Origin of the sequence: Marinobacter sp. LV10R520-4 (assembly GCF_002563815.1) — a bacterium.
Classification (GTDB): domain Bacteria; phylum Pseudomonadota; class Gammaproteobacteria; order Pseudomonadales; family Oleiphilaceae; genus Marinobacter.
On record NZ_PDJM01000001.1, the window covers coordinates 3,088,953 to 3,146,623 of the forward strand.

Below are 57,671 nucleotides of genomic sequence, written 5' to 3' on the forward strand. Positions count from 1 at the left end.
ACATTGAAGCAGCTGAGCGGAAAGATTGATCACTTTTTTCACCTGGCGGCCATTTACGATATGTCGGCCAGTGAAGAATCACAGCAAGCCGCCAACATTGATGGCACTCACGCTGCCGTGGCCGCAGCCGAGGCACTTGGCGCCGGAATTTTTCATCACGTGTCGTCCATCGCGGTAGCCGGTCTGTTTAAAGGCACTTTCCGTGAAGACATGTTTGCCGAAGCCGGTAAGCTGGACCACCCTTACTTCAGCACCAAACACGAGTCTGAGCGGGTGGTACGCGACGAATGCAAGGTGCCGTTCCGCATTTACCGCCCGGGGATGGTGATTGGCGACTCCGCTACCGGTGAAATGGACAAGGTAGACGGGCCTTATTACTTCTTCAAAATGATTCAGAAAATTCGCGGCGCGCTGCCCCAGTGGGTGCCCACCATAGGCCTTGAAGGCGGCCGTCTGAACATTGTGCCGGTGAATTTTGTGGCGGATGCGTTGGACCATATTGCCCACCTGCCAGGCGAAGACGGCAAGTGTTTCCATCTGGTGGATTCTGACCCGTACAAGGTGGGTGAAATACTCAATATGTTTTGTGAGGCGGGCCATGCACCCAAAATGGGCATGCGTATTGATTCGCGCATGTTCGGATTTGTGCCACCGTTTATTCGCCAGAGCCTGAAGAATTTGCCGCCGGTGAAGCGTATGAGTCGCGCTCTGCTGGATGATCTGGGTATTCCTGCATCGGTGCTGTCTTTTATCAATTATCCCACCCGCTTTGATGCCCGCGAAACCGAGCGCGTGTTGCAGGGCACCGGCATAGAAGTGCCCCGCCTGCCAGACTACGCACCGGTGATCTGGGATTACTGGGAGCGCAATCTGGACCCGGACCTGTTCAAAGACCGCACTCTGCGCGGCACGGTGGAAGGTAAAGTGTGCGTGGTAACCGGCGCCACCTCCGGTATTGGTCTGGCGACAGCGGAGAAGCTTGCGGCCGCGGGTGCGATTCTGGTGATTGGAGCGCGCACCCAGGAAACCCTGGACCAAGTGAGCGCGCAATTGAACGCGCGAGGCGCCGATGTACATGCTTATCAGTGTGACTTTGCGAACATGGACGCCTGTGACCGGTTTATTCAAACCGTTAGCGAGAACCACGGTGCGGTGGATGTGCTGATAAACAATGCCGGCCGCTCCATACGCCGCTCACTGGACAAGTCCTTTGATCGTTTTCACGATTTTGAACGCACCATGCAGCTGAACTATTTTGGTTCGTTGCGTTTGATCATGGGCTTTGCGCCGGCCATGTTAGAACGTCGCCGTGGCCACATCATCAATATTTCGTCTATTGGTGTGCTGACAAACGCGCCGCGCTTTTCGGCCTATGTCGCTTCTAAAGCGGCACTGGATTCGTTCAGCCGTTGCGCCGCGGCGGAGTGGTCAGACCGGCACGTTTGTTTTACCACCATCAACATGCCGTTGGTGAAAACGCCGATGATAGCGCCCACTAAAATCTACGATTCTGTGCCCACACTGAGCCCGGAAGAGGCAGCGGACATGGTGGTGAATGCGATTGTTTACCGGCCCAAGCGCATTGCGACGCGGCTTGGCGTGTTTGCTCAGGTACTAAACTCGGTGGCACCCAAGGCGAGTGAAATTCTAATGAATACCGGCTACAAGATGTTCCCGGATTCGATGCCTAAAAAAGGCAAAGAGGTAAGCGCGGAAAAGGGTGCATCCGCCGACCAGGTGGCATTTGCAGCAATTATGCGGGGCATTCACTGGTAGCAGACATTATACGGGTAACAAAAAAGCGGCGGTGCATGAGCATCGCCGCTTTTTTTATACCGCAGCTTTTCATTCTGCAATTTTTTAATTCTGCAACAACACTATTCGAAAGGCGGGGGTGGAAAGCCCCCAAGTTCCTGCCAGCGATTAACGATACTGCAAAAAAGGTCTGCGGTTTTTTCCGCGTCGTAGGCCGCGGAGTGCGCTTCTTTACTGTCAAACGGGATGCGGGCCAGTTTGCAGGCCTGGGCCAACACAGTGTGGCCATAAGCCAGGCCGGCCAGGGTGGCGGTATCAAACGTCGAGAACGGATGAAACGGGTTGCGTTTGATGTCTGCGCGCATGCTGGCGGCGAACACAAAGTTGTGGTCGAACGTGGCGTTGTGCCCCACAAGAACTGCACGTTTGCAGTCAAAGGCCTTCATCGCTTTGCGTATCGGACTGAATATTTCACTCAGGCCTTCGCGTTCCGGCACAGCCTCACGCTCTGGGTCCCACGGATCTATGCCGGTAAAGTCCAGCGATGACTGCTCGAAGTTAGCGCCTTCAAACGGGTCTATCTGCTGCAGGTAAGTTTCGCCACGGTGCAGAAAGCCGTTTTCGTCCATGGTGACCATCACCGCTGCTATTTCCAGCAAGGCGTCTTTGGCGGGGTTGAATCCGGCCGTTTCAACATCTACCACAACAGGAAGAAACCCGCGAAAGCGACGGGACATGGGGTGCGTTTGGCTGTTTTCTTCGGTCACTCAAACTCCAACGATGGCGCTATGTGAAAAGGTAATGTAATAAAGGATTACGCCAGGCGCCAGTAAATGGTTTCACCGGCGTTCAATGGCACGATGCTGCCACCGGCTAGCGGCAGCTCATCCGGCATGGTCCAGGGCTCGCGTACCAGGGTTATGGTGTCTGTGTTACGGGGTAGGCCATAAAAATCGGCACCGTTGAAACTGGCGAAAGCTTCGAATTTTTCCAGTACGCCCAATTCTTCAAATACTTGTGCGTACAGGCTGATAGCACCAAACGCCGAGTAGCAGCCGGCGCAGCCGCACGCCGTTTCTTTGCGGTCTTTGGCGTGGGGCGCGGAATCGGTACCCAGAAAAAACCGTTTGTCGCCGCTGGCCACTGCTTCACGCAGCGCCTGTTGATGGCGATTGCGCTTAAGAATAGGCAGGCAGAACAAGTGAGGCCTTATACCGCCAGCCAGCATGTGGTTACGATTGTACATCAGATGCTGGGGGGTGATGGTGGCCGCCAGATTGTCGCCTTGGTGCTGACGCACGAAGTCGGCGGAATCTGCGGTGGTGATGTGTTCTAAAACCACTTTCAAGGTGGGAAACGCCGCCAGTGTAGGCGCCAGAACCCGCTCCAGAAATACTTTTTCACGATCAAAAATGTCGATGTCGGCATCGGTCACTTCGCCGTGTACCAGCAGCAGCATGCCGCAATTGGCCATGGCCTCCAGTGCTGGAAAGATATTGGCCACATCGGTTACGCCGGAATCCGAGTTGGTGGTCGCTCCGGCCGGGTAAAGCTTGGCAGCCACTACGCCCTGGGCCCTGGCTTGTCGCACGCACTCTGGCGTAGTGGTTTCGGTCAGATACAAGGTCATCAGCGGTTCGAAATGGCTGTTGCCGGCCGCGTTACGAATACGCTTGCGGTAGGCCAATGCCTGGTCGGCAGTGGTCACCGGCGGTACCAGATTGGGCATGATAATGGCGCGGCCGAATACCGCAGCGGTCGCGGGTACCACGTCATTCAATATGGCGCCGTCACGGACGTGCAGATGCCAGTCGTCGGGGCGGGTAATCGTTAGTTGCTGGGTCATGATTGCGAGCCACTCATTAAAAAACCGATGCGTTTTAAAAACGTGAAAGATGCAAAAGGTGAAAGATACGCGGCGGCGCCGAAAAATCTGCAAAAGTATAACAGAAGGTTGTGGGGTTTGTTTTACTCAACGGGCTGCGATGGCAACGGCGGCGCTATAAAAATGGACGGCGACCTAAAGATGCAAAGGGACTGGCCGATACCTTAGGTAACCGAGCGTTGAACGGCCACCCTGTGTGGCCACGAAGACATCTAAAGGTAGTGATCGATGACGTTGCGAATGCAATTGTTAAGCCGTTGTTTGCCGGCAGCCCTGGTGGTTTGCCCGTTACTGAGCGCGCCTGCGCTGGCATCCAGCTTTGGCGCGGGCATCGAAAACAGCCAGTGGTATTTGACGGAGTCGGTCTTTGAGTGTGCCCTGGTACACCAGGTGCCCGGCTACGGTCGCGCAACCTTCCGCCATCGCGCGGGTGAAAACCTGTTTTTTTCGCTGGAACCCGACACGCCGCTGATGCGCCCTGGAAGGGGAATGCTGGTGGTTGAGGCGCCAAGCTGGCGCCCTGGTGTTGCGCCGAGACCGCTGGGCCTGGTGACGGTTCCGGAAGGCCGCAGTGCGGTCGTATTAAGCGCTGTCCAGAGTATGCAGGTTGCCTATGGCTTGCTGGATGGCCTTTCCCCAACGCTTACCCGGCAGTCCTGGTTCAATTCTCAACCGGTGCGGGTGCACGTATCGAATGTCAACTTCGCTTCGCCATTTCAAGGTTATCGCGCCTGTGCAGGTAATCTGTTGTCGGCTAATTTTGATCAGTTGCAGGGTTCCCGTATTCTGTTTTCTTCGGCCAGTGTGGCGTTGAACGATGCCGACAGGCGCAGCCTGGATCAGGTTGTGGCCTATGTACTGGCCGATTCAACGGTGACTAGGGTATTGGTGGACGGTCATACCGACAGAAGGGGGAGCCGGATTGACAACCGGAAGCTGGCGCAAGATCGCGCCGATGCGGTGGCGGGCTACCTGAAAAGCCAGGGTGTTGAGGAAAGCAGAATTATAGTGCGCGCCCACGGTGACCAATTCGCGGCTTCCGGAAACCCGGCGCAAAACCGGCGCGTTGTTATTCGCATGGAGCGTGAGGGCGATAGCACACAATGGCAGCAGGCCACCGCCATATCTGAGCCGGGTGCTGGTTGATGGCCGGTTAATTAAGCAGGCTAATGGCGGCGGTCAACAGCGGCGCGCAAGGCTTGCTCTGATTCATTTTACGGCGTGCAGCACCTCCAGATGGGTGGCTACGCTTTCCGCCAGGGCCTTTAGATGATACCCACCTTCCAGCGACGAGATAATCCGGTCGTTGGCGTGGTCTTTGGCAACGCTGGCCAGCATTTCGGTCAACCAGCGAAAATCCTCGGTTTCCAAATTGAACTCGCCCATCGGGTCCAGCTTGTGGGCATCAAATCCTGCGGAAATCAGTACCAGTTGTGGCTTGAACTTCTGTAGCCGTTTCAGCCAGCCAGCTTCCACGGCCTTGCGATAATCCAGTGCTGAACAATCCGCCGGCAGTGGAATATTAATGATATTTTCAGCCTGGCGGTGCACATGGGTGTGCGGGTAAAACGGATGCTGGAAACTTGAGCACATAAGAATGCGTTCATCACCGCCGACGATGTCTACGGTGCCGTTGCCCTGGTGAACGTCAAAATCAATAATCGCAACCCGTTCCAGGCGATGGAAGCTCAGTGCACGCATGGCCGCCAGGGCCACGTTGTTGTAAAAACAGAAACCCATGGATTTGCTGCGCTCGGCGTGATGGCCAGGTGGGCGGGCGCACACGAACGCATTGGTGACCTGGCTGCTCATCACCATATCAACCGCCTGAATGTTGGCGCCGGCCGCCAGGCGCGCAGCGCGCAGGGTATCGGGCATCATCGCGGTGTCTGGGTCGGTGAACACGCGGCCACGGGTTGGCTGCATCATGTCGAGCTGCTTTAGATAGCTTTCCGGGTGAACAATCAGCAGTTGATCGCGGGTAATTTCATCCGGGCGAACGTAGTCAAGATCCTGGTTGAGCGCGGTGTCTGCCAGGTAACTCTGAATGGCGGCCATGCGCTCAGGGCGTTCTGGGTGCTCTGGACCCATGTTGTGTTTGTTACAGTCGTCGTGGGAAAAAAAGGCCGTGGTCATAATACGTTGGCTGCCCCGCTGGTTTATTGTATTTTTTTTATCATATCAGGAAAAAATCGGTTGCGGTTTTTCTTTGGTCTAACCTTAATCCTGGTCAAAATTGCGCCAATTGACGTTTTACATCAATTAAACAGCGCCTAAGATACACTGATTCTTGTGATCCCGATTACTAAGGAGCCTGCGCTTGAGCACTCGATACCTGGAAAGCCTGTTTAATCCTGAGTCTATAGTGGTGGTGGGTGCTTCTGAACGGGCTGACAACCTGGGCGGTATGGTTTTGCGCAACCTGCTGGGCGGCGATTACCCTGGCAAGCTGCTGGTTCTGAACCCGAGCGATTACGACAACGTGCACGGCGTGGCCTGCGCTAAAAGCGTTGCCGACATGCCGTTCGTACCAGAACTGGCGATTATTTGTACGCCGCCGAAAACCGTACCGAAAATGATTCGGCGCTTGGGCAAGGCCGGTGCGCGTACCGCCATTGTGATGACCGGTGGTATGTCGCGCAGCCACAGCAAAACCGGCCGGCCATTGATGTATTCGGTACGGGACGCCGCTCGTGAAAGCGGAATTCGGGTGCTAGGGCCCAACACCATCGGGCTGATGGTGCCGGCACGTAAGTTGAACGCCACCTACGCCCACATGGGGGCCATTCCGGGCCGGGTGGCGTTTGTTGGGCAGTCGGGCACCATTGCCAGCGCGGTGCTGGATTGGGCCTTTGCCCGTGGTGTCGGCTTTTCGTATTTTTTAACCTTGGGCGATGGTATGGACATCGACCATGACGATCTTATCGATTACCTGGCCCAAGACACCCGCACTCGCGCCATTTTACTGCATCTTGAGAACGTGCCTAACCCGCGCCGTTTTATGTCATCGGTGCGGGTAGCGTCGCGCACAAAACCGGTTATTGCCTTGAAGTCTGGCCGGGTGCCGGAATCGGAATGGTTCGTTCACGAACTGCCGGCCGGCATCAAACACAGCGACCCTATCTACGATGCCATGCTCAAACGCGCCGGTGTGCTGCGGGTAGACGGCCTGGGGCAGATGTTTGATGCTCTGGAAACGCTGACGCGTATGAAGCCCTTGCGCCGCGAATCCCTGGTTATGATGTCCAACGGTGTTGGGCCGGGCGTGCTGGCGGTAGACCGTTTGGCGTATCTCGGGGGGGAACTGGCTACTCTGTCGGAATCGGCCATTGAGGCACTGGCTGAGCTATTGCCACCCTACTGGACGCGCCGCAATCCTATCGACCTTGGCTACAACGCGTCGCCAGAGCTTTACGCCAAAGTACTGAAGATTTTGTCGAAAGAACCGGAGCTTGCGAATGTGTTGGTGATGTACTCGCCAAGCCTGACCGGCGACAGCCGCGAAATTGCCAACTCGGTGATCCAGGCCATTAAGGGCACACGGTTGAACGTGTTTACCTGCTGGCTGGGCCAGAGCACGGTGATGGATTCCCGCGAGGAGTTCTATCGAGCCGGCGTGCCGTCGTTTTTTAACCCGGAAAAAGCGGTGATGGCGTTCATGCAGCACGTACGTCATCAGCGGGTGCAGCGCCTGCTGGCAGAGACCCCGGAGTCGTTTACCGATCATTTGTCAGACCACAGCAAGACCCGCCGGGTGATCGTGAACGCGTTGCGTGCCGGGCGTCATTATTTAACCAATGAAGAAGCGCGTGGCGTGCTGAGTGATTACAACATTCGCGCCATAGACACGATATTTTGTGACGATGTGGATGAGGTACTGGGGGCATTTTCGGTAGAACGCCGGCCCATGGATATTACGCTGGTGCACGAGCAGGCCTGCCATCCGTTTCAGTCCTACAGTCCCAATCAGAAACGCTACAACTGCACCATGCCCAAACTTAACAGCGAGGCAGCCATTATTGAGGGCTGTCAAAGCTTGTTGGAGGAATACGGCAAGCATTTCCCGGAAAGCGGTTTCCTGGGTTTTGCGGTGCAGTTCTCCTATCAGCATGTGGGCGGGATTGAGTTCAGCGTGGGCATCACCCGTGATGCGCTGTTCGGCCCCTTGGTCGTGTGCGGTGCTGCGGGCGCCCAGATTAACGTTATGACCGACAGGCAGATTGCATTTCCGCCGTTGAATATGGTGCTGGCGCGGGAGCTTTTGCGGCGCACCTATATGTATAAGCTTTTGAAAGAGCACAGTCTAAAACCGGAGCACGATATTCGCGCTGTGTCGGAAACTCTGGTGACTCTGTCGCAAATTGTGATCGACATTCCGGAGATTCAGGGGCTGGAAATTTCGCCGCTGTTGTTTAACGACGAAGGCGCGGTGGCCGTTAATGTGGCAATCAACCTGTCTGACAAACCAGGTAAACCGATCATTCAGCCTTATCCGCGGGAGTTTGAGGAGTGGATAGTGCTGCCAAGATCCGGCCGCCGTGTGATTATTCGGCCGGTACTTGCAGAAGACGAGCCTGCCCACCGGGCGTTTCACGAACTTCAGTCACCAGAATCTATTCGCTATCGGTTCTTCCAGTATCGCAAGCATTTTTCCCGCGAAGACGTGGCGCAGATGGTGCAGATCGATTACGACCGCGAGATGGTGTTCATTGCCAACGCGCCCCGCGAAGACGGCGAAGGCGAGGAAACCCTGGGCACCGTGCGCACCTGGACAGACGCCGACAATTTGCGCTGTGAGTTTGCGGTGATGGTGCACGACAAAATGAAGGGCGAAGGTTTGGGCAAGACCCTGATGGGGAAAATGATCGACTACTGCCGGGCCCGTGGCACTGCGGAAATGGTGGGGGATGTACTGCCAGACAACCGGCCCATGCTGAACCTGGCCGAGCATCTGGGCTTCCACATCAAGTTCAATCAGGATGAGGAAGTGATGGACCTGAGCCTGGTATTGAACGAACCTGAAAAAGACTGGCAGAGAGAAAGGTTAAACAAGGGCGGCCACTGATCTTCAAATCACGCCGCCCGCTGTGGGGTTACTCGCTGAACGGGGCAGGGCGGTCTTCGCCATCGATTAAAGCCGAACGGTCTTCGCCGCCCAGGGCTTCGAGCAGCCCTGGAATCAGCTTTTCGAGTTCCAGGGTCATCAAGCTAAAACTGGCGTCGAATTTTGCCAGGGCGTCGTCAGCGTCAACGTTTTCCAGCTGTTCCTGAAGGGTTTCGCCGAACTTCAGGCGGCGAATGCCCAGCTCTTCGTCGAGCACGAACGACACGTTGTCGTCCCAGGTAATGGCAAGTTTGGTGACTTGCATGCCGGCTTGAAGGTGGTTTTGGATTTCATCAGCCTGCAAGTTCATACCTTTGCAACGCACAACGCCACCGTCTTCCGCCGGGTCTTTCAGCTCGCATTCATCGCCCAGCACAATTTGCGCTGGCAAATCAATGGATTCGTCCAGCCAGCCAGTAAAGGTAAAGATGGGCGCCTGTTCCACGGCGGGTGGCCGCACGGGCAAAGAGCCGATGCTTTTGCGCAGCGCCGAGGCGATTTCTTCGGCCTGTTTGGCCGAGCCTGCATCCACCACCATTACGCCATCTTTCGGTGCCAGATAGGCAAAACTGCGACGGTTTTTGGAAAACGCCTGGGGCAGCATTTCCAGCATGACCTGCTCTTTCAGCTCGTCTTTTTCCTTGCGGCGTACTTTTCGGCCCTGATCAATCTCAATGGCTTCGGCGCGCTCTTCCACCAGTTCCTTAATCACCGAGCTGGGCAAAATTTTGTCTTCCCGGCGCAGTGCAATCAGGTGATAGCCATTGGCGCTGTGCACCAGTGTTTCACCGTGTTTGCCCAAGGGCGCTACCCAGCCCTGGCGAGTGGTTTCCTGAGGCCCGCAGGGCTTGAATGTGTCGGCCTGGAGCTTTTCTTCCAGTTCATCTGTGGTGATATCGAAGGGCTTGGTAAAACGAAAAACACGGGCATTGCGAAACCACATACTGGAAGCATCCTTGAGTCAAAATCAGATTGTGCAGGGGTAGAAGATAAAAAGCAGACGTTGAGCTGTAAAAGGTTCAACTGTAAAGGATAGCGCCGCTATATCTGGATGACTTCAACCAGCACGGTTTTGATCACAAAGCCAAGTACGCCCGCACCCATTATCGTAAACATCATGAAGGTGCCGAATCTCCCCGCTTTGGATTTTTTGGCCAGATCCCAGACAATAAAGCCCATCCAGACCACAAGCCCGGTCAACAGAACAGCCATAGAAATTTGTGAGAATACCGCTTCGCTCATGAATAGGCTCCTTAGATGATTTAAAATCAGCAATAGTAAGTTTCGCTCCGGCTTAAAGCGCTCCGGGCAAAGAATATTTGGATTATGGCCGCTAGGCCGCAGAATCAGGCCTTGGTTTGCTCTTCGCGCAGGAATATCCAGTTGTTGGCGTCAGACTGCTCAGGGCTGAAGTAGTAGCCGTCAAGATCGAACTTTTTCAGGTCTTCGGCCTTGGTAATGCTATTTTGTATGGCGTAGCGGCACATCAAACCGCGGGCTTTTTTGGCGTAAAAGCTGATGATTTTATATTGTCCGTTTTTCCGATCTTTAAAATTGGGGGTGATCAGCCGTCCCTCAAGGTCTTTCTTGCGCACTGCTTTGAAATATTCGTTAGACGCCAGATTCACCAGTACGCCGTCGTCGTCACTTAGCAAGCGATTGACCTCTTGAGTGATGGTGTCGCCCCAGAACGCATACAGGTCTTTACCGTGCTGGTTTTCAAATTTCGTACCCATTTCCAGGCGGTAGGGCTGCATCAGATCGAGCGGTTTGAGCACCCCGTAAAGCCCGGAGAGCATGCGCAGGTGCTTTTGCGCGAACTGGAACTCGCTGTTACTGAAGCTTTCGGCATCCAGCCCGGTGTAGACATCACCCTTGAATGCAAGAATGGCCTGGCGGGCATTGCTGGGCGTAAACGGCGTACTCCAGTCGCTGAAGCGTGCAGCATTCAGTTGTCCCAGTTTGTCGCTGATGCTCATTAGATTGCTGACTTGGTGCGGCTCCAGTTCTTTAAGCTGGTCAATCAGCTCCCGTGCTGGCTCTAAAAAGTCGGGCTGGGTATGGTGTTCGGTTGCCAGCGGGCTTTTATAATCCAGAGTTTTCGCAGGGGAAATAACCATCAGCATGTCAGGCAAACCTCATTGTAAAAAGCTAAGGAGCTGGTCTTGGGTAAATGGCCAGTTCAGTTCATTGCCGGTGTCGCTGCGGCGTAAAACCGGTATGCGAGTGCCGTAGCGGGCGACCAGTTGCTCTGATTGGGCAATATCCACCACGTTCACGGGTATTGGCTGTGACGTGGGAGTGTTGACCAATAGCGCCTCTGCAAGTTCACACAGGTGGCACTGAGCGGTGGTGTAGAACGACAGCTCCATTACTTCGGCTGGGCGTCTAGCTGTTGGCCGTTAACCCCTGCGCTGTCGCGGCCCATCAGGTACAGGTAGATGGGCATCAATTCTTCCGGTGCCGGGTTTTGCTGGGGGTTTTCCGCCGGGTATGCGTGGGCTCGCATATTGGTGCGGGTAGCACCCGGATTCAGGGTGTTAACGCGAATGTTATTCCGCTTGTCATCGAGCTCATCCGCCAATAGCTGGCTTAACCCTTCTATCGCAAATTTCGATATTGCATAAGCACCCCAGTAGGCCCGCGCGGAACGTCCTACGCTAGACGAGGTAAAGATCATCGATGCATCTCCGGACTTGCGCAGCAACGGTATCATTGCACGGCTTAGCAGGAACGGAGACATGCTGTTGACTTGCATCACCTTGGCCCATTTTTCCGGGTTGTACAGTTCCACCGGGCTACGATCGCCCAAAATAGCGGCGTTGTGCAGCAGGCCATCGAGTTTGCCGAAATTGTCTTCCAGGGTCATCGCCAGTTCTTCGTAGTCTTTCATGGCAGCGCCATCAAAGTTCATGGGAACTATGGCGGGCTTGGGATAACCGGCGTTTTCAATTTCGTCGTAAACAGATTCCAGCTTCGACACGGTGCGGCCGACCAGTATCACCGTTGCGCCGTGGGCGGCGTAGGTGATAGCCGCTGTGCGGCCAATACCACTGCCAGCGCCGGTGACCATAATAATGCGATCTTTCAGTAAGTCGGCGGGGGCCTGGTAATTCTGCATGACCTATCTCCGTTTAGAGCAAAAGTGCACAGCAAAAGCCGACAGGTTGCTGACCCGCCGGTATGGGTAACTAGTGGGAACTATTGTAACAGCTTTGCGAGTTCGCTGACGCTATCGACGGTATAGTGAGAACCCCATAGATCCACCTCTTCAGGCGCCTCGATATAACCGTAACGCACGGCAATGGTGGTCATTCCAGCGTTAATGCCGGCGTCTATGTCGCGCTGGTGATCGCCCACGTAAATAGCCGTTTTCGGCTCTACGTTTACTTCTTTGCAGGCCAGAAACATGGGTTCCGGGTGAGGCTTGCGCTGGCTGACGTGGTCGGGGCAAATCAAGGTGCTACAGCGTTCCGCCAGCCCTAGGGCGGCCACCACGGGCGCAGCAAAGCGCACCGGTTTGTTGGTCACTATGCCCCAGGGAATAGCACGCTGCTCTAAATTGCGCAGCAAGCTGTCCATACCTTCAAACAGGCAGGTGTCTATGGTCATGCCCTGTTCGTAAAGGTCTAGAAATTCGGTGTGTTTCTGTTGGTAGCCGTCATCGTCCGGCTCCAGCCCAAATCCCACGCGGACCATGCCGCGGGCGCCGTTCGACACCATGCAGCGAATGTGCGGTACTGGCAACTCGTTAAGGCCGTAGGCAATGCGCATCCGGTTCAGAACACGGACAAAATCCGGCGCGGTGTCAATCAAGGTGCCGTCCAGATCAAACAGTACCGCTGAGGGAGTCAGTTCAGGCTTCACGGCTATCCTTTGCATGCATCATATAATTGACATCGACATTGCGGCCAAGTTTGTACACCTTGGTCAGCAGGTTGTAGGTCATTCCGGTCAGTTCACGAATATCCAGGCCGGCACTGCGCAGGTGGTCTGACATTTCCGACGGGCGAATGAACTTTTTCCATTCGTGGGTGCCTTTGGGCAGCAGGCTCAATATGTATTCAGCGCCAACAATGGCAAACAGAAACGATTTCGGGTTGCGGTTGATGGTGGACACAAACAGATGGCCGCCGGGTTTTAGCAGACTGGCGCAAGCGCGAATGACCGAGCCCGGATCTGGCACGTGCTCAAGCATTTCGAGACAGGTAACAACGTCGTATTGGCCTGCGTGCTGTGGGTCGCGGGCCAACTCTTCCACGGTAATTTTCTGATAGTCGACTTGAACGCCACTTTCCAGCCCGTGCAGGCGCGCCACGCTTAGCGGTGCTTCGCCCATATCGATACCGGTCACGTGGGCGCCACGGCGGGCCATGCCTTCTGATAGCAAGCCGCCACCGCAGCCAATGTCGATGACTTTTTTACCAGGCAGGGACACGCGTTCGTCGATGTAGTTCAGGCGCAGCGGGTTAATGTCGTGAAGGGGTTTGAATTCGCTACCGGGATCCCACCAGCGGCTGGCCAGGGCCTCAAATTTGGCGATTTCGTTACGATCCACATTGTGGTTCACGCTGGAATCTGAGGAGTGATTTGAAGGATGATCTGAATTACGGCCTGGGTTAGGAGTCGTCATGTTTGCCTGCCTGGTGATGCGATTTGAATTCGGTTACATACAGTTGGCCGTGCTGGCTTTTTTAGCCGGCCTGATAACGGCCAATGCGTTCGGCCCAGTCTGCCACACGCAGCATAAGGTCGGGCACATCAATACGTGTGAGTTCGCCATTTTGTACCTGAGGCACTCCGTTGATCCAGCTGTGGCTTACAGCGCGACTGTGTAAGCTGTAAACCAGGTGCGAAGCCGGGTTGTACACGGGCTGAAAAAACGGGTCGCTAAGATCAACGGCGATGATATCGGCGCACTTGCCGGCTTCCAGTGAACCAAGATCCTGTCCCCGGCCCAGGGCCTTTGCGCCCTGTAAGGTGGCCATGCGCAGTGCCTGGTGGGCAGAAAGCGCGGCAGGGTCACCGGCCAGATGTTTGGCCATCATTGCTGCAGTACGAAGCTCTCCGAACAGGTCAAGGTCGTTATTGCTGGCGGCGCCGTCGGTGCCTATGGCGACATTAACGCCGGCCTTGCTCAGACGCTGCACGGGGCATTGGCCGCTGGCCAGTTTCATATTGGATTCCGGGCAGTGAACAACGTGGGCGCCGCTGTGCAACAGGTGTTCTAGGTCGCTGTCATCAACTTGGGTCATGTGTACGCATTGGGTGTTTGGCCCCAGCACGCCCAGCTGCGCCATTCTGCTGACAGGGCGCTGGCCTGAGTGCTGCTCGGCGTTTTGCACTTCCAGCGCGGTTTCGTGCAGATGAATCTGTAATTTTACGCCGGTCTTTTTCTGCAGAGCGACGGCGCCGGCCAGGGTGTCATCGTTAGCGGTGTAGGGCGCATGGGGGCCTATGGCGGGCATAATGAATTCATCGCCCTGCCAGGCGTTGATCAACTGTTCGCCCTTGCGCAGGTATTCTTCCGGGCCACTGCCCCAACAGGTGGGAAAGTCCAGCAGTGGAAAGCAGATTTGCGCCCGCATGCCGGCATCCGCGGCGCACTGGGCAGCAATTTCCGGAAAAAAATACATATCCGAAAATGTGGTGGTACCGGTGCGAAGCATTTCCGCCATGGCCAGCTGGGTGCCATCGGCAACAAACTGTTCGCACACAAACTCGCCTTCCAACGGCCAGATGTGGTCGTTCAGCCATGTCATTAGCGGTATATCGTCAGCGACGCCGCGGAAGAGCGACATGGCGGCATGGCCGTGCAAATTGATTAGCCCAGGCATCAGCACATGATGTGGCAAACTCAGGGTTTCACGAGTACGGTAATGAGTGTCGGCCTCGGCCTGAGGCAATACGGCAACAATATGACCGCCTTGCACAATCACCGCGTGGTGATGCCAAACCTGATCCGCAGGTTCGATGGGAATCACCCAGCGGGCGTTGATACGGGTATCCGCCGCGATAATGGTCTCTGCCGTCATGAATCAGCCTTTCGGGCGGGCGACGCTAAGGAAGCGCCGGCAATAAGTGTCAGCGCCGAGGCGACAGCGGCGCTGAATTCCATCGCAGCCGCCACGGCGCATACGTTCGGTTTTAGCCCGGTTAGAGCTCGGTTGACGCCCGTATAGTTTGTGCTTTGGCTGTCAGGGGCGAGCCCATCGCCGGCAACGCGGCGGTACGACGGTCCAGCTCAAGCATATCCGCCATAATTTGCCCGCCTTCGCGGATAACGAAATCCGTTTCTTCATCATTGGAGTTCAGGTCGGCAGCCTGCAGGTCCTGCCAGTCGTCCAGTTCTTCCATGGTGTCGAATGGCGTTTCGCCGCGCAATTCACGGCGCGCGTTGGCAATGGTCAGCCGGGTGCGTTCAATTTCTTTATGTTGTTGCTGGCGCTCGTCCATATTCAGGCTGACTGAGTTCTGCTGGCGTTGCTTCTTCAGAAAGTCGATTTCCTGTTGCAGCAGGCTGAACTCGGGGCTGGCGTCAAAGCGCTTGTCGTGGCGCAGGCGCAGCTCGTCAATCATATTGCTGAAATCAAAATACTGGGTGTGGCTGACAGCATCAATTTGATCCCAGGGCAGGGCGTGGTCCAGCGCATCTTCCCCAATAAGACTGTTATCGATACGTGATGGAATTTCGATATCGGGCATAACGCCCTTGTGCTGGGTTGAGCCGCCAGAAACCCGGTAGAACTTGGACTGCGTGATTTTTAGCTGGCCGTGATTCAGTGGCCGAACGGCCTGCACTGTGCCTTTACCGAAGGTTTGGGAACCCACAACCAGGCCGCGGCCATAGTCCTGGATAGCGCCCGCGAAGATTTCAGACGCGGATGCACTCATTCGATTTACCAGCACCACCATCGGCCCTTTGAAAGCAACATCTGGGTCTTCATCGTTCAGAATTTGCACGTCGTTATTGGCGTTGCGAATTTGCACGGTTGGGCCGCTGTCTATAAACAATCCCACCAGATCGTTGGCTTCGTGCAGGGCACCACCGCCGTTGTTGCGCAAATCAATGACCAACCCTTCAACGCCTTCAGCCTCAAGTTCTTCCAGCAGCCTGCGCACATCGCGGGTGGTGCTTTTGTAGTTGCGATCACCGGCCTGCATGGCCTGGAAGTCGGCGTAGAAGGTGGGGATAGTGATGGCGCCGACCTTATAGGTTTCACCGTTGCGATCTAGCTCTATCACTTTTTTACTGGCGCTCTGTTCTTCCAGCTTGACCTGATCGCGCTTGATAGCGATGGCTTTGGTGATGGTTTCATCGGCCGCACCAGACGGAATGACTTCCAGTGTGACTATGGAATTGCGCGGTCCGCGGATCAGATCGACCACTTCATCCAGGCGCCAGCCGATCACATTGACCGCCGTTTCGCCTTCTTGGGTGACCGACACAATCCGGTCTGCGGGTTGCAGCTGGCCTTGCTGAAATGCCGGTCCGCCAGGGACCAGTCGCACCACCTTGGTGTATTCGTTATCACCTTGCAGCACGGCACCTATGCCTTCGAGCGAAAGACTCATATTAATATTGAAGTTTTCAGAGGTGCGTGGTGAAAAATAGGATGTGTGGGGGTCCCACATGCCGGCAAAGGCGTTCATGTAGGCTTGAAACGCATCTTCGCTGCGGGCTTGGTAAGCGCGTTTGAGCTGGTCTTCGTAACGCTGCCGCAAAGTGTCTGTGATGGCGTCGTCGTCACTACCGTTCAGGCGTTGAGCCAGCACGGCGTTTTTGATGCGTTTGGTCCAGAGTTTGTCTAGCTTCGCGTTATTAGCGACCCAATCGCTGTCAGAGCGGTCGAGCAATATGCTGTCGTTGCTGCTGAAATCTAAGGTGCCAACGCCTTGGTCCAGAAGGTTCAGAGCAAAATGCAGACGCTCGATGATCCGTTTTTGCACCAGATTGTAAATATCAAATCCGGGCTGCAGTTTACCGGTGCGCAGGGCCGAACCCAGGTGATCTCGAATATCAACGAAACCGTCCAGGTCGTCTTGGGTCAGATAGACTTTCTGGCCGTCCAGGTATTTCAGGTAGGTATCGAAGATGTCGCCAGACAAATCATCGCTGACTCGCAAATCGCGAAAATGAGTGAACTGCAGTTGTCTCGCAATCAGTATGTTAGCTCGGGCCTGGTCAATAGTGGGCGCAACCGGCTGATAGCTTTGAAGCGACTCGCTGCTGGCGATGGCCCCGAAAGACACAGAAAGCGAAATCGCGAGCGCCAACGCTTTTACGGGCTTGCCGCGGGCTACGCGCTGTGAGCACAGTCTTTCCACGATTGACATAGAACCTACCTGACCGAGTTAAATGCTGGTGGTCGCGGCTAAGGTGTTCAACCAGCGACCCGTTTTATGATTGTAGGCAAGCGCTACACGCCTGGCTATAGATGTACCCTTGCGCCAGGTGACAATCTATTCATCACTATTACGGCGCAAAGGTGTATGCGGATGATTATGTCTGCTTGCGCAGGAACCTTAAACCAAGCTTTCAAGCGCATTCAGCATGCGTTGTTCGAGCTCTTTGGAGGCCGCGACGGAGGCCGGCGCCAGGCACCATAATGCTACCAGTTTTTCAGCATCGGTGAGTGGGCTGGCCGATTGTTCGGCAGCGCCAATGCTCTGCGCCAGGCGCTGTACCTGAATCTCCATGCGCTTGCGCTGGTCTGCCACGGGTGAAGGTTGGTCGGCGAGTATTTCGGTACGGATAGCCAGTTCCTGGAAATCGATGGGCTGATCGAGTTGATTAAATTTTGTCCATTCCAGGGGTACGTTGGTTCTATCGATAGGGGCCTGGCCGCGGGCCTGAATGCATCCGGTCCATTGTTGCAGGCGAGTGACCAGTTCCTGCCGCTGTTTGGCCGTGTGCAAACGCTGACGCACATCGTTGTAGCGGTCGCGGGTGCTGGCAGATAGCGCCTGGGGGCTGTGCGCGGCCAGCTCGGTCCAGATGGCGCTGAGTTCATCGCTGTTTGTGCTTGCACTCAGGGCCTGGTCAGCGCACTCCAAAATGATGTTCACTTGTTCATCAGCTGCCACAACGGCTTGCTTTTGAAGGCTATTTTCCTGTTCGCGGCGGGCAAAAATGGCGTCGCAAGCCTGGCGGAATGCCTGCCAGAGTTTGCGGTCTTCGCGATGACGGGTAATCCCGATAGCCTGCCAATGGCCTTGTAGCTCTTTGGCCTGCACCATGGCGTTGGCCAGGGGTTCGGCGGTCATTAGCTCTTCGGCGCTGGCAACAATGGCCTGCTTCAGAGCTTCATTGCGCTGGCGCTCATTGTTCAGTTTGGCATCCAGCTGTTTCAGTAACTCGTCGAACTGTTTTTGTAACGGACGATTGTCGCGGAATTCTACCGGCCATGCGGCCTTCCATTCCTGGCGTGCAGTTTGATGAATACGTTCGGCCACTTTCCAGTCAATACTAGGCCAGTCAGCCTGTGCCATAAATTCCTGCAGTTGCTGGCAGATCAATTGACGTGTGGCCAGGTTAGCGTGCTTAAGATCGGATTTTGCGGCGAAATAAGCTTTGCACGGTTCGTAGGCGGCATCGGATGCCTGCTTGAAGCGGGCCCACAGCAACCTGTCAGAGGAGCCGCCCAGGCTTTTCCATTCTTCTTGCAGCTCTTTGATGTGAGCTGCCTTGGCTTCTGGGTCAATAGGTTGCGCTGCCAGATGTTCCATTTGTTCGCACAGTGCGATCTGCTTGGGTGTGGTGGCAAAGCCCTGCCAGTCGCTGAGTTCGTTAAACTGGCCTTGCAGCAATTGCATGCGCGCAGCAAATGGCTTCTGATGGCGGGAATCGAGTTTTTTGGCAATTTGCTGGGCGTTCTTTAGCAGCTGCTTGGCGGGCTTCAGTTGTTTGTTCTCCAAGGCGCTATCGAGCTCCGTGAGGAGCCTGTCCAGATCTGTTGACAGGCTGTTCTGGCGGGCCAGGTCTGGCTGCTCGACCGGTTCTGCTTTCTTGCGCTGTTTGGCCAGTGCCTGTAGCACAATAACGGGCTCAGGCAGTGGAAACACCGTTGGCCATTCCAATATGGCAAGCAGGGTTTTGGCCTGGTCTGCGGTTTCAACACCAAGCTCTGCGTCGTCTTTGATTTCATCGCCTGGAGCTGTGCTGACCGACAGCGTGGCGATTTGTTCTTGCGCCTGCATAAGCCGCTGATGTGCCTCTACGTAGTCCCGCAGACCGGCGCTGGTGGAGTTGTAACGGGTTTGCTCGGGCGCGCTTACGTCGGTACTTTCACTGGCTTCAATCCAGCGGTTGTGCTGGGTTTTCAATAGTGCGTCCAGAGCTGTCAACGTGGGCGGCTCGCTGATGTCGTTGGCTTTTAGTTGCGTCAGCGTTTCGCCCAGTAGCGCCAGGGTTTGCTTACGCTGGTCGAGTTTTTCTTGTTGTTGCTGCCTTTGTAGCTGCTGTTGTTGCACCTCGCGAATTCGCTCACGGCACTGGTGGGTAGCGCTAAGAAATTCGGTGATTTGCTCGTTACTGGCGCCAGTCTCTACGCTTTTCCACTGTTTGAGCAGCGTGTCCAGGCGTGGCTCGTAAAGGATGGTGTCTTCACTGCGGGCCTGGTCCTGCGCCTGCTGAATCAGCTGCTGCCGTTTTTCTTCCAGTTCATTCTGTGCAGCTTGGGCGTCACGCAGCTGTTGAAGTGCTTGGCGGACTATCTGGAAAACCCCTTTGTCCCGGCCTTTGGCCTGGCGGATAACGTCATGCAGTAAGGCTTCGTCCCGCAAACCGCTGGCGGCACGGCTGCGAACTTCAGCGGTTAACCCGCCAATGGCCAGCTCCGCCAGTTTTGTTTGCGCCGGCATACCTTGTACGGCTTCCAGCTGCTTCGCAATCCGGGCGCCGCGATCTTCTTTTGCGGTTTTGGCATCGTCCGTCTGCTGAGGCTGTTTATTGACCGCCGGTGCGGTTTTTTTCAGCTGTGTTGTGCGGGATTTGAACAATCTGCGAAGAAATGCGGCCATGGGTGTTTTCCTTAAAGTATCTTTCTGGTTGATACCAGTCTGCGGTGTCGGGCAAAGTGTGCCGCTACCGTTCTTCAGCACCAGTTGAGGTTGGCGCTGGACGCTTGGATTTCTAGGTACGAAGCTACCGGGCGTATAGAACGCGAGCACTAGTCTAGCGTTTTGTGAAGCGATGCGGAAAGAGATGTCATGGCAAAATCCGAAAATGATCAGGATGACGATTATAAAGCCCGCTCTGTAGCGCTGCGCTTACTGGCTCGGCGTGAACACAGCCGGCTTGAACTTACCCGTAAGTTGTTGCAGCGCCAGCTGCCAAAATCGGTCATCGAAACGGTACTGGATGACTACGAGGAGCAGGATTGGCTGAGCGATGAACGCTTTGCCGAAGCCTACGCGCGGCAGCGTATTGAGGCGGGTTACGGTCCGCTGCGCATAACGGGTGAATTGAACCAGCGTGGCGTGGCTGCAAATGCCGACACTCTGCAGGCAGTGAGCTTGCAGGATTGGTCTGACCAGGCTGTACGACTGCGCCGTAAGCGCTTCGGGTTATCAGATTTGCGCGGGCAGCTGGAAGAACGCTTGCGCCAGATGCGTTTCCTTCAGCGCCGCGGATTTACCCAGGAACAGATTAATGCCGCGATGGATGCAGTCGAGCCGGCATAGGCGCTGCAGGCCTGGACTCCGAAAGATCAGAGCGTAGGTGGCACGTCTGTCAATTGGTCTGGTAAGGCGGCCTGGATTTCTGGCAAGGCTACAAGCGCCTCGCCGGCGCTATCAAGCTGTGTTAACGGGTCATCTGCCAGCAGGGTATCCGGTGTTACGGCGGGTTCGGTCATGCGCACCAGTACATCATAGTAGCGGCGAATATTTTGCACATAAATGACCGGCTCATGGCCGCGGGCGTAGCCATACTTGGTTTGGCTGTACCATTCTTTCTGCGTTAGCAGCGGCAGGAACTCTTTTACATCCAGCCAGCGGTCCGGGTTCCTTCCAGCCTGTTCGGTCAGTATACGTGCGTCTTCTAGGTGGCCAAATCCAACGTTGTAAGAAGCCAGGGCAAACCAGGTGCGGTCGGGCTCTTCAATACGATCGGGAATCTGGTCGTGCACAATTGTTAAATACTTGGCACCGCCGCGAATGCTCTGCTCGGCGCTGAGTCGATTTTTGACACCCACGTATTTTGCCGTGGAGCGAGTAAGCATCATCAGTCCGCGCACGCCGGTGGGCGAGGTTGCCTTGGGGCGCCAGTGGGATTCCTGATAACCAATGGCCGCCAGAAGCCTCCAGTCCATGGCATATTGATCAGCGTAAGAGCGAAACAGACTTTCATATTTTGGCAGGCGTTTTTCGGTATGGCGCACAAATGTTAGCGCGCCAACGTAGTTCAGCCGGTCCAGATGACCGTAAAAACGCTCGGTGATCTGCTCCAGGGTGCCGTCTTCGGCAAGCATTCCAAAAAACTGCTCTGCAGTATCAATCAATGACCGATCCTGCATTGCAGGAAATAGCCATGCCAGCTCGCGGGGTGGACCCAACGGTATTGCTTCTTTTACATCGGGAAAAAACACGTGGTTCAGCGCCAGCTCGTTGGATGACACCACCGCGTAAGGCAGCTCACCGCTCTCGACCCGCGCCAGCAAACCGGCGGCATCCAGGCCTGTGTGAACCTGCCAGGACAACTGGGGGACGTCGATTTGCGCTTCTTCCAGTTGTGGCTCGTGATTGCTGTCGGCCACTATGTGCAATGGTTTATCTGCCAAATCGGCAAGAGCGTCGGGCTTGGCGGAATCGCGGTGATACACCACCACTGACTCTACTTCTATACCGGTCGCCAGTGCCCGCATCTGACCCCGAAACTGCTTTTGCCCTGACAGCCCGGCTAACCCTATGTGAGCGAAGTTTTGATCCAGCACAGATAGAATTTCGGTGTTGTCTTCGGCGACGCGAATCCTAAGCTCTACGCCCAGATGCTCTGCGAACAGCTGAACCAGTTCGTAGTCATAGCCGGTGGGGCCGTCGCGACCTTTGTAATAAATAGAGGGGGCGACCCGGGTGATGACATGCAGTACACCTTCGGCTTTGATCTGCTGCAGAGTTGTTGGCCGTGAGCAGGCACTCAAAACCAGGGTAAACGCCAGCAGTGCTACCATGGCTGAGCCCCTGCGGACCCGCTTGGGCAACGATAACGCCCGCCGGGAAGCGAGCTGCAACTGGGTGTTTGCCGGCAAAAGCCTTATCTCCGTCGGGTTTTAGGCGGGTGTGCGGTTAATTTCCGATTGGCTGTCTTGGTGCAGACAGATTCTTGCAATCATCTATGTTGTGCGTGGTCCGGTCAATAAAAGCGCGATCAGCGGCATCTTTGATGGCGTTGTTTAGTAAGGTGCTGGATCGCTGTATCCCGCAGGCGCTTTCGAGTATGATGCTGCCTTCAAAATGTCTTCTCAAACCCCCGCTACGCGCGATACAGGTTGCTACCATGCTTGAACTTCGCGGCGCACCAGCGCTTTCACCTTTTCGTTTCAACAAGCTGCACGCCTGCCTGAAAGACAGCGTTCCCGAAATTGACCATGTGTACGCCGAGTTCATGCACTTTGCCGATTTGGATGGCGACCTGTCTGACGTGGAACAGGCGATTCTTGATCGGCTGTTGAGTTACGGCCCGAGTGTGCCCGTAGAGCAGCCCGAAGGCGTGTTGTTTCTGGTGGTTCCCCGCCCCGGCACGCTTTCGCCCTGGTCATCGAAGGCGACCGACATTGTGCGCAACTGTGGTTTGCGTCACATTCTGCGTATTGAGCGGGGTATTGCTTACTATGTGCGTTCGGCCAAGAAGTTAAGCTTGGAGCAGCGGGGAAAAATTGCGGCGCTTTTGCACGACCGCATGACAGAAAAAGTATTTCACGAGATGGGCGGCGCCGAGCTGCTGTTCAGCCACGACGAACCCCGCGAGTTGGGTTGCGTGGGTATTCTTGCCGGCGGCCGCAAAGCACTGGTGGACGCCAATCGTCGCCTGGGCATGGCGCTGGCGGACGACGAGATTGACTACCTGGTGGCTGCGTTCTCTGATCTGAAGCGTGACCCCACAGACGTTGAACTGATGATGTTCGCCCAGGCCAACTCCGAGCACTGTCGCCACAAGATCTTTAATGCGTCTTGGGACATCGACGGCGAAAATCAGCAAAAATCGCTGTTCGGGATGATTCGCAACACTTACGAAATGAACAGCGAAGGCGTGTTGTCTGCTTACAAAGACAACGCCTCTGTTATTGCCGGCAGTCGTGGGGGCCGCTTCTTCCCGGATTCGAACACCGGTGTTTACGGCTACAATCAGGAAGATATACACATCCTGATGAAGGTGGAAACCCACAACCACCCAACGGCGATTGCGCCATTTTCCGGAGCGGCCACGGGCGCCGGTGGAGAAATCCGTGATGAAGGCGCAACCGGTCGTGGCTCCAAGCCAAAAGCCGGCTTAAGCGGGTTTACTGTTTCTAACCTGAATTTGCCGGGCGACATCCAGCCTTGGGAAATCGGTTATGGTAAGCCAGACCGTATTGCCTCCGCGCTTGACATCATGATTGAAGGCCCGATCGGCGGCGCAGCTTTTAATAACGAATTTGGCAGGCCAAACCTCACGGGCTATTTCCGTACCTTTGAAGCCAAGGTTGCAGGCCCTGCAGGCGAAGAAGTGCGTGGCTACCACAAGCCGATCATGATTGCCGGCGGCCTGGGTAACATTCGAGCCGAGCACGTAGAGAAGGGCCACATTCCGGTAGGCGCCAAGCTTATTGTTCTGGGCGGCCCGTCTATGCTGATTGGCCTGGGCGGCGGAGCTGCATCCTCTATGGATTCCGGCTCCAGCAATGAAAATCTGGACTTTGCCTCGGTACAGCGTGGCAACCCGGAAATGGAACGTCGTTGCCAGGAAGTGATTGATCGCTGCTGGCAGATGGGCGACACCAATCCGATTTGCTTTATTCACGATGTTGGCGCCGGTGGTTTGTCAAACGCCATGCCGGAGCTGGTTAAAGACGGTGGTCGCGGCGGTAAGTTTGAGCTGCGCGAAATTCCTAGCGACGAACCGGGTATGTCGCCGCTGGAAATCTGGTGTAACGAATCTCAGGAACGTTACGTTATGGCCGTGGCGCCGGAAAACCTGGAGTTGTTTGATGCGCTTTGTCGTCGTGAACGTTGCCCGTACGCAGTGATTGGCGCAGCCGCTGAAGAACACCATTTGGCGTTGGCGGATTCATATTTTAATGACAAGCCGGTTGATTTGCCGATGGACGTGCTTTTTGGCAAGGCTCCGCGTATGCATCGCAGCATCACACGCTCGTCATTTACCAAACGCTTATTCGATTCAACCCGGGTGGACCTGCACGAAGCGATTCGTCGCGTGTTGCGTTTGCCGTCGGTGGGTTCCAAGAGTTTTTTGATCACCATTGGCGACCGCACCATTACCGGGCTTGTAGCACGGGATCAGATGGTGGGGCCGTGGCAGGTTCCGGTTGCAGACGTAGCGGTAACCGCCAGTTCCTTTGACGTGCGCAGCGGCGAAGCTATGGCCATGGGCGAGCGCACGCCGGTTGCCGCAGTCAACGCGCCGGCTTCTGGACGCATGGCGGTGGGTGAAACGCTGACCAATCTTGCTGCGGCGCCTATCGCCAAGCTGTCAGATGTGCGCTTATCCGCAAACTGGATGGCCGCGGCTGGCCACCCGGGTGAAGACGAAAATCTATATGAAACCGTGCGTGCGGTGGGTATGGAGCTTTGCCCGGAGTTGGGTATTACCATTCCCGTGGGCAAAGATTCGATGTCCATGAAAACGGTGTGGGAAGAAAGCAGTGGTGAGCAGAAAAGCGTTACGGCGCCTCTGTCACTGGTGGTTAGCGGCTTTGCGCCGGTTACCGATGTGGGGCTTACGTTAACGCCGGAGCTTCAGCTGGACGTCGGCGCCACCGACCTTATTCTGGTCGATCTTGCGGCGGGCCAGAACCGCCTGGGCGGCTCTGCATTGGCCCAGGTATACGGCCAGGTTGGCGCAGTAGCGCCGGATCTGGACGACCCAGAAGACATGAAAGCATTTTTCGCGGTGATTCAGGGCCTGAACGCTGATCGAAAATTGCTTGCGTACCACGATCGCTCGGATGGCGGCCTTTTTGTCACTCTGGTTGAAATGTGCTTTGCCAGTCGTGCCGGTATCGACATCAAGCTGGACGGATTGGCAGAAGATGCCTCTCAGTTTGCCCGCGAACTGTTCAACGAAGAATTGGGTGCGGTGATTCAGGTGCGCCGGGACGATACCGAATTCGTGCTGCAGCAGTTCTCCGCCGCTGGATTAGGCAACCATACGATCGTTATTGGTGAGCCGACTTCGGAGGCTCGTGTACAGATGAGCTTCAACGGCGAATTTGTAGTGGATGAGCCGGTACTCGATTTGCAGCGCCTTTGGAGCGAAACCAGCTTCCGTGTTCAATCGTTGCGCGACAACGAGGACTGCGCGCGGGAAGAGTTTGACAACCTTCAGGACGCCAATGACCCGGGCTTACATGTAGTAACCACGTTTGACATCAATGAAGACATCAGCGTGCCTTTTATTAACGTTGGCGCGCGACCCAAAGTAGCCGTGTTACGAGAGCAGGGCGTAAACGGCCACGTTGAGATGGCGGCGGCGTTTGACCGGGCCGGTTTTACCGCTGTTGACGTACACATGAGCGATTTGTTGTCTGGTCGAATGTCATTGGAAGGCTTCAACAGTCTGGTGGCTTGTGGCGGATTTTCGTTTGGTGATGTTTTGGGTGCCGGCGGCGGCTGGGCCAAGTCCATACTGTTTAACGATCGCGTGCGTGACCAGTTTGCGGCTTTCTTTAACCGTCAGGACACCTTGGCTCTGGGCGTGTGTAACGGCTGCCAGATGCTGTCCAGCTTGCACGAGCTGATCCCTGGCAGTGAAGGTTGGCCGCGCTTTGTTCGCAATCAGTCAGAGCAGTTCGAGGCGCGTCTGGCGATGGTGGAGGTGTTGCCTTCACCGTCGGCCTTCTTCGAAGGAATGGCGGGTTCGCGTATGCCCATTGCCGTGGCGCACGGCGAAGGCCGGATCGAATTGAGCGGCAACGGCTCGTTGGCATCGCTGGCAGAAAGCGAACAAATCGCTTTGCGTTACGTGGACAATTATGGATCTGCTACTACACGTTATCCTTTCAATCCTAACGGTTCTGAGGCTGGCGTGAACGGTTTGACAACCTGTGACGGCCGGGTAACGATCATGATGCCGCACCCTGAGCGTGTATTCCGCGCGGTACAGCATTCCTGGCAACCAAAAGGTTGGGACGAAGACGCGCCGTGGCTACGGATGTTCCGTAATGCGCGGCGTTGGTTTGGCTAAGTCATTGGTGTAAAAGCCGGGCTTTTGTCAGCTCTGTTAAAGGAGCTGGCGGATGCCCGGTTTTTTTGGCCTGCAATTTGTGTTGTTTGGGGATATCAAGAGAAAAAACTGCATAATTTCCAAAAAAAACTCTTGACTGAGAATTTTTATGCACATTTTCTGGCATTCACTGTATGTTCTGTAAACAACCCTATGATTTGCCGTGATAATTTCAGTAGACAAATTCAAGTTATTGATAAATAAAGATTATTTTTAGGCGGCGATTTTGTCACCAATCTGTCTTAAAGGCAGTAATGACGGGGTTTTTGGGGCGCTGCTTAAAAACTTTCCCCAGAGTTATCCACAGAATCTGTGGGTAACTTTTTTGAATTCTCAAGTGTTTAGAATTTGACCGTCTATGAGGGATACTATGTATAAGATTTGCTACTTTGTGCCAGAAAGTCATCTTGACGAAACCAAACATGCACTGTTTAACGCTGGAGCGGGGCGTATTGGCGATTATGGTCAGTGTGCCTGGCAAATATCAGGGCGAGGGCAGTTTCGACCACTGGACGGAAGTCAGCCGTTTATCGGTCAAGCGGGTGTTCTAAAAACCGTTGCAGAGTACAAAGTGGAATTGGTGTGCGCTGAGGCCTGCGTGAGAAGTGCCATTGCTGCATTGAAGGCGACGCACCCCTATGAGGAGCCCGCCTACGAAGTGTTTGCTCTGGTGCAGTTTTGATCAGGCTTTTTCGGATTTCGCCATAGAGTGACGAATACTGTCTACGTGAACCCCGAACGTCTGCTGTTTCATATCGTTTACAAAAAGCTCAAGGGTTTTGCGCACAGTCGGAAACGATAGTTCGTCCCAGGGGATGTCTGACAGCTCAAACAATTGTGTTTCCAGTGATTCTTCGCCGGCGCCATATTCACCATCAATCAGAGTGGCGCGGTAAAATATGTGTACCTGATCGATGTGGGGTACATCAATCACGGCGTAAAGACCTTCAATGTGAACTTCAGCCAGGGCTTCCTCGCGGGTTTCGCGAGCCGCTGCTTCTATGGTTGTCTCCTGGTTTTCCATAAAGCCTGCAGGCAGGGTCCAGTAACCGTAGCGAGGCTCGATGGCGCGGCGGCACAGAAGAATACGGTTGTCCCATACCGGCACCGTGCCCGCGATAATACGGGGGTTCTGGTAATGAATGGTGTTGCAGTGGGTGCACACATAGCGGTGACGATTGTCGCCGTCGGGGACCCGCTGTTCTACCTGTTCACCACAGTCACTGCAGTAATTCATAGCTTTCCCCGTATACTGGTAATAGATGTCTTAAAGGCTGTTAGTTTAACCATCTGAGCCACCTTAGCGCCATGGCGCCTTTGATTGAATCATGCCAGGAGATACTTTGAAGCACCTGTTACATTCCCGGTTGGCAGGCTACCGGCCTAACGAGCTTGCGCTGGACTATCCTGAAGCTGGCATTTTGGTGCCTATTACCGACAATAGCGGCAATCCGGAAATGTTGTTCACCCTGCGATCTGCCCATCTTAAAACCCATCGCGGCCAGGTGGCATACCCGGGTGGCAGGCGCGACCCAGAAGACGAAAACCTGATGGTTACGGCTCTTCGGGAGACCCATGAGGAAATCGGTTTGCCGCCAGACCAGGTGCAGATTGTGTCAGCGCTAAGCCAGGTCACATCTCATGCCCGTATTCTTGTAACACCATACGTAGGCGTGGTACCCGAAGACCATCCACTGCGCCCCAATCCTGCAGAAATCGAGAGCGTGTTCCGTGTTCCTATAGCCTGGTTGCTGGAAGACCGCCGTGAGCGCACCGATGCCTTACCTTTTATAGGCGGCACCATTCACGTGCCCTGCTACCGCTGGGAGAAATACCAGATATGGGGTTTGTCAGCCGTAGTGCTGGTCGATTTTATGAACGCTGTGTACGATGCCGGTATTGATCTGGAACGACCTCCCTCGCGTTAATATTACGATGCTAATCGGTTTGAGAGCCCAACAGAGTTGGTAGACTTGAAGAGGAAATTATGTTTTACAAATTGAACGAGAGAGTTCCGGTGCTAGAAGGAAGCGGTCATTTTGTTGCCGATAATGCCTCGGTGATCGGCAGTGTTCGCTTATTAGACAAAGCCAGCGTGTGGTTCAACGTGGTGATTCGCGGTGATAACGAGCTGATAACGATTGGCGAGCAGAGCAACGTGCAGGATGGCGCCGTATTGCATACCGATCCAGGATTACCGTTAAACATTGGCCGCGGGGTGACAGTGGGGCACAAAGCCATGCTGCACGGCTGTGACGTGGGCGATTATTCGTTAATCGGCATCAACGCAGTTGTGCTGAACGGTGCCAAAATTGGCAAGCACTGCTTGATAGGTGCGAACACGCTAGTGCCGGAACATATGGTCATACCTGACGGCTCTATGGTTATAGGTTCGCCGGCGCGGGTAAAGCGCCAATTAAGCCCGGAGCAGCAAAAGATGCTGGAAATGGCCGCTCTGAGTTACGTCAAGAATGCTGCGCACTACCTGGACAACCTGCAACCCTGTGAGCCCGAGCGATGAGCGTTGCTAATAAAGTCAGGTCGCCTTGTGTCAGTATTTGCGCGCTTAATGAAGATGACGTGTGTATTGGTTGCCATCGTTCAAGTGATGAAATTATGCGTTGGATGCAAATGAACAACGATGAACGGCGTGAGGTTTTGCGCCTGGTTGCTGAGCGCGAGAAAAAGGCTTTAATCTGAACCCGGCCGCTGGCCGTTCAATATCATCCGATGGAATTGTTATGGAACAAAAAATAGCAGACGTCACCTTGGGAACACCGTTAACAGACACCGCGTTCAAAGTTCTGTTTTGCGGTGCCGGTGAGTTGGGCAAAGAAGTTGTCATCGAGCTGCAGCGTTTCGGTGTGGAGGTTATCGCTGTTGATCGTTATGCCAACGCACCCGCTATGCAGGTTGCCCACCGCAGTCACGTTATTGATATGTTGGATGCTCAGGCATTACGGCGGATTGTCGAGCTTGAAAAGCCGAACCTGATTGTGCCGGAAATTGAAGCCATCGCTACCGCAGAGTTGGTTAAGCTCGAAAACGAAGGTTTCACGGTGATTCCCTCGGCAAGAGCGGTACATCTAACCATGAATCGGGAAGGCATTCGTAGATTGGCGGCTGAAGAGCTGGAACTGCCGACGTCACCCTTTCGGTTTGCAGGTACAAAAGAAGAGTACCTGGCGGCAGTGGAAGAGGTGGGATTGCCACTCGTGGTAAAGCCGGTAATGAGCTCGTCTGGTAAAGGGCAGTCAACGGTAACCCTCGCCGAGCACATCGAGGCTGCGTGGGATTATGCCCAAAGCGGCGGTCGTGCTGGTAAAGGAAGGGTGATTGTTGAAGGTTTTGTGGACTTCGAGTACGAGATCACTCTGCTGACGGTGAAGCACCGTGATGGCATATCGTTTTGCGATCCTATTGGCCATCGTCAAGAGGACGGTGATTATCGCGAATCCTGGCAGCCTCAGCCGATGTCGGATCTCGCGTTTGAGAGAGCGGCTCGCGTCGCCCGTATCGTGGTTGAAAGCCTGGGTGGTTTGGGGGTGTATGGCGTAGAGCTGTTCGTAAAGGGCGACGACGTTTGGTTTTCGGAAGTGTCGCCGCGGCCTCACGATACGGGTTTGGTAACGCTGATCAGTCAGGACCTTTCTGAATTTGCGTTGCATGCCCGGGCAATTCTCGGATTGCCGGTTCCTTCTATACGTCAATACGGCCCTGCGGCATCGGCGGTGGTGCTGCCCGAAGGTAATTCGAAGCGTATCCGATACAGTGGTATGCAACTGGCACTGGCTGAGCCCGATACACAGTTACGTCTGTTTGGTAAGCCGGAGCTGAGTGGCCGGCGTCGCATGGGCGTTGTACTGGCGCTGGCTGGTTCTATTGACGCTGCGCAGGAAAAAGCGAGAAACGCCGCAAGTGCTATTAAAGTGTCTCTGAACTAGCTATAGTCGTCAGGTAGTTTAGGTAGCCATTCATGGATACTAGGCAGGTGGCTCAAGGTCAGTTTGAGGTTTTTTGATAAAGTTCAGATTGGCTGTTGACCTGTTCGGAGAAGTCTGTAGAATGCGCATCTCGCTTGAGGGACAGCCCGGATCAGAGGGGTAGGAGTTAAGCGGAAACTGTTTGGTAAGACGTTGAAAAGTTTAGGAAATGTGATTTAAACTTTGAACGCGAAAACGGTTGACACGGTTCGGATACGCTGTAGAATGCGCTTCTCGAACCAAGCAGTACCGGCCGGTTAGGTTGGGGGGTTTGGAAGGAAATGCTTCTGAAGCTTCTCGAAATAAACGGTTGACAGGGCAGCGAAACGATGTATAATTCGCCTCCTGATTGAGCCACGGCTCAAACGCTCTTTAAAAAATTAACCAAGTAATTCGTGTGGGCGCTGACTGGAGTATTTCGGTAAGAAATACCAAGTCAACGACTCGTCAAGAATTGAGTTTTTGTCTTGAGCAGATTTAAGATCTTCGGATCTTGTATGATTTAAACTGAAGAGTTTGATCATGGCTCAGATTGAACGCTGGCGGCAGGCTTAACACATGCAAGTCGAGCGGAAACGATGGTAGCTTGCTACCAGGCGTCGAGCGGCGGACGGGTGAGTAATGCTTAGGAATCTGCCTAGTAGTGGGGGATAGCCCGGGGAAACTCGGATTAATACCGCATACGCCCTACGGGGGAAAGCAGGGGATCCGCTCTTCGGAGAGGACCTTGCGCTATTAGATGAGCCTAAGTCGGATTAGCTTGTTGGTGGGGTAATGGCCTACCAAGGCAACGATCCGTAGCTGGTCTGAGAGGATGATCAGCCACATCGGGACTGAGACACGGCCCGAACTCCTACGGGAGGCAGCAGTGGGGAATATTGGACAATGGGCGCAAGCCTGATCCAGCCATGCCGCGTGTGTGAAGAAGGCTTTCGGGTTGTAAAGCACTTTCAGCGAGGAGGAAGGCCTTAAGATTAATACTCTTGAGGATTGACGTCACTCGCAGAAGAAGCACCGGCTAACTCCGTGCCAGCAGCCGCGGTAATACGGAGGGTGCAAGCGTTAATCGGAATTACTGGGCGTAAAGCGCGCGTAGGTGGTTATGTAAGCGAGATGTGAAAGCCCCGGGCTCAACCTGGGAACGGCACTTCGAACTGCATGGCTAGAGTGTGGTAGAGGGTAGTGGAATTTCCTGTGTAGCGGTGAAATGCGTAGATATAGGAAGGAACACCAGTGGCGAAGGCGGCTACCTGGACCAACACTGACACTGAGGTGCGAAAGCGTGGGGAGCAAACAGGATTAGATACCCTGGTAGTCCACGCCGTAAACGATGTCAACTAGCCGTTGGGGATCTTGAATCCTTAGTGGCGCAGCTAACGCACTAAGTTGACCGCCTGGGGAGTACGGCCGCAAGGTTAAAACTCAAATGAATTGACGGGGGCCCGCACAAGCGGTGGAGCATGTGGTTTAATTCGACGCAACGCGAAGAACCTTACCTGGCCTTGACATGCAGAGAACTTTCCAGAGATGGATCGGTGCCTTCGGGAACTCTGACACAGGTGCTGCATGGCCGTCGTCAGCTCGTGTCGTGAGATGTTGGGTTAAGTCCCGTAACGAGCGCAACCCCTATCCCTAGTTGCTAGCAGGTAATGCTGAGAACTCTAGGGAGACTGCCGGTGACAAACCGGAGGAAGGTGGGGATGACGTCAGGTCATCATGGCCCTTACGGCCAGGGCTACACACGTGCTACAATGGCGCGCACAGAGGGCTGCAAACCCGCGAGGGGGAGCCAATCTCACAAAACGCGTCGTAGTCCGGATCGGAGTCTGCAACTCGACTCCGTGAAGTCGGAATCGCTAGTAATCGTGAATCAGAATGTCACGGTGAATACGTTCCCGGGCCTTGTACACACCGCCCGTCACACCATGGGAGTGGATTGCACCAGAAGTAGTTAGTCTAACCTTCGGGAGGACGATTACCACGGTGTGGTTCATGACTGGGGTGAAGTCGTAACAAGGTAGCCCTAGGGGAACCTGGGGCTGGATCACCTCCTTAAACGATGCCGAACGCTTCGGTCAGAGTCCACACGAATTACTTGGTTGATTGATTAAAGAGAGCAAAGGGTCTTAGGCCCGTATCGGCTGTACCAAACCTTTGTGTTTGGACAAGCAAAACCGGGTCTGTAGCTCAGTTGGTTAGAGCGCACCCCTGATAAGGGTGAGGTCGGTGGTTCAACTCCACCCAGACCCACCAAAATCGTCCAGCTCGGCGTTATCGAATGACTTGCATAGTAAACTATGCGGCGACATCCGATGCCTTGATCTGAACGATTTCCGAGTTTGACGCCATCCTATTGGGTCAGTCGGAGATAGCATCCGGGGCTATAGCTCAGCTGGGAGAGCGCCTGCCTTGCACGCAGGAGGTCAGCAGTTCGATCCTGCTTAGCTCCACCATTACACAGATTTGTGAATGTGTGGGTTCGTAGACGTTCTAAGTTACTTGGTTACCCTGAATGCCTGACTTCGGTCAGTGTACAGAAATAAGTGTTTCAGTTTAGCGTCCGCTAAGTCTGAAGGTCTTCTTTCTGATCACTGGGTCAGATTTGCTCTTTAACAAATTGGATGAGATAGAACACGAATACGTTTCTCTACGGTCTTTGAGAGACGTGTTCAAGTGATAACGATTTTTTCAAGCGTTATCCGGTGTTGTCGTTGAAGTGGTTGTGTATGACTTCGAGCGACTGTCTCTAATGTTCCTGGAAAGGATCTGCTTAACTTCGGTTGGGCGGAGACATCTGGGTGTCGTTAGCGATCAGTTGTCTTGGGGTTATATAGTCAAGCAACTAAGCGCATACGGTGGATGCCTAGGCAGTCAGAGGCGATGAAAGACGTGGAAGCCTGCGATAAGGTTCGGGGAGCTGGCAAACGAGCTGTGATCCGGACATTTCTGAATGGGGAAACCCACCCAGTTTAGGCTGGGTATCTTACACTGAATACATAGGTGTAAGAGGCGAACCGGGAGAACTGAAACATCTAAGTACCCCGAGGAAAAGAAATCAACCGAGATTCCCTAAGTAGCGGCGAGCGAACGGGGACTAGCCCTTAAGCTAAACAACGGGTAGGAGAAGGCTCTGGAAAGTGCCGCCATAGTGGGTGATAGCCCTGTATCCGAAACCTGAGTCTAGTGAAATCGAGTAGGACGGGGCACGAGAAACCTTGTCTGAACATGGGGGGACCATCCTCCAAGGCTAAATACTCCTGACTGACCGATAGTGAACCAGTACCGTGAGGGAAAGGCGAAAAGAACCCCTGTGAGGGGAGTGAAATAGATCCTGAAACCGTATGCGTACAAGCAGTCGGAGCAGACTTGTTCTGTGACGGCGTACCTTTTGTATAATGGGTCAGCGACTTATGTTCAGTGGCGAGGTTAACCGTTTAGGGGAGCCGTAGGGAAACCGAGTCTGAATAGGGCGAATTAGTCGCTGGGCATAGACCCGAAACCGGGCGATCTATCCATGAGCAGGTTGAAGGTTGAGTAACATCAACTGGAGGACCGAACCCACTGTCGTTGAAAAGCCAGGGGATGACTTGTGGATCGGAGTGAAAGGCTAATCAAGCCCGGAGATAGCTGGTTCTCCCCGAAAGCTATTTAGGTAGCGCCTCGGACGAATACCACAGGGGGTAGAGCACTGTTTCGGCTAGGGGGTCATCCCGACTTACCAACCCGATGCAAACTCCGAATACCTGTGAGTACTATCCGGGAGACACACGGCGGGTGCTAACGTCCGTCGTGAAGAGGGAAACAACCCAGACCGCCAGCTAAGGTCCCAAAATTCCAGTTAAGTGGGAAACGATGTGGGAAGGCTCAGACAGCTAGGAGGTTGGCTTAGAAGCAGCCATCCTTTAAAGAAAGCGTAATAGCTCACTAGTCGAGTCGGCCTGCGCGGAAGATGTAACGGGGCTCAAACTGGATACCGAAGCTGCGGCTGCATACTTTGTATGCGGGGTAGGGGAGCGTTCTGTAAGCCTGCGAAGGTGAGTTGAGAAGCTTGCTGGAGGTATCAGAAGTGCGAATGCTGACATGAGTAACGACAATGCGAGTGAAAAACTCGCACGCCGGAAGACCAAGGGTTCCTGCGCAACGCTAATCGGCGCAGGGTGAGTCGGCCCCTAAGGTGAGACCGAAAGGTGTAATCGATGGGAGACGGGTTAATATTCCCGTACCTTGGATCACTGCGATGGAGAGACGGAGAAGGCTAGGTAAGCCGGGCGACGGTCGTCCCGGTTTAAGCGTGTAGGGAGGGGACTTAGGCAAATCCGGGTCCTCAATTCTGAGACGCGATGACGACTGCCCATGTGGCGGGAAGTTATTGATGCCATGCTTCCAGGAAAATCTTCTAAGCTTCAGGTGATTTGAGACCGTACCCCAAACCGACACAGGTGGTCAGGTAGAGAATACCAAGGCGCTTGAGAGAACTCGGGTAAAGGAACTAGGCAAAATGGTGCCGTAACTTCGGGAGAAGGCACGCTGGTGGTATGTGACACCCCTCGCGGGTTGAGCAGAAGCCAGTCGAAGATACCAGGCCCCTGCGACTGTTTATTAAAAACACAGCACTGTGCAAACACGAAAGTGGACGTATACGGTGTGACGCCTGCCCGGTGCCGGAAGGTTAATTGATGGGGTTATCCTCACGGAGAAGCTCTTGATCGAAGCCCCGGTAAACGGCGGCCGTAACTATAACGGTCCTAAGGTAGCGAAATTCCTTGTCGGGTAAGTTCCGACCTGCACGAATGGCGTAACGATGGGGGCGCTGTCTCTACCCGAGACTCAGTGAAATTGAAATCGCCGTGAAGATGCGGTGTATCCGCGGCTAGACGGAAAGACCCCGTGAACCTTTACTATAGCTTCACAGTGAACTTTGAACATGTTTGTGTAGGATAGCTGGGAGGCATTGAAGCGTGAACGCCAGTTTGCGTGGAGCCAACCTTGAAATACCAGCCTGGCATGTTTGAGGTTCTAACTTGGTCCCCTTATCGGGGATGAGGACACTGTGTGGTGGGTAGTTTGACTGGGGCGGTCTCCTCCTAAAGCGTAACGGAGGAGCACAAAGGTGGGCTAAGTACGGTCGGACATCGTACGGTTAGTGTAATGGCACAAGCCCGCTTGACTGCGAGACAGACACGTCGAGCAGGTACGAAAGTAGGTCATAGTGATCCGGTGGTTCTGTATGGAAGGGCCATCGCTCAACGGATAAAAGGTACTCCGGGGATAACAGGCTGATACCGCCCAAGAGTTCACATCGACGGCGGTGTTTGGCACCTCGATGTCGGCTCATCACATCCTGGGGCTGAAGCCGGTCCCAAGGGTATGGCTGTTCGCCATTTAAAGTGGTACGCGAGCTGGGTTTAGAACGTCGTGAGACAGTTCGGTCCCTATCTGCCGTGGACGTTGGAGATTTGAGGAAAGCTGCTCCTAGTACGAGAGGACCGGAGTGGACGAACCTCTGGTGTTCGGGTTGTCACGCCAGTGGCATTGCCCGGTAGCTATGTTCGGATAGGATAACCGCTGAAAGCATCTAAGCGGGAAGCCCCTTCCAAGATGAGATCTCCCTGGGCCCTAGAGGCCCCTGAAGAGCCGTTCAAGACCAGGACGTTGATAGGTCGGGTGTGTAAGCGCTGCGAGGCGTTGAGCTAACCGATACTAATTGCTCGTGCGGCTTGACTATATAACACCCAAGACAATTGGGTTTGACACAACACGGATAACGACGAAAAAATCAATATCACGGCCCAACAAGCCAATGTTCTATCTCATCCCCCAGTGATCAACCGTTTTGTCTGACGACCATAGCGGCCTGGTACCACCTGATCCCATCTCGAACTCAGAAGTGAAACAGGCCTGCGCCGATGGTAGTGTGGTTCGCCCATGTGAGAGTAGGTCATCGTCAGACTCTTATTGCTAAATGCCCCGATAGCTCACGCTACCGGGGCTTTTTTTTGCCTGAAAAAAACGAAACCAGCCAGAAATAGGGGACGGATTTCAAATCCGTCCCCCGGTGAAACCTGTCCCCGCTTGGTGATTCACCCATTCCAAAGTCATGCGTAGGCTTTGAATTCGTGCGGATTTAGTGTTTAATCCAGCGCTTAGTCATTGACACGGGCACCCCTGAATGAAAGCCAAGGTATTGATAACCCGTTTGAATGACGGCAAGATCCATTCCGGACAGTCATTGGCCATTGAGTTCGGCGTCAGCCGCACCGCGATATGGAAGATCGTACGGCGAGCGTTGAAGGAAGGTTTTGATATACACACCGTGCGTGGCCGGGGCTACCAGTTAGCAAACCCTGTGGATTTTCTGGATCAGAAAATTATCGCGAAAAACGTCGATTATAGTACAGTTTACCGAAAGCAGCGGGGCGTAGAGTGGTTGCCACTTACCGACTTATTTTAAAAGTTTATTCACCATAGCGCGCAGAGCAGCCGGTTTTACGGGTTTATAAAGCACATGATAGCCGCGGTCTGTCGCGTCATCTCTTACCTCTTGTGCCATATAGCCTGTAATCAGAATGCCGGGCAGGCGCTTTTTCAGAGCTACGCGCAGCGTGTCCATAGCGTCCAGACCGTTCTGGTCGTCGTCTAGCTGATAGTCGGCCAGCAGAATGTCGGGAATGTCCACACCCAGTTTTGTCATGGCGTCGTCCAGGCTGTCCGCGGCTGTTATCTGGCATTGCCAGTTGCTCAGCAGCGCCACCATACCCTGAAGAATAGCGGCATCGTTATCAATACACAGCAGATGGCGGCCCTTCAGACTGGATACTCGCCGAGCCGGGCCATGAGCTTGTACCGGCAGGGGTGTTAGCTCCTCGGCGGCCACTCTGGGCACCGTAATACTGAAAACGCTGCCACGACTCTGCCGCGACTGAACCGTCACCGGATGATTGAGCATACCGCTGATGCGGTCGACGATGGCAAGGCCAAGGCCCAAACCTTTCTTGTCGCGCCCATGCTGGAAACGGCGGAACTCTTCAAAAATCTGGGTTAGCTGATCCTCCGGAATGCCTGGCCCTGTGTCCCAGACTTCAATGCGCAGGAAACCATCCAGGCGACGACAGCCCAGCAGGATTCGGCCTTCGGGTGTATAGCGTATGGCATTGGACAGAAAATTCTGGATCACCCGGCGCAGAAGCTTGGCATCTGAACGGATCCAGGCGGAGCTGGGTACCACATCCAATACAAGGTCCTGGTCTTTGGCGATGGCAGAAAAATCGTTTGCCAGCCGGCGGATGATATCGCTAACCGGAAACACGCTGATATCCGGCTCCAGAGCACCGGCATCCAATTTGGAGATATCCAGCAGCGTACTGATGATTTCTTCGGCCGCACCCAGGGAGCTGTCGATGTGTTCGACCAATTGCTGACACTCGGCACTTTGAGCTTTACCTTGCAGGGCAGAGGTGAATAGGCGTGCGGCATTTAAGGGCTGCAGCAGATCGTGGCTGGCTGACGCGAGAAAGCGTGTTTTACTGTGATTGGCCTGTTCGGCTACAGACGTGGCTTTAAGCATCTGCTCGTTGATCACCTGCAGTTCCTGGGTTCGCTCTTTAACCCGTTGTTCGAGGTAGATATTGGTTTCCTTTAGCGCCTGTTCGGTACGACGCATGGGCGTTATGTCCTGAAATGTCGTGACATAGCCGCCGCCGGGAATCGGCGCGCCTTCAATGCGGATAAACGTGCCATCGGGCCGCTGGAGCTCATAGGACACACGTTGGCCTTGGGTCATGCTGCCAATGCGTTCAGTAACGATTTCATCGATTTTACGGGCTGAAAGATTTGCGTTAGTCAGAGTATAACGAATCAGGTCAGCCGCCGGTCGTCCCAGGCGTACAAAACTCTTTGGGTAATTGAACAGTTCGATGTATAGATGATTCCACACCACCAGTTCCTGCTGGTGATTTACTACTGACACGCCAAGACTGAGGTTTTCAATAGCGGAATGCAGTAGCTCTCGGCTAAACGTCATTGCCTGTGAGGCCTCATCCACAATGCTGACGACGTCTTCAATCTGCATGTCGCGACCCGTCAGGGTCGATTCCAAAACCACACGCGCGGTTGAGCCGCCGATAATCGATGCCAGCTGGCGCTCTACGTACTTCATCAAATGTGTTGTTGCAGGCCGCTGTGGATAAAGGCGGATGGCATTGCGGCGCTCGTAATTGCGAAATACCGTTTCTGCGCGCTCGTCGCCCATGAAGCGATCTGCCAGAGCCTGCAGATCAGCGGTCAGAATCTCACCCTGCCAAGTTTGCTGGTGGGGGGTTTCTCCGCGTCCGTGAGTGTCCTGAAAATAACTGGCGATCTGTATTTTTTCACGCACTCGTTGGCGGGTTACTAAGGACAGCATTATATAAATCGCAGTATTGGCTCCCAGGCTCCAGATTATACCGTGGCTGATTTGGTCCAGTTCAGCGCCAAACAGGGCGGTGGGACGGGTCCAGCTCATGCCCCAGAGACCCTGTTGAACAAGTGTGTCATTGATCCAGCCAGTAGATGCCAGTGCGGGCAGGAGTAGAGTGTAAAGCCACAATATAAAACCTATAAAGAGGCCCCACACCGCTCCGTTATAGTTGCCACCGCGCCAGACGATTCCGCCCACCAACGCCGGTCCAAGTTGCGCCGCAGCAGCGAACGACAGTAGTCCGAAGGCCGTCAAACTGGTGTCTTCCCCTGCCATCCGATAAAAGCCATACGCTGTTAGTAAAACAGCGAAGATAGCGATTCGGCGAATGCTAAGGAGCAGGTAGCTCAGGTCTGCCTTGCGATTCATTCTTGGACGGAAGAATTTCAACAAAGCCGGCATGATGATTTCGTTGCTGACCATGGTGGCGACCGCCACCGAGCACACAATCACCATCGCCGCCGCTGCGGAGCCGCCCCCCAGAAACGCCAGTACTGCGAGCCAGGTATTGCCGGCCAGTATGGGCAACTGAAGCGTCATAATGTCAGGGTTGTAGTTGGCGCTATCCGGTACGAGCAAGCTGGCAGCGGCAATTGGCAGTACAAAAGCGCTGGCGATGATCAGATAAATAGGCATAGCCCAGCGCGCGGTCTCGAAATCGCGGGGCTCGCTATTTTCAACCACCATAACGTGGAACTGCCGCGGCAGGCAGACAATGGCCACCCCGGCGACCAGGGTTTGGGTAATAAACGCGGTCAGATTCAGGTTTTCGGTTGTCAGCACTCCGGTGAGATCGGCCGCGGCCACCCGCTGTGTAAGGTCGTCAAAACCATTGAAAAAGCCAAACAGCACAAACAACCCAACCGCTGAAAACGCCACCAGCTTGATCACAGATTCAAACGCAATGGCTTGAATCATGCCGCGGTGATGCTCTGTTGATTCCAGGTGGCGGGTACCGAATAAAATGGTAAACAGGGCCAGAGCCAACGTGATGTACCAAGCTGAATCGCTCCAGGCGGCGTTACTGAGTTCCTGTACGCCGCCGTGGGGGCTGGACAGCACCGCAAAGCCCATGGCAATGGCTTTTAACTGCAAGGCGATGTAGGGCACGCTGCCGATTAACGCAAAGGCGGCGATCATCGCTGCTAGCAACTGGGATTTTCCGTAGCGGGAAGCGATAAAGTCGGCTATGGAGGTGCTGCTGTTGCGCTTGCTGATGTGAATGATGCGGCGCAACAGCGGTGCGGCGAACACGAACACCAGTAACGGCCCAAGATAGATGGGTAAAAATCCAAGACCTTCCTGGGTGGCACGACCAACGGCGCCATAGAAGGTCCAGGAAGAGAAGTACACTGCCAGAGACAGCGCATAGATGTGAGTTCTGGCTAAGCGATGCCGGTAAAGCCCCGGATGGCGGTCACCTGCCCAGGCCACCACAAACAGCAGGGAAACGTAGGTGATGGAAATTAAAACCAGCAACCAGACACTAATCATATTAATGCATATCCGTCAGGTGATCAGGCTGCCAGGCCCGTTACCGGAATATTAGCCAGCACACACGGTGGAGAAAAGTGGGTCATTCCTTTCCAGAACTTTCATGTTGTCGACCCTTGGCGTTCCATCAGAGCCGATAGGAACAACCTCGCGAGTCCCGCAATTAATAATGTGAACCCGGTGTGCAACCGTGTCAGTGATTTTCTGTTCAAAACGGTAAAGTGTGAACCGTACTATATCCGGATTGTTCGTATCCCGGGCGATGCTGTTCTTATCCACAGTGGAGAACGCGGTTACATAGGGGTAAACCAACGACCACGGACGCCAGAATATCCCTTTGCTCTCTGTGCTCACGACCACAGCTTCATTAGGGAGGCGTGACTGCTTATGGTCAAACCAGCTGTATTCGCCGTAAATCAGATAGCCGAGCATACCTGCGCCGGCAAATACCGGAATAATCCATTTAGGTGCCATATTGCGGGTGACGGCCCGGATTCCAAGAGCGATACCGGCGGCGCCCAGTCCACAAAATACGGTGGCGACAAAAGTCCAGAACATAAATGTGTTTCCTTAAAAAAGAACGGGCCTCCTCTAAGAGGAAGCCCGTTCAGTAACAACCTGTCAACTCAATGAGTGAAACAGGCCGGGTTGTTGCTTAGTGGTCTTGAGCTTGTCCGGCACCGCGTGGGTAACGAACGCTCTCAACCAGCTCCTGAATTTCAACGGGTGGCTCGTCAGTCACATTGGATACCGCGAAGGCTACCGCAAAGTTGACGACGGCACCAATCGCACCGATAGACAAAGGAGAGATGCCGAATACCCAGTTCGCCGGAATGTCAGCAAGGTTGGCGGTACCTGGTATGAAGAACCATCCTTTGTACACGAAGATGTACGTCAGGGTGAACACCAAGCCGGACAGCATACCCGCGATGGCGCCAACATTGTTAACGCGCTTGGAGAAGATGCCCATCATCAGAGTCGGGAACAGGGATGCGGCTGCGATACCAAACGCCAGCGCAACAACCTGTGCAGCGAATCCCGGTGGGTTGGCGCCAAGATATGTCGCTACAACAATCGCAACGGCCATCGATATACGGGCTGCCCTCAACTCGCCTTTCTCCGAAATACCCGGATTAATCGAGCCTTTGATCAAGTCGTGACTGATTGCTGAAGAGATCGCCAGGAGCAAGCCTGCGGCTGTTGATAGTGCAGCTGCAAGACCACCTGCGGCTATCAGCCCGATAACCCAACCAGGCAGGTTGGCAATTTCCGGGTTGGCAAGCACCAGGATGTCCCGGTTTACTTCAAGCTCATTGCCTTTCCAGCCACGGGCCGTTGCCTCAGCTTCGAAGGCCGTGCCGTCTGCAGATGAGTCATCGTTATACAGCTGGATACGGCCGTCTTCGTTTTTGTCAGTGAACTTGATCAGACCTGTAACTTCCCACTCTCTGACCCAGTTCGGGCGGTCATCGTACTGAATTGGCTCAGCAGCAGTGCCATCGGGATAAATGGTGTTCATCAGGTTCAGGCGAGCCATGGACGCAACCGCCGGCGCTGTGAGGTACAGCAGCGCAATAAACACCAGGGCCCAGCCAGCAGACCAGCGAGCATCTGCAACCTTCGGAACGGTGAAGAAGCGGATGATAACGTGGGGCAGGCCAGCGGTACCAATCATCAGCGTCAAGGTAAACAGCGCCATGTTCAGGTGGCTGTCGAGATCTGCAGTGTATTCTGTGAAGCCTAAGTCAGTGACGACCTGGTTCAGCTTGTCGAGAATCGGCATGCCGGAATCGATGTGAGTGGAGAACAAACCAAGCGCTGGAACCGGGTTGCCTGTCAACTGTAAAGAGATGAATACAGCTGGGATGGTGTAGGCAAGGATCAACACAACGTACTGGGCAACCTGCGTGTAGGTGATACCTTTCATGCCGCCAACTACGGAGTAGATGAAAATAACCACAGCTGCGATTATCAGACCTGTTGTGGAATCGACTTCAAGGAAGCGAGAGAAGGCTACACCGGCACCGGCCATCTGACCGATAACGTAGGTGACAGACGCTACAATAAGGCAGACAACTGCTACCAAACGAGCTTTGCTGCTGTAGAAACGGTCACCGATAAACTCCGGAACCGTAAACTTGCCGAATTTGCGCAAGTAAGGTGCCAGAAGCATAGCCAGCAGAACGTAACCACCCGTCCAACCCATCAGGTAAGCCGAGCTTGCATAGCCACTGGCAGCGATAATACCTGCCATGGAAATAAAGGACGCTGCGGACATCCAGTCGGCACCAATCGCCATACCGTTAGTGATGGGGTGAATGCCGCCACCGGCAACATAAAAGTCTTTTGTACTTCCGGCCTTGGCCCAGATGGCGATAAGGATGTAGATGGCGAATGATCCACCTACAAAAATGATGTTAATGGCAAATTGACTCATTATTATTATTCCTCGTCCACGCCGAATTGTTTATCGAGCCTGTTCATGCGCCACGCGTAGTGGAAGATCAGTGCAATAAACGTGAGAATCGAGCCCTGTTGAGCGAACCAGAAGCCCAGGTCCGTGCCGCCGATGGAAATGCTGGACAGCATTGGCCGCAGGAAGATCGCGAAACCATAAGAAACCAGAGCCCAAACGATCAGGCTCCCGAATATCAGGCGAAGATTCGCCTTCCAGTACTGTTCAGCGTTGTCGCTATGACCTGACATAGAGTACTCCTGTTATTATTGTGGAGTTAGCGGGATTACCTTATTGACTTTGGTGCAATACGAGCCCGAGTGATATTGGCAAAAGGTCTAAAACTCTGGATTTTGACGGGTTTACGGTTGAAATTGAGAGCTGGCGCAGACGCTTCAGCTCGGTACGTACCATGGCTCTACAAGTGGCGTTGTCAGAGCCGTTGCATGTTTCTCAGGCGACGGTGATAACGTAATTTGTCGCTGAGCTGGACCAGGGTGAGAGTGCCCTGTTGCGCGGCCTTGTTCAGAGCAATTAGCGTGAGCTCTGCGGTGACCATGGCGTCAGCTGCCGCATGATGGCGGGCACTGGCGTGCAAGCCGAAGGTGTCAGCCCAATTGTCCAGGCCCTTACCTTGTGTATTGGCGCTTGGGAAAAAAGTGGGCATTAGCTCTGCAACGTCGAGCCAGATGTGATTTTCGCCGTAGCCGAGTTCCGCGCGCAGGGTTTTCTCCAGAAATTTCTGATCAAAGGCCGAATGATAGGCCAGAATGGGGTCGCCATTCATCCAGTCCAGAAGATGCAACAGAGCATCTTCGGTTTCGTGGCCGTCGGTCAACGCTTCCGGGCCGATGCCGTGTATCAGTACGGTTTTACGAATGTCCAGTTCGGGCCGACGCAGAATCAGGTCAAACTGGTCGTCCAGGGGTATAGCATTGTTGTTGATGGCGACGGCGCCAATAGCGATCATCTGGTCTTTGGCCGGGTTCAACCCTGTAGTTTCCAGATCAAGCACGATTAACCGCGAAGTCATCAATGGCTGATCGCCAATTGTTTTGGGGTTTGGCAGGTTAGTGGTGTCTATACCACCACGCTTTTTGCGCTCCAGCCACTGTTTCAGAAAGTCGATCATAATCAGGCCCCGAGGCTAGAGCTGGTAAGCCAGTTCCAGCTTCTGTTGCAGGCGCTGGGCCTGGCGGAAAGATTCGCGGAGAATTCGTCGATCCAGCGGATTCAGATCATCTGGGTCAATGTAATTGGTTAACGGCTCTTTGTTTTCCAACATTTCATTGTGCGCCCGCATACGGATAGCCTGTATCAGGCTGTAGGCTTCTTTCCAGGCATTGGCGTCTTTGGCGTCAAACACGCCCTTGCGAGCCAGTTCATCCATCCGCTCCAGGGTGTTCGCAGCTCCCACGCCGTTAGCCAGAGCAAACACCCGCACTGATTCAACGAAGGGCGCCAGGCCCTGGCGCTTCAGATCTAACGCACGGTTTTTACCATCGCTGACATAGCGAAAGCTGCGGAACATTGTCAGTGGCGGTTTTCGGGTAAAGGCGTTGCCCGCCAGCATTTTTTGAAATAGCGAATTGTTGCCGATACGCATCAAAACTGTCTGGAACAGCTCGTACACAGGTTCGCCAGGGCCGAACACCGCCCGCATATCGAGGAAGATCGACGAATATATGAGGTTCTGCGATGTCGAAGCATCGATAAAGTGCACGAACCAGTCGTCCCATTCGGCGCCACTCAAGCACAGTTTCGGGTTGCTGGCCATAATATTACCCTTGCACAGGGTGAAACCACATTCTGCCAGCTCGTCGTTCACGATGCGCGCGAACGGCAGCAGTTTCTCTCGCACTTGATCTTCCGTCATACCCTCCGGCGTGGTGAACAATATGCCGTTGTCCTGATCGGTTAACAGGGTTTGCTCCTGGCGACCCTCGCTGCCGAACGTCAGCCAGGTAAACGCTATGCCGGGATCGTTTTTGGCGATGTTCAGTTCTAATACGCGGCGCACAGTGACGTCGTTCAGGGTGGTAATGATTTTTACAATCTGGCCTGAATCGGCGCCATGGGCCAACATGGAATCAACCAGGCGCGAGACATCCGCGCGCAGGCTTACCAGGGTGCGCAGGTGGGTGGCGGTACCAATGGTGCGTGCAAGGTTGACCAGATCTACCCGCTGCAATGCAAACAGGTCCCGTTCTGACACAACGCCAATCAATTTGTTCTCGTCGTCCACCACGCAAATGTGGGCAAAGTGATGCTCCGCCATCAGCATGGCGGCTGCAAAGGCATCTTCTTTTGCCAGCAATGAGCAGGGGTTCGGTGTCATAACGTGCCGAATCGGTGCGCTCAGGGGAGCCTTTTCTTCGGCAATCAGTGTGCGCAAGTCGCGCAATGTGAAAATACCCACCGGGTGTCGGTTGTCGTCGGTGATGACAATGCTGCCTACGCTGTTTTCATGCATGCGCGCCACAGCTTTGCGCACCGGCAAGTCGGGTGTGCAGACAATAGGATTGCGCAGGGCGAAGCGCTCCAGCGGCGAGTCTAACGTAAAGCTCGAACCAATCGACGCCATGGCGCCGGACTGTATGCGCTGATTCACCTGATCTAGCAGACTGCTAACGCCGCGCAGGCAAAAGTCGCGGAAGGTATCGCTTTGGGTAAACAGAGTGACAAAAGCTTCATGCTCAATGCTCAGACAGAATGTGTCGCCCACCGACCGGTGCACGGTGCGGGTAGGCCGCTCACCCACCAGTGCCGCCAGTGGAAAGCAGTCCCCAAGGCCAATCTCGAAAGTGGTTTCGATGCGATCGTCCCTGCTATTCAGTCGCTCACCACGGATCCGACCCTGCTTTACAACGTAAAATTGTTTGACGACGCCGTCGTCCGCGGACAGAACCACCTCGTCATTAGCGTAAAAACGCAGCGCAGAGTGCTCTGCAAAGTGCGCCAGATGATCTTCGTCCATATTGGAGAAAGGCGGATGATTTTGCAGAAAAGCCATAACGGCCCGGGTATTTTGCGGGCGATTCTGGTCTTGAGAGGCTGCTGCCATGTTCGGTTTCACTCTGTCGACGACGGATGGATTTGCTTACAGTCTAGTGCAGGCGCCGCCGGATTGCTTTATGGCATCGCAGGCCAATGGTAAAGTTCGCCGCATTAGGAACCATTGATAATACTGTCATGACTACAAAAGAAGATCGACTGAGTTTTCTCGCCGAAATGGGCGATGTGAAACGTATAAAACGGCCAAACAAAGCCGATGTTGTGGTACCTCGCGAACTGACGCCGGGCCACGTGGAACGGCAGCGGGCAGCTATCGCGTTGCCGCTGAAAGACACCAACCCGCTAACGGCGGACATGGTTGAGCCTTTGACCGCTCAGGATATTCTGAGCTGGAAGCGCCCCGGCATTCAGAACGGCGTGTTTCGCAAACTGCGACTGGGTTACTACCCCAGCGAAGCCAAGTTGGACTTGCACGGGATGACGGTAGACGAAGCCCGACGCCAAGTGTTTGGTTTTGTAAATGACTGTATGCGCTATGACCTGCGAACGGTAACGATTCTGCACGGTAAAGGCGAACGCAACCGCGACGGTATCGCCTGGCTCAAAAGTTACCTAGCCAAGTGGTTACCGGAATTGGAGCCGGTGTTGGCGTTTCATACAACACAAAAGCACCACGGCAGTACCGGCGCCATTTACGTTATGATCCGCAAGAGTGATCGCGAAAAACAGAATAATCGGGAAGCCCACGACCGGCGCGACTAAGCATCGCCGATGGCAACCTCAACTATGAATCGAAATCGGAGAAATGTATGGCCTATCTGCTGACAAAAAAGACCGCTTTGGTCATTGTTTCACTGATCGCCTTGGCAGGCTGCACAGATCGCGTCATTTGGGAAGATAACGGCGCTATTGAAAAAACCACCGAGAATCGGGAAATCTGGGACACTAACGGCAAGATGGGTAATGGCGATCGCCCGATATGGGTTAACAAAGACGGCGAAAAAGTCGTGAAGTAATGACAATGCCTCGGGCCTTTGGAATCGTTGGAAAAAACTCGGTTAGGGCTTCTCTAACGGTGCTTGCAGCCATCTTTCTCGCTGCCTGTAATCCGTTTGATGAAGCGCGACCCATGATGGATGAGTACGTTGAGCGCCTGGGCCGGGTGTTGGATACTGACCCTCAGTTCAGCGAGCCGGCCCCGGCGCCTATTTTACCGCGCCGCCGTGAACGGGTTTTGGACATGCCCGAGCTGGAACTCGGAATGCTGGACTTTCTGTCGCTCTACGGCTGTGATCTGCAATTTGTCGTCGGTGAGAAAAATTCCATCTTGGGCAAGGTTATGCAGCCGCTAAACCGTTTGAGGTACGAACTGCGTTTCATTGCCAGCGCTGAAAAATGCCTGCAAAGCAGCGTTGATGATGATGGAGATAAAGATCTGCAGGACATGTTGCGGCAAGCCATCAGTAGTAAACGCGAGAACCTGCCAATCGCGCTTTGGAACGCAACCTGGGGTGTTGAGGAAGTCGAGAACCTGTTTACCACCAGCAAGGGATTTTATCCAGTGATTGCCGAAAATCCGCTGTCGGACCTCGCCCGTGAAGCTGTTCAGTTAGAGCGCGTGGCACGGAGTCTTCTTAGTGGCGAATTGGATCAGAATCTGGACTTTGCCGGGGCTGTGCAACAGCGTTGGCAGGCCGAGTATCACGCCGGTCAGTTAATCAACAGCGCCCTGCTAGTGGCGGCGAGACTGAATGACGGCACGGAGCTGATTCAACGCCGGCTGGCGCAGCGCCCTCTGTGCTTGAATGGTAAGCCCAACAATCAGTCCACTATCGTAAATGATATGTTTTTCAGTGTTTACATTGGCAAGGTGCAGCCGTATCTGGCGGAATTGCGCCGTGCCCGAACTGATTTGCTGGAGCCCCTGGCGCAGCTGGCGCAGATTCAAACCGCCGTGATGCCGCAGAGTTTCCAACGCTGGAAGGCCCGTGCCTTGCCCGCCGAGGCCGTTGCTGAGAGCGCAAGCGTGTGGGGTGATCTGGACCAGGCCTTGGCCGAACACACCCGAAGCTGGCAGCAGCTATTGGAGCAGTGCGGCTTGCGCCCGGGTGCTTAAAGCGTATTGATGAACGAACAGTGCTTAACAAAGTGCTTAACGAAAAGCGCTTAACAAATAGTATCTAGCGCTGACTTTCGGGCGTCACCCGCAGAATTTCTTCAACGCTGGTCAGCCCGGCGGCAACCTTTTGCGCGCCACTCAGTCGCAATGACTTCATGCCGCTTTTGTAAGCGTCCGCACGCAATTGCTCCAGTTCGCAGCCCTCGGTGATTTGCCGCACCATGGCGTTGGACAACTCCAGTATCTCATAAACGCCCGAGCGGCCAATGTAGCCGGTCTGGCGGCATTCCAGGCATCCGGCCGGCTGATAGAATTCTTTTGGCAGAGGCGCACGCCAGGGCTGGGTCAGGGTTTTCCATGCATGTTCATCGGGCTCGCAGGCCACTTTGCAATGGGGGCAGAGGTTCCGGGTCAGGCGTTGAGCCATAATGCCCAGCACCGTCGCGCGAATCAGGTACGGGGGAATGCCCAGCTCCATCAGTCGGGTGATGGCACTGGGGGCATCGTTGGTGTGCAGGGTGCTAAGAACCAGGTGGCCCGTCAAAGCGGCCTGTACCGCCATTTCTGCGGTTTCCAGATCACGGATTTCGCCAATCATGATAATGTCAGGATCCTGTCGCAGCAGTGCCCGAACGCCTGCGGCGAAGGTTAGATCGATGTTGGTCTGCACTTGCATCTGGTTAAACGCCGGCTCCACCATTTCAATGGGGTCTTCAATGGTGCATACGTTCAGTTCTGGCGTGGCAAGCTGTTTGAGTGTGGAATACAGGGTGGTAGTTTTACCCGAGCCGGTAGGGCCGGTTACCAGCACAATACCGTGGGGCCGGCTGGTAATGCCGTTCCAGCGTTCGCGGTCCTCACGGCTAAAACCCAGCTGCTCGTAGGATTTCAGCAGCACGTCCGGGTCAAAAATGCGCAGCACCATTTTTTCGCCAAAGGCGGTGGGCAAGGTGGCCAGGCGCAGTTCTACTTCCTGACTGTCCGGCTTGCGGGTTTTTATACGCCCGTCCTGTGGCCGGCGTTTTTCGGCCACGTTCAGCCTACCCAGTATCTTCAGGCGACTGGTTACAGCAGTGCCTACGTGGCCGGGAAATTCGTACACCGAATGCAACACGCCATCAATGCGAAAGCGCACCCGGGTAATGCCGCGGCGCGGCTCTATGTGAATGTCAGATGCGCGCTGCTCAAAAGCGTATTGCAGCAGCCAGTCGACAATTTTCACCACGTGTTGATCATTGGCTTCGGGCTTGTCGCTGGTTCCCAGATCCAGTAACTGCTCGAAGTTCTGGTGGCCCGCCAGCGTTCCTTTAGCCTGGCCACCGCTGGCTTTATCTACTGAACTGGCAAGCTGATAGAATTCCTGGGTATAACGGCGTAAGTCCTCGGGATTGACGACCACCCGTTTTAACTCTTTGTGCACGGCCTGACGCAGGTTGTGCTCCCACTCCGAACGAAAGGGTTCGGCGCTGGCAATCAGCACCTGGTCATTATGGATTTCTACTGCCAAAATGCCGTGGCGCTGGGCGAAGGCGAAGGACATCACCCGCGCAATAGCCGCGGCGTCAATTTTTAGCGGATCAATATGGTAGTAATCTTGTCCGGCCCAGTCGGCCAGCCATTGAGTCAGCCGCTCCAGATTCAGGGTTTGCCCAGAATGCTGACTGTTCAGAGCAGCAATAGCGACCAGTTCCAGTGGGTGGCGCGGTACTGTGTCGCCTCCGGCGCTGCCAAGATTGGCAGACATCACACGTTCTGCGTCGGTTTGCAGAATGTCGCCGCTGCTGACCAAAGCCGTGCAAATATCCCGCAGGGTCAAGGTCGCTCTTGCCGGCGCCTGGGGTACCTTGGCCTTCTGTACTTTGGCCGGCGGGCGTTTGTCACGGGGAGGCACTGAAGCCATAAACTGGGCGTCCGTTGCAGTCATCGGGGGGAGAGCGGTGTGCTATCAGCAACACTCAGGCCGTCTCGGGCCGATTTACCTTAAGGTGAATCATCGCCACAGTAAACAGCAAGAAGGTTAGCGCGGTTGTAATAACCGGCCCGATGGCGCCCTCACTGAGCCAGGCTGACACCACGCCTTGGGTGAAATAGAAAATGATAACGAAGGATAACCAGATATAGGCGCGACTGTTGCCGCGATACACCGGCACAATAAAACCGATCAGAGGTAACAGTTTTACCGCCAGTATCATGGTGATGGAGACGCCTTCGTCCGGCCCCGGGAAAAAAGCAGTCACCACCAGGGTAATCATAGTGGCCAAATAGAGCGCCAGAGTAATACGTGCCGTTATGAGTGCTTTCGGGTTACGCAACATGTCAGAAATCCGCAATTGTTTAAGGTGATTCCGCGACAGCGGATTAGTCGGCCAGCTTCAACGCCAGGCGAGCCAGGCGCTCGCCAAACGCTTGGCAAAGAACCTGCTCGTGTTCGCTCAGTGGCAGCTGTTCACCGGTGCCGGCGAAATGACTAGGGCCATAAGGTGTGCCGCCGGTCGTGGTTGCACCCAAAGCCGGCTCGCTGTAGGGCAAACCGCACAGCACCATGCCATGGTGGAGCAGTGGCAGCATCATCGACAGTAATGTGGTTTCCTGCCCGCCATGAAGGCTGCCTGTTGACGTAAAGGCTCCGGCGGGTTTGCCAGCCAAGGCGCCGGCAATCCACAAATCACCGGTAGTATCCAGAAAGTACTTTAACGGCGCGGCCATATTGCCAAAGCGGGTAGGGCTGCCAATGGCCAAACCAGAGCAGGCAGCCAAATCGTCTTTGCTAACATAGGGTGCGCCTTCATCGGGCACCGGTGGCACTGCGCTGGTTGTTTCCGGTGCTACCGGCGGCACGCTGCGAATTCGCGCCTGCATGCCGCTCACCCGGGCAACGCCGCGGGCAATGCGATTAGCCATGTCGGCGGTTTGGCCGGTGCGGCTGTAATACAGAATCAGCACGTAGGGAGCCGGTGCGGTCATGGCAAAGATCCTCGAAATGTCAGCTTGGTAAAATTGAATTACAGAATAGTCAGTACGTTTTCCGGAGGTCGCCCGATGACCGCTTTGCCATTTGCCTGCACAATAGGGTGCTCAATCATTGTGGAAAATCCGGGTAGGTTCTGTCATCTTCTTGCCTGATAATGTGCACGTGGCGGGCGAATATAAATTCGCGGTCGCATAGTTTAACAGGAGGACTTTGCTTGCAATACCCTGTGACCGGTTTTGCCTTTATTACTGGCCGCCTGGCGGCGGCTGCATGTGTGTTTGCCGCGATGGTTGCGCTGGCGGGTTGTAGCAAGATTGAGCTGGAGCGCAATGAAGGTGCACCATTGGCCTGGAACGAGCTACGCGGGCAATGGGTATTGGTGAATTACTGGGCCGAATGGTGTAAGCCCTGCCTGAAGGAAATTCCCGAACTGAATGCCTTGAGCCAGAACCCGGCTATTACCGTGCTCGGCGTTAACTTTGATGGTATCAGCGGTGCCGAACTGCGCCAGCTGGGCGAACGCATGGGCATTGGCTTTGATCTGCTGAATCAGGACCCGGGCCCGCAGTTCGGCTGGCAAACGCCCATTGCGCTGCCTGCTACGCTGGTTATAAACCCACAGGGCGAGTTACAGCAGGTGCTATTTGGCGAGCAGACCCAGGCCAGTATTCGCGTCGCCATCGGCCTGTAAATGGCCGTTGATAGCGGCCGGCTTTATTTGTTTTATTCGTATTTCCGCTTTAATCAGGATTATCTGCAATGACTGCCCAGACCTTTGTACATCTTCGCATTCACTCTGAACATTCCTTGGTGGATGGCCTGGTACGGGTAAAGCCGTTGATCAAACGGGTGGTGGAGCTTGGTATGCCTGCGGTAGGGCTCACCGAACAGTCCAATATGTTCTCGCTGGTGCGATTTTACAAAGCCGCGCTTGGCGCCGGGGTGAAGCCTATTATTGGCGCCGATTTATGGCTGGAAAACCCGGATGAGCCAGAAAGCCCGTTTCGCACAACCCTGCTGGCCAGTAACAACGACGGCTACCTGAACCTGACCGAAATTGTTTCGCTGGGTTATACCGAGGGTCAGCGTTTTGGCAAGCCCATCATTAAGCGCGAATGGCTGGAAGCCCGAAGTCAAGGCCTGATTATGCTCTCGGGTGGCAAAATGGGCGATGTTGCCAAGGCGATGTTGTCAGATAAACCTAAACTTGCCCGCGACCGGGCCTGCTATTGGCGTGACCTGTATCCCGGCAGTTTTTATCTGGAGCTTCAGCGCACTGGCCGTGCGGGTGATGAAGACTGCTTGCATCTAAATGTGGAACTGGCGGCCGAGTTGGGTCTGCCAGTGGTGGCTACCAACGATGTCCACTTTATTTATGCGGAAGATTTCGAGGCTCACGAAGCCCGCGTGTGTATTGGCGAAAGCCGCACTCTGGACGATCCGCGCCGCGACCGCCGCTTTAGTGATCAACAGCACCTGCGCAGCTCTGAAGAAATGATCGAGCTGTTTGCCGACATTCCCGAAGCGGTGGAAAACACCCTGGCCATTGCCCGCCGCTGCTCGGTTACCGTGCGCATGGGAGAGTATTTTCTGCCCAATTATCCGGTGCCGGAAGGCCTGACCATGGACGACTACTTTCGCCAGGTATCGGAAGAGGGTCTGGAAGATCGTCTGGCCAAAACTCTGCCCAAAGACGATCCGGATTACGACAACAAGCGCCAGGCTTATTACGACCGGCTGAAGTTTGAGCTGGACATCATCATCCAGATGGGTTTTCCCGGCTATTTTCTGATCGTGATGGACTTTATCAAGTGGGCAAAGAACAACGGCGTGCCGGTGGGGCCGGGCCGTGGTTCCGGTGCCGGTTCCCTGGTGGCCTACGCCCAGTTGATTACGGACCTGGATCCCCTGCAATACGATCTGCTGTTTGAACGCTTTTTGAACCCCGAGCGGGTCTCCATGCCCGACTTTGACGTCGACTTCTGCATGGAAGGCCGCGATCGGGTAATCGCCTATGTGGCCGAAAAATACGGTCGCGAAGCGGTATCGCAGATTATTACGTTCGGTACCATGGCAGCCAAAGCCGTGGTGCGTGATGTCGCGCGGGTGCAGGGCAAGTCTTACGGGCTGGCGGACAAACTGTCCAAGATGATCCCGTTTGAAGTGGGTATGACCCTGGCTAAGGCCGTAGAGCAGGAACCATCACTTAAGGAATTTCTGGCTCAGGACGAAGAAGCCCAGGAAATCTGGGAAATGGCCATCAAGCTTGAAGGTGTGTGCCGTAACGCCGGCAAACACGCAGGCGGTGTGGTGATTGCGCCGACTAAAATCACCGACTTTTCGCCGCTGTATTGTGACGACGACGGCGGCAGCCTGGTAACCCAGTTCGACAAAAACGATGTGGAAGACGCCGGCCTGGTGAAGTTTGACTTCCTCGGCCTGCGCACGCTGACCATCATCGATTGGGCGCTGAAAATGATCAATCCGCGGCGGGAAAAGCGCGGGTTGAAGCCGGTGGACATCAGCGAGATTCCGCTGGACGACCCGGCCTCGTTCGTGATGCTGAAAAAGGCCGAAACCACCGCCGTGTTCCAGCTGGAATCCCGCGGTATGAAGGACCTTATCCGACGTCTGCAACCGGATTCCCTGGAAGATATGATCGCCCTGGTGGCGCTGTTCCGCCCAGGCCCTTTGCAGTCGGGCATGGTAGACGACTTTATCGACCGAAAGCATGGCAAGCAGCCGATGTCTTTCCCGCACCCGGATTATCAGTATGAAGGCCTGAAGCCGGTATTGGAGCCCACTTACGGCGTTATCCTGTACCAGGAACAGGTTATGCAGATCGCCCAGGTAATGGGTGGCTACAGTCTGGGTAACGCGGACATGCTGCGCCGCGCCATGGGTAAGAAAAAACCCGAAGAAATGGCCAAGCAGAAGCAGTTTTTTCTGGATGGCTGTGCCGGCAATAATATTGATAAGACCCTGGCGGAAAACATCTTTGACCTGGTGGAAAAGTTTGCCGGTTACGGCTTCAACAAATCCCACTCCGCCGCTTATGCACTGGTGTCTTATCAAACTCTTTGGTTAAAGGCTCACTACACCGCTGAGTTTATGGCTGCCGTGCTCACCGCCGATATGCAGAACACCGACAAGGTGGTTACGCTGGTGGAGGAGTGCCGTAGTTTGAAACTGGATTTGGTGCTGCCGGATGTCAGTACCTCTGAATACGCCTTCACCGCCAATGACGATGGCCAGGTCGTGTACGGCCTTGGCGCAATCAAAGGCCTTGGTGAAGGCCCCATTGACAGCATCGTTACAGCGCGCAAAGAAAATGGGCCGTTCACTGATCTGTTTGACTTTTGCCGTCGGGTTGATCTGAAAAAGGTGAACAAACGGGCGCTAGAAGCGATGATTCGCGCTGGCGCTATGGACACATTAGGCGCCGGCCGAGCCCAGCTGATGGCCAGCATCGGAAAAGCCATACTACAGGCCGGTCAGCAGTCGCGTAATGAAGCAGCCGGCATGGTGGACATGTTTGGCGATACCTTGGAAACCGCCGCTGACGTAGACGCCTATATCGATGTTGCGGACATTCGTGAGTGGTCTGAAAAACAACGGCTTAAAGGTGAAAAAGACACGCTTGGACTCTATCTGACCGGGCATCCGTTTGATGAATACGAGCGCGAAGTTCGGCGCTTCGTGCGCTCCTCCATCGCCGACCTGAAACCCAATAAATCGCCACAAAGGGTAGCCGGGCTGGTGGTGGCGCAGCGCACCATGAAAACGCGCACCGGTTCCACCATGTGCTTTATTACTCTGGATGATCGTAGCGGGCGCATCGAAGCGACGCTGTTTTCCGAAGCGTTTTTTGAAAACCGCGAACTGTTGCAGTCAGATCAGGTCATTGTAGTAGAAGGCCAGGTCAGCCACGATGACTACTCTGGTCAGATGAAGATGCGGGTTAACTCGGTGATGGATGTAGCCAGCGCCCGCCAGCAGTTCAGCCGCGGTTTGCAGTTGAAGCTGAATGAAAACCAGCTTGGCAATGGCCTGCTGGATTCACTGGAACAATTGCTGGCCCCGCATCGCTGCGAGGGCAGCCCGGTGTGGATTGAGTACACCAGTCCGGCCGCCAGCACTCGTATTGAGTTGGGTTCATCCTGGCGGGTAGAGCCCAACGACAGCCTGCTGCTGGAGCTGAAATACTTGGTGGGCGACCGTAGCGTGGAACTGGTCTATGATTAAAGGCAATACTTATTTGTTTGCTGCGCTGGCCGAGGCGGGCGTGGCATCGTAAAGATTACCATTTTGTCAGGTAGGTGCAGTCAGGCCAATGTCCGCTTTAGGCTCGGCGACTGCACTGTTATCTTGGACACAAATTCTGGCCTGGCGGCTTTGGCTGCCACGAATTCAAATGACGGAACATCATGAACCCTAATTATCTCGATTTCGAACAGCCCATTGCCGATCTGGAAGCCAAAATCGAAGAGCTGCGGATGGTGGGCAACGACACTGACATCAATATCACCGATGAAATTGCCCGGCTCAAGAAAAAGAGCGTTAGCCTGACGGAGAGCATTTTCTCTGACCTCAAACCGTGGGATGTTACGCGGTTGGCGCGGCACCCGCGCAGACCCTACACGCTCGATTACATAGAGATGTTGTTTGACGATTTCGATGAGCTGCACGGTGACCGTCGCTACGCTGACGACTATTCGATGGTGGGTGGCACGGCCCGTATTAATGACATGCCGGTCATGGTGCTTGGTCACCAGAAAGGCCGTGAAGTGCGCGAGAAAGTGAAGCGTAACTTTGGCATGCCGCGCCCGGAAGGTTACCGCAAAGCCTTGCGGCTGATGGAAATGGCCGAGCGTTTCAAAATGCCGATTCTGACCTTTATCGACACCCCGGGCGCTTATCCCGGTATCGGTGCGGAAGAGCGCGGGCAGAGTGAAGCCATTGCGTTCAATCTGGCGGTCATGTCGCGTTTGAAAACGCCAATTATTTCCACTGTTATCGGCGAGGGCGGTTCTGGCGGAGCATTGGCTATTGGTGTGTGCGATCAGCTGAACATGCTGCAGTATTCTACCTACGCGGTTATTTCCCCGGAAGGTTGTGCGTCCATTTTGTGGAAAAGTGCGGATTACGCATCGGAAGCCGCTGCAGCCATGGGCGTGACGGCAGATCGCCTGAAAGACCTGGGTCTGGCTGATAATGTGATAAAAGAACCCCTGGGTGGCGCCCATCGCAAACCCCAGGATATGGCCAATTCGCTTAAGGTTACGTTAGCAGAAGGCCTGGCCGAGTTGACCCGCTTGCCTCTGGACGAACTGGTTGCAAGGCGCTATGAGCGCCTGACCCACTATGACAGCGGGCGCTAGCCAAAGCGCCCCGGCCTGGCCATCGCCGTTGCGCGATCTGGCCAGGCAGCTTCCCCAGCACGACCGCCTGTGCATTGCCTTCAGTGGCGGTCTGGATTCTTCTTTACTGTTGCATCTGTTCGCGGCAATCACGCCCGCATCTGTCGCCTTATCTGCGCTGCACATCAATCACCAGTTACAGCCTAACGCTGCAGACGTGGAAACCTTTTGCCGCGAAACCTGTGCGCGCCTTAGCGTGCCCCTGCAGGTTGTTGCGGTAACGGTGCCGGTCGAGGCAGAGGGCGCCGGGGGCTTGGAGCAGGCTGCGCGCGAAGCCCGCTACGGTGTGTTTGAACAACAACTGCGTGCCGGTGAGCTGTTATTATTGGCCCACCACGGCGACGATCAACTGGAAACCGTGCTGTTCCGTTTGTTTCGCGGCACTGGCGTGGCGGGTCTGGCGGGCATGCCTTTCACCCGCGCTTTGGGTGCCGGTGCTCTGGCGCGACCGCTGCTTGAGTTTTCCCGTGCGCAGCTGGAAGCCTGGGCCGAGAGCGCCGGACTGCCGTGGATCGAAGACCCCAGCAACAGCGACCAACGTTTTGATCGCAATTACCTGCGCAACAGCGTGATTCCACCGCTAAAAACCCGCTGGCCATGGTTCATACGGCGTGTAGAGGCATCAGCCCGCGGCTGTGCCGACAGCCATACGCTAAACCAAAAGCTGGCGCAGCTTCAGTGGCATGCCTGTGATGGGGTCTATCAGCACAGCCAGCCTTATTCGCTGGACCAGCGTGCGTTTGCTGAACTGTCGCCTCCGGAGCAGGGCAACCTGCTGCGCTGGTGGTGCCAGTCTTGCGGCTTACCTGCGCCTGTGTCTGCAGACTGGCAGCGGACTCTGGCAGGGTTAATGGAAGCCGCTGCAGATCGTGAGCCAGAACTGATGGGGCAGGGCTATAGCGTTCGACGCTTTCAACACAGACTGTATCTTGTGGTAGCGCAAAACCCCTTGCCGGCAGGCTCGCAACCGGTTTTACCGCAACAGCCGCTGCGTTGGGGTGAGTGGACATTGGCGTTAGCCCGGCAAAGTAGCGACCACAATCAGGGTAGTGAGCAGGGAATTGGGCCGCCGCCAATACGGGTATCTACGAGGCAGGGCGGTGAACGCATCCGCCTTTACCCTAAAGGACCGGCAAAAATCGTGAAAAAATGGCTGCAGGAGCAGGCCGTGCCACCTTGGGAAAGATCCCGTTTGCCCTTGGTGTTTGCGGGCTGTGGCGCTGCGGAGGAGTTAATTGCGGTGGGTTCTTTATGGTGCTCAGAAAAATACAGTGGAAGCGCTCCCTCAAGTGGCTGGCGGCTGATTGTGGGGCGGGATTGTGATTGAGCAGGTTGGGGCTTTCTGGTAGTCTGACGTCCCATCTTGAGATGACAATCTCCCCCCTCCACAGAACCTGACAATCATGGAATCTGCATGACGCGTTATATTTTCGTCACCGGCGGTGTTGTGTCCTCACTTGGGAAAGGAATCGCATCGGCCTCACTGGCCGCGATCCTTGAGGCACGCGGCCTGAAGGTAACCATCCTCAAGCTGGACCCGTACATTAACGTTGACCCGGGAACAATGAGCCC

The 57,671-nt window shown here is 54.7% G+C and carries 44 protein-coding genes, 2 tRNA genes and 3 rRNA genes (2 of these 49 cut by a window edge); 24 read left to right on the forward strand and 25 right to left on the reverse strand.

Annotated elements, in window-relative coordinates:
• Nucleotides 1–1,776: the 3' portion of an SDR family oxidoreductase gene (locus tag ATG98_RS15035; protein WP_098417953.1), read on the forward strand. Its footprint begins 210 nt before the window's first position; the window shows 1,776 of its 1,986 coding nt (coding positions 211–1,986); its start codon lies off the left edge, out of view; the stop codon is at nt 1,774–1,776.
• 101 nt (nt 1,777–1,877) lie between these two features.
• On the opposite strand, the gene rnt is transcribed toward ATG98_RS15035, so the two are convergent.
• Together rnt and pyrC are read right to left on the reverse strand one after the other, a co-directional pair.
• Nucleotides 1,878–2,522 carry a ribonuclease T gene (gene rnt, locus ATG98_RS15040; RefSeq protein ID WP_018403821.1) on the reverse strand — a complete coding sequence of 215 codons (645 nt, stop codon included), beginning with the start codon at nt 2,520–2,522 and terminating at the stop codon, nt 1,878–1,880.
• Between the two features lie 47 nt (nt 2,523–2,569).
• Entirely contained in the window at nt 2,570–3,601 is a 1,032-nt protein-coding gene (gene pyrC, locus ATG98_RS15045) for a dihydroorotase (RefSeq protein WP_098417954.1), read from the reverse strand.
• 267 nt (nt 3,602–3,868) lie between these two features.
• On the opposite strand from pyrC, the gene ATG98_RS15050 reads away from it, so the two are divergent.
• Nucleotides 3,869–4,786: a flagellar protein MotY gene (locus ATG98_RS15050; RefSeq protein WP_098417955.1), complete on the forward strand. Its 918-nt coding sequence runs from the start codon at nt 3,869–3,871 to the stop codon at nt 4,784–4,786.
• 63 nt (nt 4,787–4,849) lie between these two features.
• Here ATG98_RS15050 and ATG98_RS15055 read toward each other — a convergent pair whose 3' ends face one another.
• Nucleotides 4,850–5,776 (reverse strand): histone deacetylase family protein, encoded by a 927-nt coding sequence (locus tag ATG98_RS15055; RefSeq protein ID WP_098417956.1) that lies wholly within the window; start codon nt 5,774–5,776, stop codon nt 4,850–4,852.
• Nucleotides 5,777–5,960: 184 nt separating this feature from the next.
• Here ATG98_RS15055 and ATG98_RS15060 point away from each other — a divergent pair, with 184 nt between their 5' ends.
• Complete coding sequence (locus ATG98_RS15060; RefSeq protein ID WP_098417957.1) at nt 5,961–8,705, forward strand: GNAT family N-acetyltransferase; 2,745 nt, start codon at nt 5,961–5,963, stop codon at nt 8,703–8,705.
• A 28-nt stretch (nt 8,706–8,733) separates the two neighbouring features.
• On the opposite strand, the gene rdgC is transcribed toward ATG98_RS15060, so the two are convergent.
• From rdgC to ATG98_RS15110, 10 genes are all read right to left on the reverse strand, one after another.
• Nucleotides 8,734–9,687: a recombination-associated protein RdgC gene (rdgC, locus tag ATG98_RS15065; RefSeq protein WP_098417958.1), complete on the reverse strand. Its 954-nt coding sequence runs from the start codon at nt 9,685–9,687 to the stop codon at nt 8,734–8,736.
• A gap of 98 nt (nt 9,688–9,785) precedes the next feature.
• Nucleotides 9,786–9,986, reverse strand: coding sequence for a DUF2788 domain-containing protein (locus ATG98_RS15070; RefSeq protein WP_098417959.1), 201 nt, complete (start codon nt 9,984–9,986; stop codon nt 9,786–9,788).
• A 104-nt stretch (nt 9,987–10,090) separates the two neighbouring features.
• Nucleotides 10,091–10,870 (reverse strand): peroxide stress protein YaaA, encoded by a 780-nt coding sequence (gene yaaA, locus ATG98_RS15075; RefSeq protein ID WP_098417960.1) that lies wholly within the window; start codon nt 10,868–10,870, stop codon nt 10,091–10,093.
• A 12-nt stretch (nt 10,871–10,882) separates the two neighbouring features.
• Nucleotides 10,883–11,116, reverse strand: coding sequence for a glutaredoxin family protein (locus tag ATG98_RS15080; RefSeq protein WP_098417961.1), 234 nt, complete (start codon nt 11,114–11,116; stop codon nt 10,883–10,885).
• The gene (locus ATG98_RS15085) at nt 11,116–11,865 is read right to left on the reverse strand and encodes a YciK family oxidoreductase (RefSeq protein ID WP_098417962.1); all 750 of its coding nucleotides are present in this window, start codon (nt 11,863–11,865) and stop codon (nt 11,116–11,118) included. The genes ATG98_RS15080 and ATG98_RS15085 overlap by 1 nt, the downstream gene beginning before the upstream one ends.
• 80 nt (nt 11,866–11,945) lie before the next feature.
• On the reverse strand, nt 11,946–12,611 hold the full coding sequence (locus tag ATG98_RS15090; RefSeq protein WP_098417963.1) for an HAD-IA family hydrolase: 666 nt from the start codon (nt 12,609–12,611) through the stop codon (nt 11,946–11,948).
• A complete protein-coding gene (gene ubiG / locus ATG98_RS15095; RefSeq protein ID WP_228706159.1) occupies nt 12,601–13,377 on the reverse strand; it encodes a bifunctional 2-polyprenyl-6-hydroxyphenol methylase/3-demethylubiquinol 3-O-methyltransferase UbiG in 777 nt (258 codons plus the stop codon). The genes ATG98_RS15090 and ubiG overlap by 11 nt, the downstream gene beginning before the upstream one ends.
• Before the next feature lie 61 nt (nt 13,378–13,438).
• Nucleotides 13,439–14,779, reverse strand: a complete 1,341-nt coding sequence (locus ATG98_RS15100; protein WP_098423727.1) for a TRZ/ATZ family hydrolase — start codon at nt 14,777–14,779, stop codon at nt 13,439–13,441.
• A 121-nt stretch (nt 14,780–14,900) separates the two neighbouring features.
• Complete coding sequence (locus ATG98_RS15105) at nt 14,901–17,081, reverse strand: carboxy terminal-processing peptidase (RefSeq protein WP_098417965.1); 2,181 nt, start codon at nt 17,079–17,081, stop codon at nt 14,901–14,903.
• Nucleotides 17,082–17,270: 189 nt separating this feature from the next.
• Nucleotides 17,271–19,766, reverse strand: coding sequence for a DUF349 domain-containing protein (locus tag ATG98_RS15110; protein ID WP_098423729.1), 2,496 nt, complete (start codon nt 19,764–19,766; stop codon nt 17,271–17,273).
• A gap of 189 nt (nt 19,767–19,955) precedes the next feature.
• Here ATG98_RS15110 and ATG98_RS15115 point away from each other — a divergent pair, with 189 nt between their 5' ends.
• Nucleotides 19,956–20,429 (forward strand): regulatory protein RecX, encoded by a 474-nt coding sequence (locus tag ATG98_RS15115; protein ID WP_098423731.1) that lies wholly within the window; start codon nt 19,956–19,958, stop codon nt 20,427–20,429.
• Nucleotides 20,430–20,455: 26 nt separating this feature from the next.
• Here ATG98_RS15115 and mltF read toward each other — a convergent pair whose 3' ends face one another.
• Complete coding sequence (gene mltF / locus ATG98_RS15120; RefSeq protein ID WP_098417968.1) at nt 20,456–21,916, reverse strand: membrane-bound lytic murein transglycosylase MltF; 1,461 nt, start codon at nt 21,914–21,916, stop codon at nt 20,456–20,458.
• A gap of 326 nt (nt 21,917–22,242) precedes the next feature.
• Here mltF and purL point away from each other — a divergent pair, with 326 nt between their 5' ends.
• Nucleotides 22,243–26,148, forward strand: coding sequence for a phosphoribosylformylglycinamidine synthase (purL, locus tag ATG98_RS15125; protein ID WP_098423733.1), 3,906 nt, complete (start codon nt 22,243–22,245; stop codon nt 26,146–26,148).
• A gap of 1 nt (nt 26,149) precedes the next feature.
• On the opposite strand, the gene ATG98_RS21890 is transcribed toward purL, so the two are convergent.
• Nucleotides 26,150–26,314: a hypothetical protein gene (locus tag ATG98_RS21890; RefSeq protein ID WP_179888178.1), complete on the reverse strand. Its 165-nt coding sequence runs from the start codon at nt 26,312–26,314 to the stop codon at nt 26,150–26,152.
• 243 nt (nt 26,315–26,557) lie between these two features.
• On the opposite strand from ATG98_RS21890, the gene ATG98_RS15130 reads away from it, so the two are divergent.
• Entirely contained in the window at nt 26,558–26,869 is a 312-nt protein-coding gene (locus ATG98_RS15130; protein WP_098423735.1) for an NGG1p interacting factor NIF3, read from the forward strand.
• On the opposite strand, the gene ATG98_RS15135 is transcribed toward ATG98_RS15130, so the two are convergent.
• The gene (locus ATG98_RS15135; protein WP_098417970.1) at nt 26,870–27,424 is read right to left on the reverse strand and encodes an NUDIX hydrolase; all 555 of its coding nucleotides are present in this window, start codon (nt 27,422–27,424) and stop codon (nt 26,870–26,872) included. It abuts the gene before it with no gap.
• 106 nt (nt 27,425–27,530) lie between these two features.
• Here ATG98_RS15135 and ATG98_RS15140 point away from each other — a divergent pair, with 106 nt between their 5' ends.
• From ATG98_RS15140 to ATG98_RS15185, 10 genes are all read left to right on the forward strand, one after another.
• The gene (locus tag ATG98_RS15140) at nt 27,531–28,115 is read left to right on the forward strand and encodes an NUDIX hydrolase (RefSeq protein ID WP_098417971.1); all 585 of its coding nucleotides are present in this window, start codon (nt 27,531–27,533) and stop codon (nt 28,113–28,115) included.
• A gap of 59 nt (nt 28,116–28,174) precedes the next feature.
• Nucleotides 28,175–28,708 carry a gamma carbonic anhydrase family protein gene (locus tag ATG98_RS15145; protein ID WP_098417972.1) on the forward strand — a complete coding sequence of 178 codons (534 nt, stop codon included), beginning with the start codon at nt 28,175–28,177 and terminating at the stop codon, nt 28,706–28,708.
• On the forward strand, nt 28,705–28,887 hold the full coding sequence (locus ATG98_RS15150) for a DUF1289 domain-containing protein (RefSeq protein WP_026224078.1): 183 nt from the start codon (nt 28,705–28,707) through the stop codon (nt 28,885–28,887). Before ATG98_RS15145 ends, ATG98_RS15150 begins: the two co-directional genes overlap by 4 nt.
• Nucleotides 28,888–28,928: 41 nt before the next feature.
• Nucleotides 28,929–30,131, forward strand: a complete 1,203-nt coding sequence (gene purT, locus ATG98_RS15155) for a formate-dependent phosphoribosylglycinamide formyltransferase (RefSeq protein WP_098423737.1) — start codon at nt 28,929–28,931, stop codon at nt 30,129–30,131.
• Between the two features lie 543 nt (nt 30,132–30,674).
• Nucleotides 30,675–32,225 (forward strand): 16S ribosomal RNA (locus tag ATG98_RS15160).
• Nucleotides 32,226–32,346: 121 nt separating this feature from the next.
• Nucleotides 32,347–32,423, forward strand: a tRNA-Ile gene (locus tag ATG98_RS15165).
• Nucleotides 32,424–32,547: 124 nt separating this feature from the next.
• Nucleotides 32,548–32,623: transfer RNA gene (locus tag ATG98_RS15170), tRNA-Ala, on the forward strand.
• 379 nt (nt 32,624–33,002) lie between these two features.
• Nucleotides 33,003–35,895: ribosomal RNA gene (locus ATG98_RS15175) — 23S ribosomal RNA — on the forward strand.
• Nucleotides 35,896–36,006: 111 nt separating this feature from the next.
• Nucleotides 36,007–36,120, forward strand: a 5S ribosomal RNA gene (gene rrf / locus ATG98_RS15180).
• The 16S, 23S and 5S rRNA genes sit together here with 2 tRNA genes alongside, the layout of an rRNA operon.
• A 219-nt stretch (nt 36,121–36,339) precedes the next feature.
• A complete protein-coding gene (locus ATG98_RS15185) occupies nt 36,340–36,621 on the forward strand; it encodes an HTH domain-containing protein (protein WP_228706160.1) in 282 nt (93 codons plus the stop codon).
• Here ATG98_RS15185 and ATG98_RS15190 read toward each other — a convergent pair.
• From ATG98_RS15190 to ATG98_RS15215, 6 genes are all read right to left on the reverse strand, one after another.
• Nucleotides 36,613–40,119 carry a PAS domain-containing hybrid sensor histidine kinase/response regulator gene (locus ATG98_RS15190; protein ID WP_098423739.1) on the reverse strand — a complete coding sequence of 1,169 codons (3,507 nt, stop codon included), beginning with the start codon at nt 40,117–40,119 and terminating at the stop codon, nt 36,613–36,615. The genes ATG98_RS15185 and ATG98_RS15190 overlap by 9 nt on opposite strands.
• 51 nt (nt 40,120–40,170) lie before the next feature.
• The gene (locus tag ATG98_RS15195; RefSeq protein WP_098417975.1) at nt 40,171–40,677 is read right to left on the reverse strand and encodes a hypothetical protein; all 507 of its coding nucleotides are present in this window, start codon (nt 40,675–40,677) and stop codon (nt 40,171–40,173) included.
• 97 nt (nt 40,678–40,774) lie between these two features.
• The gene (locus ATG98_RS15200) at nt 40,775–42,556 is read right to left on the reverse strand and encodes a sodium:solute symporter family protein (RefSeq protein WP_098417976.1); all 1,782 of its coding nucleotides are present in this window, start codon (nt 42,554–42,556) and stop codon (nt 40,775–40,777) included.
• Between the two features lie 5 nt (nt 42,557–42,561).
• Nucleotides 42,562–42,825 carry a DUF4212 domain-containing protein gene (locus tag ATG98_RS15205; RefSeq protein WP_098417977.1) on the reverse strand — a complete coding sequence of 88 codons (264 nt, stop codon included), beginning with the start codon at nt 42,823–42,825 and terminating at the stop codon, nt 42,562–42,564.
• A 182-nt stretch (nt 42,826–43,007) separates the two neighbouring features.
• Entirely contained in the window at nt 43,008–43,706 is a 699-nt protein-coding gene (locus tag ATG98_RS15210; RefSeq protein ID WP_098417978.1) for a PolC-type DNA polymerase III, read from the reverse strand.
• Between the two features lie 15 nt (nt 43,707–43,721).
• On the reverse strand, nt 43,722–45,638 hold the full coding sequence (locus ATG98_RS15215) for a putative nucleotidyltransferase substrate binding domain-containing protein (protein ID WP_098423741.1): 1,917 nt from the start codon (nt 45,636–45,638) through the stop codon (nt 43,722–43,724).
• A 128-nt stretch (nt 45,639–45,766) separates the two neighbouring features.
• On the opposite strand from ATG98_RS15215, the gene smrA reads away from it, so the two are divergent.
• Genes smrA through ATG98_RS15230 form a run of 3 tightly spaced genes read left to right on the forward strand, consistent with a single transcriptional unit; the run spans nt 45,767 to nt 47,705 of the window.
• Complete coding sequence (smrA, locus tag ATG98_RS15220; protein WP_098421611.1) at nt 45,767–46,351, forward strand: DNA endonuclease SmrA; 585 nt, start codon at nt 45,767–45,769, stop codon at nt 46,349–46,351.
• Between the two features lie 47 nt (nt 46,352–46,398).
• Nucleotides 46,399–46,605 (forward strand): hypothetical protein, encoded by a 207-nt coding sequence (locus tag ATG98_RS15225; RefSeq protein WP_098417980.1) that lies wholly within the window; start codon nt 46,399–46,401, stop codon nt 46,603–46,605.
• Nucleotides 46,605–47,705 (forward strand): DUF3080 domain-containing protein, encoded by a 1,101-nt coding sequence (locus ATG98_RS15230; protein WP_179888180.1) that lies wholly within the window; start codon nt 46,605–46,607, stop codon nt 47,703–47,705. Before ATG98_RS15225 ends, ATG98_RS15230 begins: the two co-directional genes overlap by 1 nt.
• Before the next feature lie 64 nt (nt 47,706–47,769).
• On the opposite strand, the gene ATG98_RS15235 is transcribed toward ATG98_RS15230, so the two are convergent.
• The 3 genes from ATG98_RS15235 to wrbA are packed head-to-tail and all read right to left on the reverse strand — an operon-like array spanning nt 47,770 to nt 50,672.
• Nucleotides 47,770–49,608 (reverse strand): GspE/PulE family protein, encoded by a 1,839-nt coding sequence (locus ATG98_RS15235; protein ID WP_098417981.1) that lies wholly within the window; start codon nt 49,606–49,608, stop codon nt 47,770–47,772.
• A 55-nt stretch (nt 49,609–49,663) separates the two neighbouring features.
• Nucleotides 49,664–50,023: a DUF2069 domain-containing protein gene (locus tag ATG98_RS15240; protein WP_098417982.1), complete on the reverse strand. Its 360-nt coding sequence runs from the start codon at nt 50,021–50,023 to the stop codon at nt 49,664–49,666.
• A 43-nt stretch (nt 50,024–50,066) separates the two neighbouring features.
• A complete protein-coding gene (wrbA, locus tag ATG98_RS15245; protein ID WP_098417983.1) occupies nt 50,067–50,672 on the reverse strand; it encodes an NAD(P)H:quinone oxidoreductase in 606 nt (201 codons plus the stop codon).
• Nucleotides 50,673–50,893: 221 nt separating this feature from the next.
• Here wrbA and ATG98_RS15255 point away from each other — a divergent pair, with 221 nt between their 5' ends.
• From ATG98_RS15255 to ATG98_RS15275, 5 genes are all read left to right on the forward strand, one after another.
• On the forward strand, nt 50,894–51,370 hold the full coding sequence (locus tag ATG98_RS15255) for a TlpA family protein disulfide reductase (protein ID WP_098417984.1): 477 nt from the start codon (nt 50,894–50,896) through the stop codon (nt 51,368–51,370).
• Nucleotides 51,371–51,438: 68 nt separating this feature from the next.
• Entirely contained in the window at nt 51,439–54,924 is a 3,486-nt protein-coding gene (gene dnaE / locus ATG98_RS15260; RefSeq protein WP_098417985.1) for a DNA polymerase III subunit alpha, read from the forward strand.
• Nucleotides 54,925–55,106: 182 nt separating this feature from the next.
• Nucleotides 55,107–56,060 carry an acetyl-CoA carboxylase carboxyl transferase subunit alpha gene (accA, locus tag ATG98_RS15265; protein ID WP_098417986.1) on the forward strand — a complete coding sequence of 318 codons (954 nt, stop codon included), beginning with the start codon at nt 55,107–55,109 and terminating at the stop codon, nt 56,058–56,060.
• Nucleotides 56,044–57,426, forward strand: coding sequence for a tRNA lysidine(34) synthetase TilS (gene tilS / locus ATG98_RS15270; RefSeq protein WP_098423743.1), 1,383 nt, complete (start codon nt 56,044–56,046; stop codon nt 57,424–57,426). Before accA ends, tilS begins: the two co-directional genes overlap by 17 nt.
• A gap of 87 nt (nt 57,427–57,513) precedes the next feature.
• Nucleotides 57,514–57,671, forward strand: partial view of a CTP synthase gene (locus ATG98_RS15275; protein WP_098417988.1) — the 5' portion only. Its footprint extends 1,471 nt past the window's final position; 158 of the gene's 1,629 nt are visible here — the first part of the coding sequence; it begins with the start codon at nt 57,514–57,516; the stop codon falls past the right edge of the window.

What these genes read in the sequence shown, in the direction of transcription:
- ATG98_RS15215 (WP_098423741.1), bottom strand. Translation starts at nt 45,638, where the DNA reads ATGGCAGCAGCCTCTCAAGACCAGAATCGCCCGCAAAATACCCGGGCC.
- ATG98_RS15225 (WP_098417980.1), top strand. Translation starts at nt 46,399, where the DNA reads ATGGCCTATCTGCTGACAAAAAAGACCGCTTTGGTCATTGTTTCACTG.
- purT (WP_098423737.1), top strand. Translation starts at nt 28,929, where the DNA reads ATGGAACAAAAAATAGCAGACGTCACCTTGGGAACACCGTTAACAGAC.
- dnaE (WP_098417985.1), top strand. Translation starts at nt 51,439, where the DNA reads ATGACTGCCCAGACCTTTGTACATCTTCGCATTCACTCTGAACATTCC.
- ATG98_RS15190 (WP_098423739.1), bottom strand. Translation starts at nt 40,119, where the DNA reads ATGATTAGTGTCTGGTTGCTGGTTTTAATTTCCATCACCTACGTTTCC.
- mltF (WP_098417968.1), bottom strand. Translation starts at nt 21,916, where the DNA reads ATGGTAGCACTGCTGGCGTTTACCCTGGTTTTGAGTGCCTGCTCACGG.
- ATG98_RS15230 (WP_179888180.1), top strand. Translation starts at nt 46,605, where the DNA reads ATGACAATGCCTCGGGCCTTTGGAATCGTTGGAAAAAACTCGGTTAGG.
- yaaA (WP_098417960.1), bottom strand. Translation starts at nt 10,870, where the DNA reads ATGCTGATGGTTATTTCCCCTGCGAAAACTCTGGATTATAAAAGCCCG.
- ATG98_RS15185 (WP_228706160.1), top strand. Translation starts at nt 36,340, where the DNA reads ATGAAAGCCAAGGTATTGATAACCCGTTTGAATGACGGCAAGATCCAT.
- purL (WP_098423733.1), top strand. Translation starts at nt 22,243, where the DNA reads ATGCTTGAACTTCGCGGCGCACCAGCGCTTTCACCTTTTCGTTTCAAC.
- ATG98_RS15100 (WP_098423727.1), bottom strand. Translation starts at nt 14,779, where the DNA reads ATGACGGCAGAGACCATTATCGCGGCGGATACCCGTATCAACGCCCGC.
- ATG98_RS15135 (WP_098417970.1), bottom strand. Translation starts at nt 27,424, where the DNA reads ATGAATTACTGCAGTGACTGTGGTGAACAGGTAGAACAGCGGGTCCCC.
- ATG98_RS15110 (WP_098423729.1), bottom strand. Translation starts at nt 19,766, where the DNA reads ATGGCCGCATTTCTTCGCAGATTGTTCAAATCCCGCACAACACAGCTG.
- ATG98_RS21890 (WP_179888178.1), bottom strand. Translation starts at nt 26,314, where the DNA reads ATGCCAGAAAATGTGCATAAAAATTCTCAGTCAAGAGTTTTTTTTGGA.
- rdgC (WP_098417958.1), bottom strand. Translation starts at nt 9,687, where the DNA reads ATGTGGTTTCGCAATGCCCGTGTTTTTCGTTTTACCAAGCCCTTCGAT.
- accA (WP_098417986.1), top strand. Translation starts at nt 55,107, where the DNA reads ATGAACCCTAATTATCTCGATTTCGAACAGCCCATTGCCGATCTGGAA.
- ATG98_RS15050 (WP_098417955.1), top strand. Translation starts at nt 3,869, where the DNA reads ATGACGTTGCGAATGCAATTGTTAAGCCGTTGTTTGCCGGCAGCCCTG.
- ATG98_RS15205 (WP_098417977.1), bottom strand. Translation starts at nt 42,825, where the DNA reads ATGTCAGGTCATAGCGACAACGCTGAACAGTACTGGAAGGCGAATCTT.
- ATG98_RS15085 (WP_098417962.1), bottom strand. Translation starts at nt 11,865, where the DNA reads ATGCAGAATTACCAGGCCCCCGCCGACTTACTGAAAGATCGCATTATT.
- ATG98_RS15145 (WP_098417972.1), top strand. Translation starts at nt 28,175, where the DNA reads ATGTTTTACAAATTGAACGAGAGAGTTCCGGTGCTAGAAGGAAGCGGT.
- ATG98_RS15235 (WP_098417981.1), bottom strand. Translation starts at nt 49,608, where the DNA reads ATGGCTTCAGTGCCTCCCCGTGACAAACGCCCGCCGGCCAAAGTACAG.
- pyrC (WP_098417954.1), bottom strand. Translation starts at nt 3,601, where the DNA reads ATGACCCAGCAACTAACGATTACCCGCCCCGACGACTGGCATCTGCAC.
- ATG98_RS15115 (WP_098423731.1), top strand. Translation starts at nt 19,956, where the DNA reads ATGGCAAAATCCGAAAATGATCAGGATGACGATTATAAAGCCCGCTCT.
- tilS (WP_098423743.1), top strand. Translation starts at nt 56,044, where the DNA reads ATGACAGCGGGCGCTAGCCAAAGCGCCCCGGCCTGGCCATCGCCGTTG.
- ATG98_RS15240 (WP_098417982.1), bottom strand. Translation starts at nt 50,023, where the DNA reads ATGTTGCGTAACCCGAAAGCACTCATAACGGCACGTATTACTCTGGCG.
- ATG98_RS15195 (WP_098417975.1), bottom strand. Translation starts at nt 40,677, where the DNA reads ATGTTCTGGACTTTTGTCGCCACCGTATTTTGTGGACTGGGCGCCGCC.
- ATG98_RS15105 (WP_098417965.1), bottom strand. Translation starts at nt 17,081, where the DNA reads ATGTCAATCGTGGAAAGACTGTGCTCACAGCGCGTAGCCCGCGGCAAG.
- ATG98_RS15150 (WP_026224078.1), top strand. Translation starts at nt 28,705, where the DNA reads ATGAGCGTTGCTAATAAAGTCAGGTCGCCTTGTGTCAGTATTTGCGCG.
- ATG98_RS15080 (WP_098417961.1), bottom strand. Translation starts at nt 11,116, where the DNA reads ATGGAGCTGTCGTTCTACACCACCGCTCAGTGCCACCTGTGTGAACTT.
- ATG98_RS15200 (WP_098417976.1), bottom strand. Translation starts at nt 42,556, where the DNA reads ATGAGTCAATTTGCCATTAACATCATTTTTGTAGGTGGATCATTCGCC.
- ATG98_RS15210 (WP_098417978.1), bottom strand. Translation starts at nt 43,706, where the DNA reads ATGATCGACTTTCTGAAACAGTGGCTGGAGCGCAAAAAGCGTGGTGGT.
- ATG98_RS15130 (WP_098423735.1), top strand. Translation starts at nt 26,558, where the DNA reads ATGTATAAGATTTGCTACTTTGTGCCAGAAAGTCATCTTGACGAAACC.
- ATG98_RS15055 (WP_098417956.1), bottom strand. Translation starts at nt 5,776, where the DNA reads ATGACCACGGCCTTTTTTTCCCACGACGACTGTAACAAACACAACATG.
- wrbA (WP_098417983.1), bottom strand. Translation starts at nt 50,672, where the DNA reads ATGACCGCACCGGCTCCCTACGTGCTGATTCTGTATTACAGCCGCACC.
- ubiG (WP_228706159.1), bottom strand. Translation starts at nt 13,377, where the DNA reads ATGACGACTCCTAACCCAGGCCGTAATTCAGATCATCCTTCAAATCAC.
- ATG98_RS15070 (WP_098417959.1), bottom strand. Translation starts at nt 9,986, where the DNA reads ATGAGCGAAGCGGTATTCTCACAAATTTCTATGGCTGTTCTGTTGACC.
- smrA (WP_098421611.1), top strand. Translation starts at nt 45,767, where the DNA reads ATGACTACAAAAGAAGATCGACTGAGTTTTCTCGCCGAAATGGGCGAT.